This is a genomic window from Alloprevotella sp. oral taxon 473 str. F0040 (genome assembly GCF_000318095.2).
Lineage (GTDB): Bacteria > Bacteroidota > Bacteroidia > Bacteroidales > Bacteroidaceae > Alloprevotella.
This window is the reverse complement of sequence record NZ_KB290717.1, coordinates 425601-483271: the sequence shown is the minus strand read 5'-3', so window position 1 is coordinate 483271 and position 57671 is coordinate 425601. Positions and strand designations below refer to the sequence as shown.

The window sequence follows — 57671 nt, the reverse complement described above, 5'->3', positions numbered from 1 at the left end:
GAATGCAATGTGTCGGAACAAATCCAGAAAGTGGACTTGTTGAGATTGTGGAAATCCCTAATCTAAAGTGGTTTATTGGTACTCAGTTCCATCCTGAATACTCTTCAACTGTGCTTCATCCACACCCTCTCTTCTTAGACTTTGTAAAAACAGCTATTGCTAACCAAATTTCAGAAGAAGCTTAACAAGCCAAGACGAGAGATAACATAGAGTAAAGGCGCGCTGTCGCTAAGAAGCGCTCCTCTTTATAAATCGATATCGCTTACTATCGAAGAGATTCATCAGTATAGCGTTCAAATAAATTTCAATGGATAGAAATACAATCACAGCCGTTGTTCTTATGGCCTTGGTAGTCTTCGGATTTTCTTATTGGTCATCGCGTAACAATACTGCTGAACAAGCACAGACTAAAGAGGCAACAGAACTGGTAGAGCAGAAGAAAACAACTGCTAATGCAGCAGCTAAGCATGTAGCTGCTGCAACAGTGCTTGATAGTACTGGCCTTTTTGCACAAGCCAAAGTGGCAAATGATTCTGTCAAGCCCATCATTTTGAGTAATGACAAAATTGAAGTAACAATTGCTCCCAAAGGTGGCCAGATTAGTCAAGTTGTTCTCAAAGGATATAAAACTTATGAGGACTATAAAGTTGGAAATAACAATGATTTAGTGCTGTATAATTCGAATGATGCTTCAATGAATTTCACCCTTGAAACTAAACAGCTAAATATTGCAACTGAAGATCTCTACTTTAACGCAGTAAATGTTAGTAAGAATTCAGTAACCATGGAGGCTGTGGGAAATCGAGGAGAGAAATTGGCCTTTGATTATGTATTGTCTGAGGACTATATGCTCAATATGAGCCTGCGTTCTGAAGGCTTGTCTCAAGAGGTCTCTCCTAAGACAAAGACAATAGGAGTAGAGTTGACAGACCATGTGCGCCAGTTTGAAAAAGGTTTTTATTTTGAGAACCAGTATTCCACTCTTAGCTATAAAGATGTTGATGGTAGCAGTGATCATCTGAAAGAACATGGAGACGATGAACAGATGCTAGAAGAATCAGTGGAGTGGGTCGCTTTTAAGAATCAGTATTTCAGCTCTTGCTTTATTGCCAAGGAACCATTGTCTAATGTGAAACTCACCAGTGTGAGTGAAGACGAAAAGAATCCTAAGGGATATCTTAAGCAGTATTCTGCGCAGATGGAGACTGCTTTTGATCCTTCTGGTAAGACTCCCGCACAGTTCCAGTGGTATTTTGGACCTAATAATTTCCGTTTGCTCCAGTCTATGGACAAACATTCTCTTACTCCAGAACATGATATTGACCTAGAAAAGTTAGTTTATCTTGGTTGGCCAGTGGTTCGTTGGGTGAATCGTTTCTTTACGATTTACGTCTTTGACTTTCTTACCTCATTTAATCTACCAATGTGGCTTGTGCTGGTACTCATCACGCTAATACTCCGTGTGATTGTTTACCCTTCTACGAAGAAGAGCTTCATGAGTAGTGCAAAGCAGAGAGTGCTTCGTCCTAAGGTTGAGAAGATCAATGAGAAATATAAAGACAGCGACAATGCACTCCAGCGTCAGCAGGAGATACAAAGTTTATATTCTCAACATGGCGTGAGCATGATGGGAGGTTGTTTACCCATGCTTATCCAGATGCCAATCTGGATTGCCATGTTCAACTTTGTTCCTAACGCTATTGAGCTTCGTCAGCAAAGTTTCCTTTGGGCTGATGACCTGTCGGCTTATGATGATCTCATCAGTTGGTCTACAGATATTTGGGGATTGGGTAACCATCTCTCGTTGTTCTGCATCCTCTTCTGCCTCTCGAATGTGCTTTATAGTGTAATGACCATGCGCCAACAGCGTGACTCTATGGCTGCTGCTGGTCAACAAGCGCAGCAGATGAAGATTATGCAGTACATGATGTTCCTCATGCCTGTGATGTTCTTCTTCATGTTTAATAAGTATAGTTCTGGTTTGAACTTCTACTATTTCATTTCTCTTCTCAGTAGTGCAATTACCATGTGGTATTTGCGTTGGAGCACTGATGATGCTAAACTCTTGGCGAAGTTGGAAGCTACTTTTGAGCGCAATAAGAATAATCCTCAGAAGAAACCTTCTGGCCTTAGCGCACGTCTTGCCGCATTGGCTGCTGAACAACAAAAGTTGGTAGAAGAGCAACGCAAGCGCAATGCACAACAGAAATAATACTATATAGAACTTAGGTAGAGACGCGCTCCAATATGGGTGCGTCTCTGCGCCTATTTGTTGTGTGTCTTTATCTTCTATGATTGTCTAAATCTATTTGTAAGAACATAATGATTTATAGGCATATAGGTTTTTCAGATAATTCTTCTAAGTTATGTCTTTACCTTCTATGATTGCCACCACTGCTTTAGCCATTGCTGTTTTGTCTGCCACTACATCCACGGAAGCAGTAGCTGAATCATTCATCGGTCGCCAAACGCCGACCTTAGTTTCTGATCGTATGACTCCTGAAGCTCTCTGGGCTATGGGACGTATTGGTACTGTGGCTCCCAATTCTGCAGGAACCCACGCCGTTTATTCAGTTAGCTATTATAGTGTTCCAGAGAACAAATCGCATTCAGTGCTTTATCTGTTAGATCTTAAAAGCAAAAAATCAGAGCAGCTTACTACTTCTACTAAAAGTGAATCAGGAGCAGTATGGGTGCGTATCGGAAATGAAGAACGCATCATTTACTTATCCAGTGAGAGTGGAAGTAGCCAGTTGTGGAGCATGAAGTCCGATGGTACAGATCGCAAGCAGATTAGCCACGAAAGTGATGATGTCTTGGACTTCCTTTTTTCTCCTAATGGTAAACGTGTGATTCTTGTAAAAGAAGTACCTCAGCATACGGCTATTTCGCCTAAAGAAGTTGATCTACCCAAGGCTACTGGCATGGTAATAAATGACCTGATGTATAAGCATTGGGATCAATATGTGACGACTGCTCCTCATCCATTTTTAGCCAATTTTGATGGTGACAAAGTTATTGTTGCAAAGGATCTCTTAGAGGGTGAACCTTTCGAGTCTCCAATGATGCCCTTTGGAGGAAATGAACAATTGGCCTGGAGTCCAAATAGTCAGCAGATAGCTTATACTTGTCGAAAGAAGGTGGGACGTGATTATGCCACTTCTACTGATAGCGATATCTTCCTTTATGATATCACTTCTGGGATAACACGCAATCTTTGCAAACCAGAAGGTTGGAAAGCACCATCAGCAACAGATTTTACACGTAGTCTTCAGTATCAAGCTGTAAACCTTTCTAAGATAGATGCTAATGTAGGTTACGATATCAATCCACAATTTTCACCAGACGGTAAATATATAGCCTGGAGCAGTATGGAGCGTGATGGTTACGAAAGTGATCGTGCTCGTCTCTGTGTCTATGATTTGAAAACTGGTAAAAAAAGCTATGTTACAGAAACTTTTGATAGTGGAGTAGATGGCTTTGTTTGGGCTCCGGATGGTAAGCAACTCTTCTTTGTAGGGGTTTGGCATGGAAAAGCGAATCTTCATGTGACGAACCTTAAGGGAAACCTGCGACAAATCACAAACGAACAAGCCGACTATTCATTGATAGCTCCTTTGAATGGCGGAAAACAACTGCTCGCAAAGCGTCATTCTATGGCTGCTGCCGATGAAATTTTCCTTGTTGATACGAAAACAGGTCGTCCTGCTCAGTTGACAGAGGAGAATAAATACTTCTACGACAATCTCTCTTGGGGCGAAGTCAAAGAGCGGTGGACGAAAACCACTGATGGCAAGGAAATGCTCAGTTGGGTGATTTATCCTCCACACTTTGATCCTGCGAAGAAATATCCCACTTTGCTCTTCTGCGAGGGTGGGCCTCAGAGTCCTGTGAGCCAATTCTGGAGTTATCGTTGGAACTTCCAAATTATGGCAGCACAAGGCTACATCGTTATTGCCCCAAACCGTCGTGGTCTTCCTGGTTTTGGTCAAGAATGGCTTGAGGAAATCAGTGGTGATTACACTGGACAATGTATGCAAGATTATCTTTCTGCCATCGATGATATCGCAAACGAACCTTATGTGGATCGTGAGCGTCTTGGTGCCGTTGGTGCGTCATTTGGCGGATTTAGTGTATACTGGCTAGCTGGTAATCATAATAAGCGCTTCAAAGCCTTTATTGCTCATGATGGCATCTATAATACCCAACAGCAATACACGGAAACCGAGGAGCTTTGGTTTGCTAACTGGGATATGGGAGCAGCACCTTGGCACAAGAATGCTGAAGGACAGCAGCAAAAAGTCTTCCGTACATCACCCCATCTCTACGTCGATCGTTGGGATACTCCCATCCTTTGTATCCATGGTCAGAAAGACTTCCGTATTGAGTACACACAAGCAGAAAGCGCATTTACTGCTGCAAAACTCAGAGGAGTTCCTGCGCAACTTCTTCTCTTTCCCGATGAGAATCACTGGGTGCTACGTCCGCAAAATGGAATTCTTTGGCAGCGTACTTTCTTCCGTTGGCTTGATCGCTATTTGAAGCAGAGTTAAATCAGACCATTTACCAAAACCTCGTCTAGCCAGCTCTTGTTTAGCTTATCTATTAATCACTTTAAATAATATGAACCTTTCAACATCTATCACTCAAAAGCTCAATGATTCGCCTAAAGCGCGATGGACAGCTCTTCTCATCGTATCAGTTACGATGATGATGGGCTATTATGTCACTGACCTTCTTTCACCACTTGAGAGCATCCTTACTAAGGCAACTGCTGAGGGTGGTCTTGGTTGGACTGCTAGTGACTATGGTTTCTTCTCTGGAAGTTATGGCCTCATCAATGTCTTTTTGTTGATGCTCTTCTTTGGAGGTCTTATCCTTGACAAGCTTGGCATCCGTTTTACGGGACTCCTTAGTGCATCGCTTATGCTTGCTGGTGTTGTCATCAAGTATTTTGCTGTCTCTGTAGACTTTGGTGATGCTGTTTTCAGTATCTCTGCCTTAGATTTTCATCTTCCCATGTCAGCTGCTGTAGCTAGTTTGGGTTTTGCTATTTTTGGTGTAGGAGCTGAAATCACAGGTATCACGATTTCAAAGACTATAACAAAATGGTTTACTGGTCATGAACTTGCCATGGCTATGGGGGTACAGGTTGCACTTGCTCGTTTGGGCACAGCCGCTGCTCTAGGTATAAACCTTCCTTTGGCAAAATCTTTTGGTCTTCAGCTTCCTGTTTTAGTTGCTATCTGCCTTTTGACCATCGGTTTACTCTGCTTCATGGTCTATAATGTAATGGATAGAAAGCTTGATGATTCAATAGCTGCTGTAGAAGGGAAAAATGCAACTGAAGACTCAGGAGAAGAGAATTTTAAGTTCTCTGACCTTGGTGCGATTTTCTCTAATCCAGGTTTTTGGATTATAGCATTCCTTTGCTTATTGTTCTATAGCGGAGTATTCCCCTTCCTCAAATTTGCTACCAAGTTGATGGTACATAACTATCATGTACCTGAGGATTTTGCGGGTCTTATCCCTGGTGTTCTTCCTTTTGGTACGATTATTTTGACCCCAATCTTTGGCACAGTTTACGACCGCATTGGTAAGGGAGCAACGCTTATGATCATCGGTGCAACGATGCTTACAGCAGTGCATTTTACTTTCATGACTAATGTTCTTCCCTATGGTTGGTTTGCAGTCATTTTGATGGTGGTTCTTGGTATCGCATTTGCTTTGGTACCTTCTGCCATGTGGCCCAGTGTTCCTAAGATCATCCCAATGAAACTTTTGGGTTCTGCTTTTGCCATCATTTTCTATATCCAAAACATCGGTCTTTCACTTGTGCCTATGTGGATTGGTCGTCAAAATCAAGCTGACCCAACCTATCATACATCAATGATGATTTTTGCTTGTTTTGGAGCAATTTCAGTTGTACTTGCAATTCTTCTCTTATTGTTGGATAAGAAGTATAACTATGGTCTTCAAGCTCGACCTGCTAAGAAGTAAATTCTATTTAGTTCTGTTCAGAGCACAAGCCCACAATGCTAATCAGCATTGTGGGCTTTTTTTATACAAAATATCCGCGCCATAACGAAAGTTACAACGCGGACTCTCCAAAAGAGATACAGGTTTACAATCGGTTAATCAATTCTTTAGGAAGTTGAGGCATTGCCCCTTTACAAGTGCAGACAAATGCGCTAACGTCTACTGCAAGGCGGTGAGTCTCTTCGATAGACTTTCCTAAGAGAAGACCAGAAACGAAAGCACCAGTAAAAGAGTCTCCTGCCCCAACTGTATCTGCAACTTCCACTTTTGGAGTTTCTTGAAAGGACATCGCACCATGAGTGAAAACGTAGCTACCATTGACTCCACAAGTGAGTACAAGCATATCTAGATTATACTTACCAAGTAGCAACCAGCATTTATTCTCTATATCAAGACCAGGGTAACCAAACATGCGTCCCATAAGAACGAGTTCCTCGTCATTGATTTTAAGAATGTTGCATGCTTTAAGAGCTTCTTGAATAATCTCCTTCGTATAAAAGTTTTGTCGCAGGTTTATATCGAAAATCTTCAAGCTGTGCTTAGGCATAGCTTTTAGGAAGGCTTGGATAGTTGCACGAGACACTGTACTTCGTTGTGCAAGGGAGCCAAAGCATACAGCACGAGTGTTGTGAGCTACATCTTCAAGTTCTGCAGTGAAAGGTATATTATCCCAAGCCACTCCTTCGCGGATGACGTAGGTAGGAATTCCTTCATTATCAAGAGTCACTTGCACAGTGCCAGTAGGGTAGTCCACTCGTGGCATCAAGTATTGTAGGTTTCGTTCGTTTAGAGCTTCAAGTGTTTCATCTCCAAGAGAGTCATTGCCTACAGCACTGATGGCTAACGCTTCATGACCAAACTGTGACACGTGATAGGCAAAATTGGCAGGAGCACCACCAAGTTGTTTACCTTCGGGGAGAACGTCCCAAAGAACTTCTCCCAATCCGACGATATAGGGATTCATGACTTTAGAGCTATTATGTTGATTAGAAAGCTGCAAATCCTTACAGCCATTATTTACTTCGAACTTATTTATAACGTATATACGATGGCTTAATAACCTTCATACAACAGCCTTTATGTTTGCCTCTATCTTATCAGTCCGATTAATGTAGAGAGTGAATTTTGATATTATTCAGCTTAGCTTTGCCACCTGAAGTGTAGAATTCAGCTGATGTATATGGTTGAGTCGGGAAAACAAGATTGGTCATAGCAATCCGTCCACCATCAACAAAGATTTCTACAGAGCATTTATCTACAAAAATATCAAAATGATAGGCCTTTCCTTTGAGGAGGTTGAGAGGAGCCCACGTACCTAAAGCAAAATCGTTAACATAGTTAATTGAATTCTTTTGGCGCAATGTCAGACCGTCTTTCTCTTTATGCTGGTTGTCATAGTTCCTTTCGATATCATGAGGAGTAGCCTTATTACCGAAATCTATTAAACCACTCTTAGTTCTATCCATAACAAGCCGTTGTTGATCGAAATCTAGGTAGATAAGCACTTCTTCTCCCTTAAGATTATAAAGGCGAATCCCAGCTTTTCCATTGTTATCGTTGGGGGTAAGATCCGCTTCCAGTTCAAAGATACCTTCTGCATCTCGGAGTGCATCTTCCATTGCTCTCGATGTGGATTTATTCCTTTGGGCTGTAACCGTTAGTGGACTAACATGTGTCGTTTTTCTACGCAGTTGTTTTACTTCAGATGCCACATTTGCCGCGACATACAATTGGCCATTCTGCCTATATAATGAGAGTTCACGAGGGAGACCATTTGCTCCTCTATATTGTTGGATGGGAGTTACATTCGCATATTGCCAATTACTAATCCATGGCATTGCAAGCACCCGACCTGGTGTGTTGGAAAAAGTCACAGTTGCATAGTGATCTTTGCCAAAATCTAGCCATTTAACAGTACTTTTAGGTGTGTCAGGAATGAAATTCTTACCATCAAATTCTCCTATGAAATACTGGGTGGCACTTCCACCAAATGGACATCCAGGATTGATGTTTACGATCATTACGTACTTCTCTTGTCCATCAATGGAGAGTGGGAAGAAGTCTGGGCATTCAAACTGGTTGGGTTGTGCTCCATATCCCTGACCAAAAGCACTTACATAGTCCCATTTCTTCAAATCGGTGGAACGATAGAAACGCATCTCTTTGTCTGCTGAAACTATCATGTACCATGCCGATTGTGGAGCATACCAGAAAACTTTAGGGTCACGGAAATCCTTTATACCATCAAAAGGTTTAAGTATTGGGTTTCCTTCATATTTAGTATATGTTCGACCATTATCTGTGCTATAAGCCATGCACTGAATCTGTCCATTCTTCTCACTATGAGAAGTATAGAAAGCTATGATAGCATCTTTCCCATATCCTGCACTGTTATTAAAGTCTACCACTGAACTTCCAGAGAATATATGCCCTAGTGTATCACGTGCAATGGCTGGAGAGAGTTCTTGCCAATGCACGAGATCCCGACTTACAGAGTGTCCCCAGTGCATGTTTCCCCATTTAGAACCATAAGGATTGTATTGAAAATAGAGATGATATTCACCATCTTTGTATACTAGACCATTGGCATCATTCATCCATCCATATGATGGAGTATGATGATAAACAGGGCGATAGTAGTCGGTATTCACAGGTTTCCACTCATCACTGAGTTTCAAATTCTGAAGGGCAGTAGCGTTGTGGGGTAAGTTTAAGATACGTACTATTACTTCCTTTCCTTGGGGATATAAAAGAAAAGGAACGTAATAATCTATTTTTCCTTGTGCTAACCTTACATCCATCCATGTGTCAGCAGAGTTTCCCGTATCAAGTAGTACTTTGGCTTCTTCCTTTTCTTCTTCTACGGGAAGGAGAAGATATTTCGTGGGATTAGTTATACGGAGTACTGTTGTATCTCCTCGCTGTTCCTGTTGAATCTGTTGGGCGTATGTGCTATTAGTCCCACTCAAAACTGACACAAATGCGGTGGTTAGGAGTATTGAATTTCTGTTCATGGCTAAAGAGTTAGAGGTCGCCTTTTAGAGTGAATTAGGATTTATCCCTTATCAAAGGTCTAAATCTCTCTCACTTCTTATAGAGCTTCTGTGAGGGAATCTAAGTAAAAACGAGCTAGAAAAGTGTTAAGTGCTTTGATTGGCTATAGCTCTGTATAGGACGTTTTCAAGTTCAGTGAGGGAATGTCTTCGCTCTGTAGTCGTGCTAGTTTATGGTCTGGTGGCCTGTTGCTTTTGTCTGTGAGGGAATGAATAGCCTTTCACCAAGGAAAGGCAATGATTTGTGTTGGCCAATGGTAAGTCTGTGAGGGAATAGATGATGACAGAGCGGTATAAACATAGGAGTCCCAGTTGTGCATATTATATAATGTTCTGTTCTGTGAGGGATGTTGAATGGTAATGGAGAGAGCACAGAACTGGGACTCTTAGTGTGATGTAGCTTGTTAGAATTTCAAAGAAGCTGAGAACTCAATGGTAAAGGGACGGAGATAACTTCCAGTTACAAGTACGTTCTTGTAGTCTTTCGCTTGATCTTTGGTTATGAGTTCTGCACCTGCGATGGTACCTTTCGCCCCTGTTTGGTTGAGGAAGTTTACTACTGTACATCCTAAATCAAGTTTGTTATTTACTTTCCAATTTACACCCCCAAAACTTTCCCAATATCCATTGAAATAATAGGCTTCGTTGATGTTAGCGTAGCGTTTGCTTTGGTATCTGAAACTTGTCCAAAGGCGCACTTTGGGGCTTATCATGTAGCTTGGATCTATCTCCACGATATATTGTGGAATCTCTGCAACAATATTTCCTGTGGCATTAATACCATCACGATGACCATCAGAGAAAACTACTTCTGTTTCAAACTTCTTGTAGGTTGGTCGTTGGTAAGTGAAGAGTAAGTGTATATTAAAGCCTTGTAAGGGAGAAGCTACGATGTCAGTTGTCCATCCAAGTGTTTGGATATCATAGGTGAGAGGAGCTGCTTTGATTTCTCCATTATGCTGGAGATTAAGCGTCGTGTTGTTGTTAGTCTTCGATATGTAAGAAAAGAGCGAGGTGAGACTGAGCCAAGAGTTATTGTAATATACTCCAGCGCGACCGAGCGGCACAATCACTTTGTCCGTATTAGGCAGAGTCGCAGGTGAGAAGTTTTCAAAACGTGGATGTTGTACTATGTAGGTAAAGTCACCTGTTAAGCCAAAATTGGGATTAACCTTATAGGTAGCTGCAGCTGATAAATCGTAATTCAACCAATTATAGTCTAAGGCTACAGGAGAAATTTTTGTTCCATCTGCTGCAGTTGCACCAATATGGTAGTTGCTGAATCTATTCACATATTCCCCCATTGCGTTCTTTACCGCAGCATTTTCTCCATTTAGACGTTGCCACTCCAAGCGTCCGCCATAGTAGAGATTGAGATTACGATTTATATCCCAATCGTGTGTGAAGTACAGCGCAAGTTTATTCTCGTTGCCTTTATAGTATTCGGAGGCATTACGATTGAAGTCGTAGAAATACCCTGAACGAAGATTAGCATCATACACGCGTTTCGCATAATCTCCATCAGTTGGCACTGTCTGATCGTACATGGTGGTGTTTGAGGTATAGTCCACCTCATAGTTCCATTCATTTAGTCCGAGACGAAACGTGGATTGATCAAACTTTTTAATGAGTTCAGAGGTTACAAGAACCTCGTCAATGTCACCAGAGTTTAGGCAAGACATGCGAGTTTGCACATATTCTCCATCATAGCGGTTGGTTATGCCAAGCATGTTGCGGTAACGATAATTGTATCCGCCTTTTTGGGCTCGAATAAGCGACATTGGTGTTTGATAAACCAAGGCTCCATGCGCATGATCGTAGCGAGCTGCTAATCGCCATGTGAGTCCATTGTCCCAATGATAATCGTTGGAAAGAAAAACTTCACTAGATGTGTTCTTAGAAGCATCGTAGAGAGAGGTTTCCTTAATCTCACCTGTACGCATGTCCATGTAGGTCATATTAGGATCAACAGGAAGATAGGATGTTGTGCCGAGTCTGAATTGCCCATATTCTTGGACACTTCCATCACCTACATAAATAAAAGGAGCAGATTGTGTGGCGAATGTGTATACTGGATGACTTCTTGAGTTGCGGTATATTGCTGTAAATTTACCGCGACCATTGTCGTACACTTTTGTGAGAGCACCTTTATAGATTTGAGTTCGATCTTGGTATTGGCTAGATTTGATGTCGAAAGTACCAGGATCAAAGTCTTGGTACATGTTGGCACTATAGTACCATCCTTGCCCAAGAGAACCATTTAGATTGAGAGAATATTCGTTCAGTCCGAAATGATTCGTTTTGTAATCCAATTGACCATGAAACCCTTTTTGTCCCAGTTTGGTGAATGAATTTACGGTATAGCCTATATTACCAGTTGTGATGGCTGTCTCTGAAATTTTGAGCAGGCCAACATGAGAGAGACTAGCATCAGAGCGCCAATTGCTATTGACACTATGAGGGTTAGTCGCAAAGGTCACTGGAAGTCCGTTCTCAAGAACATTAACATCAGCTGAAGGCAGACCAATTTGAATCTCGCGAGGACCATTGGCACTGGCTGCATTGAGCATTACATTGCGATTGTTTTCTTCCTTTTTATTGGAATCTTTTTTTACTTGCGCTGAGATAGCGCCAGATACTGCTAGTGCCACGATTAGTGCGTGAACACGTGAGGCAGAGATAATGGTCTTTCTCATGGTTTTCGGTGGTATAAGTAGAGATTAGTTTAGGATAGCAATGCAAATGTATAGGTTCAAGTCTTAGAACGCTGAAACACTTGTTTCTAATCATAGAAAATATAGTACATGTATCATATATTTTAGACAATGTACGATTTGTAGCATTCTATGTTTTTATGCAAATATCAGAGAATATGAGAGTTAGATTCTGATAAATAAAAATGCCCCTTATCTATCAAATTAAGATAAGGAGCAAAATTATAGAAGAATCTGTACAGTATTCTTTGGGTGAAGGGAGATTTAATCGTAATAATCAAGTTTTAAAGATAGGGCTTCTTGAAGGTAACTTGTGCTGTCGTCTATGACCGAATCTTGCTACCAGGCAGACAGCCAAAATAGTCCTTGAAACATTTAGAGAAATAAGAAGGAGAGGAGAATCCTACTTCGTAGGCCACTTCTGCTATAGTCTTGCCACCATGCATGAGTAGAACTTCAGCGCGTTTCAATCGCGTGATGCGAATAAGTTCTACTGGTGAAGATCCTGTAAGCGCTTTTATCTTACGATAGAGTTGCACACGACTCATACCCAAATCTGCACTTAAATCCTCTACATTCAACTCTGGATTTGAGAGTTTTTCTTTAATCTTGGACTTAAAATGCTCAATAAATAAAGCATCAGCATCTGGTGCAGTGTTCGATTCTGACTCACCATTGTGTGCAAAGAGGTCTTTAAGGATACGACGATTATGAAGAAGATTCTCAATTCGTGAAATCAAGACCTTACCACTAAAGGGTTTGGTGATATAAGCATCAGCACCATGCTCGTAGCCTTCAGCACGTTGATCATCAAGAGCATTAGCCGTAAGAAGAATAACTGGAATGTGCGAGGTGATTTCGTGAGTTTTGAGTCGTTTACATAATTCAAGTCCTCCTAAAATGGGCATAGATACATCACACACTACCAGATCAGGAACAAGACGTAAGGCTTGCTGCCATCCTGCTTCTCCGTCAGCTGCTGTGAAAGCTTTATAGTTGGCATCGGTGAGCAACTGAGACACGTAGTCACGAATAGATTCATGGTCATCAACAACGAGCACATGGGCTTGGTTTTGTTCTGAGGTATCTAGGCTAGTGAGTTGTTGTTTCGCTTGAGATTGGCTAGATGAAGGAGCAGACGGTGATAGATAGTCTGTAACGTCTTCATTACTAGATGGAATACTCGATTTTTCTTCTGTTGATGCTAGGAGTGTTTTTTCCTTCAAATCAAGCTGTGGAAGATAAACTTTGAAAGTTGTACCTTGCTCCAGTTCACTTTCCACTGTCACCGAACCTCCATGTACTTCTACAAAAGCCTTTACAACGGCTAAACCTATGCCTGTGCCTCCGTGGTTGTTGCTAGTGCTTTGAAAGAACCGTTCAAAAATGAGTGGGATATCCGACTTCTCGATTCCCTTTCCTGTGTCGCTCACACTTATAAGAACGCCTTTGTCATGATAGTCTGCTTCTACTTTCACTTCACCAGCCTCTGGGGTGAATTTTACAGCATTAGACAGTAGATTATAGCAGATGCGTTCTACTTTATGAAGGTCGCCAACAAAATTCAGCTGCTTGGGGGCAGTGAGCAATAAGGAGATATTTCGTTGATGAGCAATGCTTTGGAAACTATCTACCCATTGTTGAAGTTGAAGTCGCAAATCAAAGGATGATGGCCTGGTGGTCATATTGCCGCTTTGCGCCTTACGTAAGTCAAGAACCTCGTTGACTAGCCTTAGTAGTACACGAGTATTCTTATGAGCCACTTCGAGAATGCTATGTTGCTGGGAAGAGAGACTGCTATCCTCTAACAACCGCTCAATAGGATCAGAAATTAGCGTAAGAGGGGTGCGGAATTCATGGCTTACATTAGTGAAAAAACGGAGCTTTGCCTTTGTGGCCTCTTCTGCTAATCGATGTTTGAAGGCAAAATATCGGAAAAGCCATACAGCGGCACCAAGGATGAGAACAATAAAGACCACCAATAGGATGATAAACAGAGTCTGTAGTCGATAACGTGTAAGATAGTCGTCTACTTTACCATGGATATTTTCCAATCGTGCATATTGTCGTTTTAATTCTTCTGCCTGTATGAGTAATAGTGTTGCATTCTCTTGGGTCACTAGTGCTGCTGGCAATTGATTATTACGAACGTAAGGGCGACCTTCTAGGATATTCATAGCTAATTCTATGACACGGTCTCCTCGAGTGGGGTAGATACATGATGCTGACATTCTACGCTCTCGCACAGCATCTAAGCCACCATCAGGCATGGGCAGTGCATCAATACCAACAAAGATTACACTGTCTTTACGCGAGGCTGCTTTCATCGCATCTCTAGCTCCTAGAGTCATGCGGTCATTGTGAGCAAATACGGCATCTATCACAGGATGATGTGCCATGAGAATGTCCATTTCTTTGCTGGCATTAGGAGCAGTCCAATCAGCACTTCTACTTTCAAGCAGATGAATGTTGGGGTATTTCTTCAGTACATCGACAAAACCACGGTGCCTTTCTATGGCTGGTGACGATCCCTTGAGTCCCATGATCTCCACTACATTGCCATGTCCTTTCAGCTTACTTACAATGTAGCTGCCCATAGTGCGCCCTATCTCATAGTTGTCAGCTCCCATGTAGGCTGTATATTTGGGTGAATCGCTTTTGCGGTCAAACAAGATGACTGGTATACCTTTGTCGTATGCCCGGTCGATTGCCTCAGAGATAGTGCTTAACTTATTGGGAGATACGACCAATAGATCGACCCCTATATCTACAAGGCTGTCGATTTGATGAATCTGCTCATCGTCATTATCGTTGGCAGAAGCAATGGTAATATCAAGATTGTTGTAATAATAAGAGCCAATACGCAGCTCGGTATTGAGTTTGTCTCGCCAGATGTCATTGGAACATTGAGAAACGCCGACAAGATATCGCTTCTCGCTGCGTTGACAAGCAGCAAGTAGAGAAACGATGAGGGGTGCCAGGAGAAGAATGCGTAGTACTTTCATGGCTATGTTGCTATCCGAATTATAAAAACTTGCAGTAATGCATTTTTATCTATGCTGCAAAGTTAAGCATTTGTTCTTGATCAGAACTATCTAACCACATATTTTCTACGTAAATATTCCTTTGATACGCAATGAAATTTAGTGATTCCTAAAGTCATATCTGTTAAATCAATAGGGCTAATATAGCATGAGTTTTCATACTTTTAGCTTTGCCTTATACATGAATTGCAGGTTCTAAAATCGAAAAAGTAAGCCTTTTAGAGAAGGCGTCGGAAGTTTCTAACAAAAGCTTGGAGTTTTTTTCAGTTTTCTAGGAGAAAACTCTATACTCCTTGCGAGATATTCCTGCATAAAATGGGAGATAATTTCGATTTGTTGAGCATCGTCTGTTCTATATTTCTGTTTTTCTGCGTTTTTCTGTTGCGATTTAGTAGATATTTCTTTGTGATGATTGCGCTCAATGCGTACAGATTGTGGAGATTTGTGGCATTCGTGTTAAATTCTATCGCGAAATATATTGAGTTTTCTTAAAATGATGAGATTGTGTATTGAATAAATGCGACAAAAAAATGCGACAAACCGGGTGGATTGTCGCATCTAGTTTTGGAAAAACAATTGTAGTACTCTACATGTTCCAGACAAAATGAAATGGTTATATCTACAAGCGTTGTTGTAGTAGCTTGCGAAAAAAGCGATGTCGTCTATCTTGGCCACACGTGCGTTATATCTACAAGCGTTGTTGTAGTAGCTTGCGAAAGGTTGCTTGTAGCTGCTCAGCTGCAGCAGGTTCAGAAAGAAACTCTGGATGTTGTTGTAGAGCGAGCTCTAAAGCTTCTAGAGCAAACTGCTGCATGCGAGCTTGACCAGCGCGCAAACCGCTTTGAAAGCTGTTGCTAGGTAGCATGCTACGATTAAAATTTCCGTCACTCATTGAAATAGGAATAGAGTAGGGTGATTAGAACTATACAAGTTCCCCTAAAGAGATATGTGTTTTATGATTGTGGCCTCCTCCTGAAAAGCTTAGTCTAGTTTTTGAGTTATTAGACGATGTGGGAGTATCTGGTATATATTTCTCCCATCGGGAGCAAAAGAGGGTTGACTGCTTTGGAACAGTTTGGTGGCCAGATCGCGCATTTCGTCCATGCTTAGCAGTTGACCGATGGGGAGTGCAGACTTACGTGCCATAGAGAGAGCAATGCTGTTCACCACTTCTTCGTGCACTGCAACGTCGTGTTGTTGGGCATCTTCTAATATGCTTTGGAGTAGTACAACTGGATCTATACCTTCAATATCTGCTGGTGCACTGAGCACTGAATAGCTATTGTTGCCTAAATAGGATAGTTCAAATCCTATATCTGTGAGTTCCGCCTCAATGGCCTGAATGATGGCTAGTTGATTGGGAGCAACTTCTAGGATTTGAGGAAAAAGCAAGCCTTGGGAGGCATGAGCGTGCCTAGCTATTTGATTAACATAATCATCAAATAGGATGCGCATGTGCGCGCGATGTTGATCAATAATGAGTAAGCCTTCTTTAGTAGGCGATAGTAAGTATCGTCCTTGGTATTGTAGGAAATCTTGAGTGGCAATTTCCCACACAGGCTGTTCACCTTGAGCTAGTTGACTATATAATGTTGGTTGGTGTTCGTCCGTTGGAGAAGTTTCCCATTGGAATGAGTGTTCGTTGGAGGAACCCACTCCATGTTTATCAAATGAGTTGGTGGAAAGTTCTTCTTGTGAAGCTGCAAAAACTTCTTCCCAACCGCGATGAGAGCTTTTGGGTGAGTGAGTAGTGCTAGTTGAAGTCGCAGCCCCAGTTGATGCAGACAAGGCTGCAAAGCGATTGGCCTGGGAAGACGAAAAGCTATTGTCTAGTGTTTCAGAGGTAAAAGGAGAGGTTGAACCAGAGTTCCTCATAACGAAAGGATCGAAATCCTGGTTAATGCAAATGCTTGGTTCTTGAACTTCTGAAAAATCTCCCGTTGGGAAGACGGGTAAATCAAGAGGATCACCTGCTTCAAAGTCGATTGTGGGAATTGCATTGAATTTTCCTAAAGACTCTCTCACTGCTGCTCGAAGAATCTGCCAAATAGCTTGTTCGTCCTCAAATTTAATCTCTGTTTTGGTTGGATGTATATTAACATCGATTCGAGCTGGATCCACTATCATTTGCAGAAAGAAATGCACTTGATCTCCTTCTGGGATTAGACGTTCATAGGCATTCTGAACAGCTTTGGCGAAGTAGGCGTGACGCATGTAGCGACCATTGACAAAGAAAAATTGGCGAGCACCTTTCTTTTTACAACTTTCTGGACTTCCTACAAAACCGATGATAGAAACCATCGGTGTTTCGACTTTTAGAGGAATGAGATGTTTGTCAATGTTTCTACCAAAGATATTGACAATGCGCTGTCGAAAGTTGCCTGAAGGTAAATCGAGAAGAACAGCATCAGGAGTATGAAGTTGGAATGTTAGTTCAGGATGAGCTAAAGCAATTCGCTCAAACTCAGCGATGATGTTGGAGAGTTCCGTGTGATTGCTCTTTAGGAACTTGCGACGAGCCGGGATGTTGAAAAAGAGGTTCTTAATAGAAAAGTTCGCTCCTACAGGACAAGCGATAACTTCTTGGTTTATGACTTTAGACCCTTCAATCTGAATACTCACTCCTAATTCTTCTTCGGCAGTTCGAGTGCGAAGTTCCACTTGGGCTACTGCTGCTATAGAAGCTAAGGCTTCTCCTCGGAATCCCATGGTTTTGAGTGAAAAGAGATCGTCGGCTTGACGAATTTTCGAGGTAGCATGACGTTCGAAGGATAGTCTCGCATCTGTTTCGCTCATCCCTTTACCGTTATCAATGACTTGTACGCAAGTTTTTCCTGCATCAGTCACTATAACTTGAACGCGGTCAGCACCAGCGTCAATGCTGTTTTCTACTAACTCTTTGATTAGCGATGCGGGGCGTTGTATCACTTCGCCAGCAGCAATCTGGTTAGCTACAGAATCGGGGAGAAGATGGATGATATCTGCCATAGGACAATCAGAGAGTTTGAGAGATAAAATTAGAAAGTGGTTATACTTAGTGGAGAAGCTGTAGGCTTTCTATTTGTGTACGCCACTCTTCGTGTGCGATTTTCGAGCTGAAGTCTTTGAGGTTCTTGAATTTGATGACGTAGATGCTGAGGTTGATTTAGTAGAGAATTCTTTACTAATTGCTGTAGTCGAATCTTCATCTACGTGATTGTTGATTGTATCCTCTGAGTCCTTAATCTTAATCTCTCCCGAACTGTCTGTACTTTGTAAATTATCTAGTGAAGAGTCCGCAGATTTTTTGAGAAATGAGGTTGTGCTATCCGAATTGGTCGAGGCACTGTTAAGTGGCGATAGAGAAGAGGATTGCAGAGATTGAAGTGGAGCGTTGCGCCTTGGCATCTCTTTTAAGCGCATTGCAGTACTTTTGGGCTTCCATTCAAACAAATCGTCTGGCCCTGTGGGACGGATATGAGAAAACCAGGCAAAGTTTGACAAACGGTTGTGCTCTTGAGGTGCCATGCCTATAGGATAAGTCTTGGCAATAGGGCTTGGACCAGCCCAAAAGCGTTGCATCTTTTTGTCACGTACGTCAACGCGCAGTTTTGCAGCTTCACAATAGTTCTGATATAAGAAGCTGGTATCTTTTTCCATTGGGTAGTTAACCAAGATGGAATTGCCATCAACGCGCGTTTGATAAAGATCTCCGTTACGAAAATACGCCTGCATCAAGTTGCCAGCTACTTGATTAAAAAGGGTACTATCAGGTAAAGATTGAACTATGAGGGCTTGGCGTTCTATATAAATAGAGTCTATTGTAGAGTCATTCGCGTAAACATTGATTTCTTCTCCCAAGATTTGACGGTCGTCACTCCAAGCGATTGGATCACGATAGAGAGATAGAACATTGAACGCTGAATTAAAGACTAGAGAGTCACAAATTGCTTGGACATCTGTACGATAGGAGCGTACGTGGGGATAGCCGTGAAGAACTCGATAGGCCGAGTCTGTCTTGAGATTATATGAATATAAACGCAGAGTGTCTGCATGAACAAAGAGGGTGTCTGCGCCTCTAGAAAAGTTTTTTCCTAGTGCGCGCTCTGTCACCATCGCTTCACCTTTTGGTTCATTATAGTAGCCATAGTCTCCTAGTAGGATATTCTTGTTGTTGATGTCTACTGAATCAATGAAAATAATGTTGCGAAATGCTTCTGAATAGCCAGTGTTCTTGTCATAGCTGATACTGTCTCCGACTAATTTACGTCCCTTATTAAACAACTGTGGGCGTTGTGTGAGATGTGCTCGCTCTGTTCTTGTATTGTATTGTCCATCAATGGTGTATATATGGCTACCACCACTAAAAAGGTTGGTGGGGCCAGTGGCATGCGCCCATTTGCTTCGTGTGTTGTAGTGGAGATCGTTGGTGAGGAGACTGTCTTTTTTATTGTTGATTAGAAGAACGTCCTCATTAAATTGAGCATCACGTTTGTCGGTAAAGTACTCCCCTTTTTGCGAAGTGAGAACCGTTTTACCATCTACGATTTTTCCTCCAGTGTCGTAGAATCCGCTTCCTTTGATTCTATCATAGTTTAGCAATTCTGTATAAAGCGTCATCTTGTGGTGTCGCATTTCTACATTGCGGAATACACGAGCAAACTGCGAAGTGCCGTCATAATACAAGGAGTCACCTATAAGGGAAAGTGTGTCTCCTTGACGAAACTTTACGCTGCCATAGGCCATAAAAGAATTGGATGCTTCATAAAACACTGCACTATCGCAGGTGAGTCGCATCCCGCTGTGGGATAGTTGTACGTTTCCTTTGAGCACTTGTCCATCTCCTGTGGTGGCAACATCACGAAACAAGAGGTCGGCATGATGAATCTGGATGCGTTCATCGCGGGGCTTGGAACGCTTACGACTAGGCATCATGGTGAGTGCATAAGCTTGCAGTAGACATACGAAAAGTAAGCCTACTGCAAATAAATATGAACGGCGAAAGGGAATGAAATGCTTCAAAATAATAAGAAGAGGTCTAGGTAATAGCTTATCCTATTGGACATAGAGAACTTAGATGATAAGGTCTTGCGAATATAGGTTCGCACTTACCTTATCTGCATAATAGGGGAGGAGATTACTTAATCCAGCCAGAATATTCAAACTTATGGTTACGCCATTCGGGGCTAATGCGAGTATAGGTGGATTTGATTTTGTCAACTATCCATTTTTGAATAACTTCTTGTCTACGGCGATTGAGATAAACATTGCGAAGCGTCTGGAAGTCTTCTGTAGGATTTGCGGGATGACTTTCGATACGACTACGAAGTTTCACAATAGCACACACCTCTTGACCTGTTTTGGGGTCTATCATAGTGAATGCACTTGATACTTGTCCTACTTTAAGCGTGTCTGCTACCTTTGCCACTTCTTGTGGTAAATCCTTCATCTCGAAGCGCGCTTGAATTTCGCGCTGCATCGGATTCATTTGTACCATTAGTCCATGGTTGTTGCGTGTGTCCTTATCGTCAGACAGTTGACGCGCTGCATCTTCAAAAGAGAATTTTTTCTCTCGAATGTCTGTAGCGATGGAATCTAAACGAGAGATACAACGCTCTACCTCCTCCGCTTTAATCTCTGGTTTAAGAAGGATATGACGTGCATTTACCTTGTCGCCACGTTTTTCAATGAGCTGAATGATGTGATATCCAAATTCTGTCTTTACAATTTTGGAAACTTTCTTTGGGTCATTGAGAGAGAAAGCTACATCAGCAAAAGGCTTTACCCATTGATTACGACCACTTAAACCTAACTCTCCTCCGTTACGAGCACTTCCATCTTGAGAATACATGCGAGCAAGTCGAGCAAAATCTTCTCCTTCGTTTATACGTTTAGCATAGCCGTTGAGAAGTTCTTCGATACGTTCTATTTCGTCGCGATCAATCTTAGGTTGTTGAGTTATAATTTGTACCTCTACTTCTGTCGGTATCGTAGGGAGGCTGTCGGTAGGGAGTTTCGAGAAATAATCACGAACTTCAGCTGGGGTGACTTTAATGTTTGCCGTAAGTTTTCTGCGCACTCCATCCATGAGTTGTTGTTCTCTGGTTTGTTGGATGTAACGTTGACGTATTTGTGCGTAACTTTTGTGCATAATAGCCTCAAGAGTCTCTTTTGATCCTGCTTTTCGCACGTTCTCAGCAAGTAGAGCATCAGCGTAGGCGGTTACGTCTGCATCGCTTACTTCTATTGAATCAATTTCTGCTTGATGAAGAAAAAGCTTTTGGATAGCTATCTGTTCAGGTATTTGAGCGTAAGGGTCTTTGAAAGTTTGTCCTTCAGCTTCTGCATTAACACGATAGTCTTCCACGTCTGACAAAAGAATAGGACTGTCTCCCACTACCCAAATCACTTCGTCTACAATGTTCTTTTGACGAATTTGGGCAAATGTTGCACCGAGCAGGAGACAACCTGCGGCAAAAATAGCGAAGCGTTTGTTCATATAGTTGCTTGTTGGGGAGTTTAATGAATAATGGTCGTCTTAGATTAGTAACTCATCTATAAGAGTCTAGAGGAAGTCGCATTGTGAAATCTAATACGATCTATTATAGTATACATACTATAGACTAAATGTAGAATTGTCCATGTATGGGAATTATTTGGCCATAGGAATGGACTTAAGAACATCTTGGTTGATAGTTACCGTATATGTACGTCTAAGCTGTTGTAACCAAGAATCTTCTAATTGTTTTTGAAGTAATTCAAGAACTTCACTTCGAGCATCTTCGTACGTCTTGGGTTGCTTTTCAATGCGGCCTGCTAGCAATGTGATAGGCAAACCCTCGTGCAGTTGATAAACCTTTGATGCTTTAACCCCAAAGGCTAAATTGTCAATGGTGCTATTTTCACCTTTCTGAACAACATAACGTCCTTTGGCATCAACGACTACGCTGTCTTTATTAAAAGGAGCATATAGGAAAGAGCGTATATCGATATTTGCAGGAACGCCCTTACGTAAAAGCTTTTGGGCACGTTTAGCTAGCTTCTTATTTTGTGCTCCAATGATGTAACCTACAAAACGAGGCTGCGCCCATTTTAGAGATTTACGGTTGCGCTTGAATACTTCTGCTAGTACTTCTGGGGAATTTTCAGCAGCATCCCATACTTTATGTTTGGAAATTTCGTAGACTAGTAGTCCATCGTGGTATTCTTTGATAAGATAGGTCAATTGTGTATCACTTGCAGACAGGTTTCGCATTAAACTGTCCATAATGCTTGTTCGAGACTGGCCTGTTATCGCTTGAAGTTGAGCTATACTTTGGTTTGCTGCTGCTTCTTCAACGTGGTTTTTACGAAGATATTGTAATAATGAAGGGTAAAGTTCCTCGTAGGGTTGTAATGGATGGCGATCTCGCATGAGGATTATATGATACCCAAAAGGAGAAAGTATTGGTCGACTTACTTGGTTGGGTTGCAAACTATATGCGGTTTCTTCAAACGAAGCAACTGTCATTCCTGGATAAATAGTGGGCAAACGTCCTCCTTCTTGAGCTGTTCCTCTATCCTCGCTAAAGCGGCGAGCTACATCCTCAAAATTTGCACCTGAGATAATGGCTTGATAGAGGCTGTCAGCCCGTTGAGCAACATGGTCTCTCTGGGTAGAGGTTGCTGTGGATGGAATGGTGAGTAGAATATGTGAGACATTAAGTAAGTCCTTTCCCCCAAGTTGTTGTTCTTCTTTTAGATAGATTGTTCTAGCTATAGAATCAATGTAAAGAGGACTGACCAGTTGCTTCGAGAGCTGTAGATCTCGATATTGGTGAAATTCCCGGAGAAAATTCTTTGTTGTATCCAATCCTAGAGATAGAGCATCAGATAGCTTTAATTGGTAGTCTATATATAAGTTGAGATATTCTTGTGGACTGAGTGAACTTTGGCCACTAATAGCCTTGTTCTTCTCGTAGGCATATACAAACTCATTGCGAGAAATGGGACGGCCATTGACAATGGCTATTGTCGCATCAGCCGTGGGTTGTGCCACTATTGAAAGGGTGGAGTACAACAACCAAAAGAAGACAAGGATTTGTTTCATAGGAACTAAAAGAGTGTCTGAAACAGATTAAATTAAGAATAGAATAAGTCAGAATTCCTTATGTAGATGTATAGGAGAATTCTTCAAATTTTGATGTTTGCAGTCCTTGAGACTAGATAGAAATGAATTTTATTCTATGCCGTGAAAGGTCTTTAAGAGCTGAAAACTCTCAAAGACCCTTTCAAAACGGCGTTATTTAATTGTTTCTTTACAATAGCTCATTGACTCTAATCCATTCTATAGAGAGGACTTAAGCTTTTAATTATGTGTCTATTCGCTACGTGAATAGTTTGGAGCTTCACTTGTAATCGTAATATCGTGAGGATGGCTTTCTTGCACACCAGCATTGGTAATCCGAGTAAACTTCGCATTGTGAAGTAGCTCAATCGTAGCAGCACCACAATATCCCATTCCAGAACGAAGACCACCTACAAGCTGATAAATAACTTCTTGTACACCACCTTTGTAGGGGACACGGCCTGCAATTCCTTCTGGAACTAGCTTTTTCACATTGTCAACCCCGCCTTGGAAATAACGGTCTTTTGAGCCATTCTCCATAGCTTCCAGAGATCCCATTCCACGATAGGTCTTGAACTTACGACCGTTGAAAATAACGGTTTCACCAGGGCTTTCTTCACAGCCTGCAACTAAAGAACCAATCATTACGCTATAGCCACCAGCAGCTAGTGCCTTAACTACATCGCCTGAGTAGCGTAAACCACCATCTGCGATGAGAGGAACTCCTGTACCTTCTAAAGCCTTTGCAACATCATATACAGCGGATAGCTGAGGGACACCAACTCCTGCTACTACACGAGTTGTGCAAATAGATCCAGGCCCAATGCCTACTTTAACGGCATCTGCACCAGCTTCTACAAGCATTTTCGCCGCTTCTCCAGTAGCTATATTACCAACTACAAAATCTACTTCCGGATACTTGGCCTTGGCCTCTTTGAGCTTGTCTATTACGCCTTTAGAATGGCCATGAGCAGTGTCAATGACAATCGCATCAGCTCCAGCTGCAACTAGGGCATTAATACGTTCCATCGTATCTGCTGTTACTCCTACACCAGCCGCAACACGCAAACGACCTTTGGCATCCTTGCAAGCCATTGGCTTGTCTTTGGCCTTGGTGATGTCTTTATAGGTGATAAGCCCGACCAATTTTCCATTGGCATCAATAACTGGAAGCTTCTCAATCTTATTCTTTTGGAGAATCTCACTTGCAGCCACCAAATCAGTGGTAGTATTTGTGGTGACGAGGTTTTCAGAAGTCATCACTTCGTCAATGGCTTTGTCGAGATTGTGTTCAAAACGTAAGTCGCGGTTGGTAACAATGCCCACGAGTCTCATCTCATCGTCAACAACAGGGATACCGCCGATGTGATATTCTGCCATGAGGTCGAGTGCTTCACGCACAGTCTTACCACGTTTAATCGTAATAGGATCATAAATCATACCATTCTCGGCACGTTTTACAATTGCTACTTGGCGAGCTTGATCCTCAATTGACATGTTTTTGTGGATTACTCCAATGCCTCCTTCTCGAGCAATGGCAATAGCCATAGGAGCTTCTGTTACCGTGTCCATGGCAGCAGTCACAAAAGGAATCTGCAATTCAATGTTGCGAGAAAACTTTGTGCTAAGAGATACGGTTCTAGGGAGAACTTCAGAATAAGCAGGGATGAGAAGGACGTCATCGTAGGTGAGACCATCCATGACAATTTTGTCGGCAATAAAATTGGCAGTCATAAGGCGATGAAATGAAATTAAATTGCGTGCAAATTTACCTATTTCTCGTGACATAACCACATTAAATCGTTCTTTTTTGAGTAAAAAAATGAAGCCATTTACTTGTGCTGCTCAGTAAAGTACTTATGGTGCCATTTTAAACTAAAGCTATTTTAGCTAAGCAGAAGTTGACGAAGGTGTGGAATTGCTTGGATATTCTATGATTGAAGGAACAGAAACTTCATCATATAAGACTGACGTGGATGTTAGTTTGTGATCATGAAAGATGGTTATGGTGGCACAACAATATGTTTGTCTATCCTTAGCTTCGTTTATGCGAATCATCCTTTTGTAGAACATCAAGCTCGTCTATCAAAGAAAGTAAAGGTATAAAGACGGCCTCAGATCTGAATTCGATGTTATTAGTTGTAGTACTACCTTATATATTCATGCAAAATTCTAATAGTATAAAATGTGTATATATAACTATTGAAAGACTTGAGAAAGCTCTCGTTCTATTAGGTGTTAGAAATCAAAGATTATGACTGTAAATTGTCAACTGTATATGGTAAAACCTTCTATAAATAGAGCAGTATAACCTCATTTTTTCGTCTTATAACTTTGTTTACATCTATATTGAATTCAATATGTATTATCAATAACAATTAGAAATACAGATTATAAGTCTAATTTTATCATGCTTCTAATCTATATTTTTTCTGATTGATGTGGTTAGTTCGACTTAAATGTGTAAATTTGCGTTGTAGACATTGCGAAATAGGCGTGTAAGTATTCTCTGTTTTGGCTTTTGTCTTCAATCATCTTTGAGCAAAGAACTTACTACTAAGCTTCTTTTCTTGATGTAAATATACGATTAATATACAATTGTTTTGTTGACATGAAGAGATTTCTTTTATCAGCTACCTTTTTGAGTGCTGCACTTACTATAATGGCGCAGAATGTGACTTCACCAGATGGGAAGATGATGCTTTCATTTAGCATTGAAAAAGGGCGCCCCACTTATGTACTCACTATGGATGGAAAAGCCATAGTTGCACCTTCTCATTTAGGTTATCAACTTAAGAAAGAGAATAGTGATAAAAGTACTGACTTTGATTGGAAGCCTTCGCGTGCAACTGATAAGGATGCAGATAGCAAAGCTGATTTTTTCAGCGGCTTTAGTCTTTTGAGTTTCGAGAACAATAGTTTGGATGAAACTTGGAGTCCAGTTTGGGGAGAAGAGAATAGTATTCGCAACCATTATAAGGAACTTTTAGTCAAGTTGAAGCAAAGTAAGAATAACCGCTTCATGAACATTCGTTTCCGTCTTTTCAATGATGGCCTCGGTTTTCGTTATGAGTTTCCTGATCAAACCAATCTCACCTACTTTGTCGTTGCTGAAGAGCTTACAGAATTTGCCATGACAGGTGACCACACGGCATGGTGGGTAGCTGGAGATTATGACACACAAGAGTTTAACTACCAAACAACGAAGCTTACTGGTATAAGATCTCAAATGAAATCGGCTATCAGTGAGAATTCTTCTACTACACCTGCAGGCCCAACTACTGTGCAAACAGCATTGCAGATGCGCACTGGTGATGGTGTATATCTCAATATTCACGAAGCAGCATGTGTGGATTATCCCACAATGCACTTGACTTATCAGGAGAGTAACAATACGTTTGTGAGTCATCTTACTCCTGATGCTCGAGGTGATAAAGGATATCTCCAAACGCCTACGAATTCTCCTTGGCGTACAGTGATAGTAGGTCGTAAGGCTACCGATATTTTGGCTAGTAGAATTACACTCAACCTCAATGAACCTTCTAAAATAGAAGATACATCATGGATACGACCTGTGAAGTATGTAGGAGTATGGTGGGATATGATAACTGGACGCGGGAAATGGGCTTATACAGATGCTGTATCTAGCGTGAAGTTAGGAGAAACCAACTATTCAAAACTGCCTAGTAATGGTAAGCATTCCGCCAACACTGCGAATGTAAAGCGATACATAGACTTTGCCGCTAAGAATGGTTTTGATGCGGTTCTAGTAGAAGGTTGGAATGAAGGTTGGGAAGACTGGTTTGGACATCAAAAAGACTATGTGTTTGATTTTGTTACTCCGTATCCAGACTTTGACGTAAAAGAACTCAATCGTTACGCCAAAGACAAAGGCGTAAAAATAATTATGCACCACGAAACTTCATCGTCAGTTCGTAATTATGAGCGCCATCTAGATAAGGCTTACCAGTTTATGGTAGACAATGGCTACGATGCTGTCAAGAGTGGTTACGTTGGGGATATTGTTCCTCGCGGAGAGCACCACTATGGACAGTGGATGAACAATCACTATCTCTATGCTGTAAAAAAGGCTGCTGACTATAAAATCATGGTCAATGCTCATGAGGCAACGCGCCCTACAGGGCTCTGCCGAACGTATCCTAACTTGATTGGTAACGAAAGTGCACGTGGCACAGAGTATGAAGCCTTTGGAGGTAATCAAGTAAACCATACCACAATCCTACCATTTACACGTTGCATAGGTGGTCCTATGGATTATACCCCTGGCATTTTTGTAATGGACATATCTAAGATGAATCCTAGCAACAACAGTCGTGTACGTTCTACTCTCGCTCGTCAGTTGGCGCTCTATGTCACTTTGTATAGTCCTTTGCAAATGGCTGCTGATGTGATAGAGCATTATGAAGCTCGACCTGATGCATTCCAGTTTATTAAAGACGTGGCGTTAGATTGGGATAAAAGCTTATATCTTGCTGCAGAACCTGGAGAATATGTACTTACAGCCCGAAAGGCCAAGGGTAAAGACGAGTGGTATGTTGGCTGTACTGCAGGAGACCATGGATATAAAACCGATCTTTCTCTTGATTTCCTTAAACCTGGCAAGATTTATCAAGCTACCATCTATTCAGATGCTAAAGGAACTGCTTGGAATAAGAACCCTGAAAGCTATGTCATAGAGAAATTATCCGTCACAAATAAGTCTGTATTGAAAGGGTTAGTTGCAGGAGTTGGTGGAGGTTTTGCCATCTCTATTAAATAAAAACAGAGACAGCTTTCTTTGCTAGATGTTTCAAATGTAATCTTCTTAATAAGAAGACATGCATAATTCAAATGTTATTAATGTAGATTTTCAATCTAAAAGTCTAAACCATATATGCATAAGCAATTTAAATCTGTAAGTCTTATGACGCTGTTGATGGCTCTTCCTACGGGAGCTATGGTTGCTGCTAATGCTCCCTCAGAGAGTGTAGCAGTGCAACAGCAGCAGTCTACAGTGGCCAAGGGTACTGTGAAAGACGCAAGTGGAGAGCCTCTCATAGGGGCGTCAGTAATGGTGAAAGGTACTGGCAACGGTGCTACAGTAGACACTGAAGGTAACTTCATTGTAAAAGGAGTGAAGAAGGGACAAATCCTCCGTATTTCTTATATTGGCTACGAGAGCCAAGATGTGAAATGGGAAGGACAATCTCTTGATATCGTACTAAAGGAAATAGAAAACAGTCTGAACGAGGCTGTTGTCATCGGTTATGGTGTTGCAAAGAAGAACGACATGACTGGTTCTGTGACAGCCATCAAACCAGATGAGAAGAATAAGGGCGTTGTTGTTAACGCACAAGACATGATCCAGGGTAAAATTGCTGGTGTCAATGTGACAACTAGTAGTGGTATCCCTGGCGCAGGTGCAACTATCCGCATTCGTGGTGGTTCTTCTTTGAATGCTTCTAATGATCCGTTGATTGTAATTGACGGTTTAGCGATGGATAACCAAGGAGTAAAGGGGCTTTCTAACCCTCTCTCTATGGTAAATCCTGCCGATATTGAAAGTTTCACTGTACTTAAAGACGCTTCTGCAACAGCTATCTATGGTAGCCGTGGTTCTAATGGTGTCATCATCATTACGACCAAGAAGGGACGCAAAGGATCTCGTGCTAAGGTAAGTTATAATGGTAGTGTTACTGTCAGCCAAAAGCACAAGACCCAAGAAGTAATGACGGGTGATCAATTCGTTGAGTTTGTCAAGCGTTATTATGGTGAAGATTCTGATGCCTATAAGGCTCTTGGAGTAATGGAGAACGGTGTACAAAAGTTCTACAACACCGATTGGCAGAAGGAAATCTATCGCACTGCAGTTTCATTTGATAATAATGTCACCGTTACTGGCAGTGTGAAAGGCGTGCCTTTCCGTGCGAGCCTAGGAGCAACGAATCAAGAAGGTATCCTTCGCACCTCTGAGTTTAATCGCTATACAGGAAGTCTGAATATTAATCCTTCGATGCTGGAAGATCACTTGAAGGTGAATCTCAGTGCGAAGTACATGTATGCGAAGACTAACTACGCTGATGGTGGTGCTATGGGGGCAGCACTTGGCATGGATCCCACAAAACCAGTGCGTACATCCGATGCTCGCTATAAAAACTTTGGAGGATATTTCCAATGGTTGCAAAATGGTAGTGTGCTTGGTGACAGCAAATGGCCAGAAACAAAAATCGACCTAGCTACTGCTAACCCTGTATCTATGCTTGACCTGAAGAATGACGTGGCGAAATCTCACGCATTTGTCGGCAACATGGAGTTAGACTACCAAGTTCATGGCTTAGAGGATTTGCGCTTGCACATGAATATGGGTGCTGACGTGTCTGGTGGTCGCCAAGACACAGAGGTGAGCCCTGCTTCTGGCACTAATACTTACTATGGCTACAATGGTTGGGAGAAGATAGACAAATATAATCTCTCGTACAACGCGTATGCACAGTATAATAAGACGTTCGATGAAGTTCACCACTTCGACATTATGGCGGGTTATGAGTGGCAACACTTCTATCGTGAAGGCAAGAGTTATGGATCTGGTGTATATCCAGAAACTAACAACAACGCTGCCCTCAGAGGTAAGGCTTATCAAGCGAAAGATGGAAAATGGAAGACAGAGAACTACCTAGTGAGCTTCTTTGGTCGTGCCAACTATTCAATTTTAGATCGTTATCTGCTTACGGCAACGTTCCGTTATGATGGTTCAAGTCGTTTTGAAAACCACTGGGCGATGTTCCCATCCTTTGCATTCGGTTGGAAAATCAACAACGAAAAGTTCCTCAAGAAGGCAGAATGGCTCAGCGACTTGAAGTTGCGCCTTGGCTATGGCCAGACAGGACAACAGGAAGGTATTGGCGACTACAACTACTTTGCTTCATATAACACAAACTTAGTAGCTGACTCTTACTATCCTCTTGTAGGCAAAGGTAATATTGACCGTCCCAACGCTTACAATCCTCAACTCACTTGGGAAACCACAACCACCTATAATGCAGGTTTTGACTTTGGATTCTGGAATCAACGTCTGTCTGGTAGCATCGATTACTACTATCGTAAGACTACAGACCTCATCAATACGGTTGACGTGCCAGCAGGTTCTAACTTCAAGAATCGTGTAACGAGCAACATCGGTTCGCTCACAAACACTGGTGTAGAATTGGCTCTTAGCTGGAAGGCTATCTCTAAGAAGGATCTGTATTGGGATTTAGGTGTAAATGCCACTTACAATAAGAATGAAATAACTGAGCTAGTAGGTGGTACTGGTGAAAACTATTATGTGCCTACTGGTGGTATTTCAGCTGGTACTGGTGGTAATATTCAAGCACATGCTGTCGGACATCCTGCTAGTAGCTTCTTCGTTTATCAGCAAGTCTATGACAAGAATGGTGTACCCCTCGAAGGTGTCTATGTCGATCGCAACGGAGATGGTAAGATCAACAATGCCGACAAGTATTTCTATAAGAGTCCTATGGCTCCTTGGACAGCAGGTTTTACCTCAAAAGTTCAGTATAAGCAATGGGACTTTGGATTTAGTATGCGTGCTTCCATTGGCAACTACGTTTACAATGATCTTGAGGCACGTTCTGCCAATGTGTCCACTGTCTTTAGTAAGGGTTTCTTGAGCAATCGTCCTACTTATAGCCTCCAACCTCGCTGGACCACTGACGACAACGTGTTCTCTGATCGCTTTGTACAGAATGGTTCGTTCCTCCGTATGGAGAATATCACTCTTGGTTACTCCTTTGAGAACCTCCTCAAAGGATCTCGATACGAAGGCATCAATGGTCGTCTCTACGTTACTGCTAGCAACGTCTTCACACTCACCAAGTATAAGGGCTTAGATCCCGACGTGTTTGGCGGAATCGACAACAACGTTTATCCTCGTCCTTTCAGCATCCTGGCTGGTGTGTCGCTCAATTTCTAACTCTTCACATAGCATACTCATATGAAACTATATATTAAATCCCTCCTTCCTGTTGCAGCTATTGCGCTCAGTTTGGGACTTACTTCCTGCGTAGGTGATTTGGACGTGAAGCCCATTGACCCTAGCACCAATATGACCGTCAATCCTCAGAACCTCTTCAATAAGTGCTATGCCAATATGGCTGTCGCTGGTAATGGTGGTGCCAATGGCGATTCTGATATTGATGGTATTGATGGAGGTACATCGGGCTTCTTGCGCCAACTCTTCAATTCTCAAGAGCTTACAGCTGACGAAGCAATCAGTGCTTGGGGAGACGAAGGTGTGCAACCCCTCAATAAAAACCAGTGGAACTCTGAACATCCCTTCTTGCGTGGGTTCTACTATCGTCTGTTCTTTGGTGTTACCGTGTGTAACCATTATTTGGACGTAGCTTCAAACTACGATGCAACGATGACTGCCGAAGTTCGTTTCCTGCGTGCTCTCTATTATTATTATCTCATGGATGGTTGGGGAAACATCGGATTCCGCACCACCGTTGGTTCTGATAAACCAGGACAGATGAGCCGTGCTGATCTTTACAAGTGGATTGAATCAGAGTTGCTCGCTGCTGAACAAAACATGGCAGCTGCAAAACCTGAGAAAGACACAGAAGAAGGTTATGGTAGAGCTGATAAGGCGGCTGCATGGTTGCTTCTCTCTCGCCTCTATCTCAATGCAGAAGTTTATACTGGTAAAGCTGAATGGGCAAAGGCCAAAGAATATGCTAAGAAGGTCATGGACTCTTCTTATAAGCTCCACACCGGTAGTACAGTGAATGGATGGACGGCTTACCAACAACTCTTCATGGCAGACAATGGTAGCAACGGCGCTTCTGAAGAAGCTGTCCTTGCCCTCCTGCAAGATGGTGAGAAAACCACGTCTTATGGTACTTCACTCTTCCTCATGGCTGGTGCGTTCAATGATGATATGAACGACTCGCAGTTCATTTCTGGTAACAATACCACTGGTAAGTGGGAAGGCCATCGTGCGCGTCCCGAGCTCGTAGCTAAGTTCTTCCCACAAGGTAATGCACCAGAAGTGACAACAGCCGACATGCAACAAGCTGCTGGTGACAACCGCGCTCTTTTCTGGGGAAAGGATCGTACGCTCAAGATAGCTGAACCCACAAAGTTCAAACAAGGCTATAGCGTGACGAAGTTCAACAACTATCGCACAGATGGTGCAAAAACTAAGAACTCCCTCTTCCCTGATGCTGACTTCTTCTTCATGCGTGCTGCTGAGGCATATCTTACCTATGGTGAAGCCGATGCACGTTTGAACGGTGGTACTACAACTTCTGAGGGTACTGCTGCTATCAATAAAGTTCGTGCTCGTGCAGCGGCTAGTCAACTTACAAGCTATTCGCTCATAGAAATTCTAGATGAATGGTCTCGCGAGTTCTACTTTGAGGGTCGTCGTCGCACAGACCTCATTCGTTTTGACCGTTTCGGTGGTAACAACAATTACAATTGGTCTTGGAAGAGTGGTGTTGCCACTGGTGCAAACTTCAGCAAGGACATGAATCTCTTCCCATTGCCTAACACTGAAATCAACACTAACTCGAATCTCAAGCAGAATCATGGTTATTAATCACGCAAGCACATCACAGATATGAACAAAATATTAACAATGGGACTCGTGCTTTTTGCAGCAACTAGTCTCTTCACCGCGTGCGCTGACGATAGGGATTCCAATCCCACCTTGGTGCAGCCCACGGAGTTTGTACTCAACACTCCTGTTTATGCTAATCAATTGCTTGATCTCAGAACCTCAAAGCATGTAAGCCTCACTTGGTCTCAGCCCAATGTGACTGACAAGGGAGCACCCCTTGCTGGTGTTGGATTTTATGCTATCCAAGTTTCTAAAGATGGTAAATTCACTGCTTCTGTGGCAGAAGCAGCTGCTGATAAGACTGGTAAAACGGTTGCAGACTACATCGAACTCGAAGAAAAGTATTTCAGTACAGCTGTAGATGTTAATGCAGAAGCTCTCGACAAGGCTATAAATACGTTGTTTGCTTGGGAAAGCGAAGATAACATGCCTGCAAAACAGGAACTCCACCTTCGTGTTTATGCACATTTCGCAGGAACAAACGCTCCTCTTGAAGATGGTTCTGTGAGCATAGCCTCTAATGTCGTGAAGGTGCAAGTAGCTCCTTACTACATCGAACTGAGCGATGCCCCTGTAGCCCTCAACTACATTGTAGGTCAAGACGTAGCTGGCTCTTGGAGCAATAATGTTGCAGATGCAGGCAAGGGACTTCTTCCTTTCTTCCCCATCGCTAATGCTAACTACGACAAGAAGACTGGCCTTGGAAGTGTAAGCTATACTGGTTATTTTGCTGACAAGGCAGAGTTTAAGGTATTCTCTCCCAAGTATAGTGCAGATGGTAAAAGCTTTGCCTGGGATTATGCTTACGTTGGTGTAGAAGGTACTCCTGGTACTGCACGTTATCGTGATGGTGGTGATGATGGTCCTAACATCACAGCACCTAAGGCTGGTTATTACACTATCGTCATTGACAATGTGAAGCACACCTTCACGATGACCGAAGCTACTGAAATTGATGAAACAGAAAAGGGTAGTATTGGTATTGTTGGTGAGTTCAGCAGTTGGGACAATGATGTCGTTATGACTGCTGCATCTACTGCAGCAAACGCAAAGAATCACGTGTGGACTGCTGAACTAAAGCTGGAGAAAGCTTCTGAAGTTAAGTTCCGTGCTAACGCGAAATGGGATCTAAGTTGGGGTTCTGCTACTGTGCTTCCCTATGGTGTAGCTACTAAGGGTGGTCCAAACATGAAGCTCAAGAAGGGAACCTACAAGGTTTACTTCAACGACCTCACAGGACAATACAACTTCATCCAACAAACAGCCCAATAATCGTTATCGAATCTCCCTATGTCCCTAGTCTAAATGCTTTCCTTTTATTGGAAAGCATTTAGGAGGGCATAAAGGTATTCACTTTCTAACACTTAATTCTTATGTTGAAACCTCTATTCCTAGGACTTGCGATGACGACCCTCGTCGTAGCATGTACTGAAGATTATACAGACTGGGCTTCTCCTCAAACTCACGCCCAAGGTGAGTCTAAGAGCATTACGGCCACCATTGATAGTGTCAAGGCGATTGATATGAATGGGCTAGATGTTCAAGGGCCTAACCCTACAGTCACAGTACTTAAGTCTACAGTGACAGGTGCGCCTCGATCTGCTTTTTCTTATCAAATCACCCTCACTCCAGCTGAAGGATTGTCTGGCGATCAGAAGGCCACAGTCCTTACTGCTGATTCTTTAGGTAATGTTTCTCTTGAGGAACTTCAGACAGCCGTTCGTTCGTATTATGGTAAGGCACCCCGCCAAAGAAAGCTCAATGCCAGGGTAGTAGCATTAGCCAACATCAACGATGAGTCTTATCGTTTTGATGGAGAAACAGCCGTTCGCTTCACTCTTACTGCTCCTAACTACTCTGAGTATATGGGTGTTCGTGTCAAGGGAGTAGCAGTGGCTAACCTCTCAACTATTGACTTTGATGGATTCTATCAAGGTTTTGCTCGCATTAGCTCTCCTTTCCGTCTCACGTATAATTATCGTAATGAGATTGTTGACCTTGGGGCCAATAGTTTCGCTTTGCTTGATGGAGACTTTGATGCAGATGCGCAACAGAACATTGTAGCTCCTGCTGCAGGACTCTATTACCTACGTGCAGATCTCAAAGATGCCACTAAGCAGACTCTTGCCCCTGTGGCAATCTCTAAGGTGGGTATGATAGGTGGCTTCAATAGTTGGGCTGGCGATGCAGAGCTCACTTACAATGCTGCCGAAGGTTGCTATAAAGCAGAAGTTAACTTCCAGTCAGGTGGCGAATTTAAGTTCCGCTTCAATGGAGATTGGCCCATCAACCTTGGTGGTTCACTCACTAATCTCACCTTTGGTGGTGCTAACCTCAAGGCCGATGCTGGCACTTATGTCGTTCGTCTCTATCTCGAACAACTCAATGGTCGTGGCATTTATGCCACTCTCACTGCTAAATAAGCACAGAGGACAATCGTTGCCTTACGTTTATAGTAGAATGTATCCCCAACCTTTGTCCTGTCTCTAGCACTGCAGGAGCTTGGCTCCTATAGCATTTCCTATGAGCGGATGTGTCTTTTGCGGCACATCCGCTCTATTTTCTAAGATATCACTAGGCGGACAACACGGACGAATGGATTTTTGATTTCACATTTCCGCTGTGTCCCTAATCATTTTTACATACGTATGAAGAAATCTCTACTTCTCCTCGCCCTTTCTGCTGGAGTTTCTCTTCAATCTCAAGCACAAGGTTGGCCCGCTGCCTATGAAGGGGTCATGCTGCAGGGCTTTTATTGGGACTCGTTCAACGATTCGCGTTGGACAAAGCTCGAAGCCCGAAGCAGCGAAATTGCGCCATACTTTCAACTCATCTGGGTGCCTCAAAGTGGAAACTGCAATACGAACGATAATGTGATGGGTTATCTTCCCGTCTATCTCTTTAATCAAAACAGTTCATTTGGCACTGAAGCTGAATTGCGTTCGATGATTAAGACCTACAAGGCGAAAGGCACTGGCATCATAGCTGATGTTGTCATCAACCATCGCAATAATCTCGGCGTGAATGGGGCGTGGACCGATTATCCTAAAGAGACCTACAAAGGTGTAGATTATCAGATGTTGCCTAGCGATATCGTAAGTGACGACGATGGTGGTCAGACGGCAACGTGGGCAGCAAGCCATCGTCAGTCCCTCAGTAGCAACAAAGATACGGGCGAAGGTTGGCCAGGATGTCGCGATATCGACCACAAAAGTGACAATGTGCGCAACAACTACAATGCTTACCTCAAGTTTCTCCTTGAAGACCTAGGCTATGCAGGGTTCCGCTACGATATGGTCAAAGGCTTTGCTCCTGAGTATGTGGCTCAATATAACCAAACAGTTCAACCACAATTCAGTGTGGGAGAGTATTGGGACAATAGTACTGCTACAAAACTTTGGGTCAATGGTACAAAAGTCAACAACGTACCGCAGTCTGCGGCCTTCGACTTCCCTTTCCGCTACACCGTGCGTGATGCTGCCAATAGTGGAGACTGGAGCAAACTAGAGAATGCCAGTAATGCCCCTCTCATCAATTCTCGCCTATTCCGCCAATACGCCGTGACTTTCGTGGAGAATCACGACACGCAAATGCGCAGTGCTAGCGAACCACTTGATCCTATCAAGAAAGACACCCTTGCAGCTAATGCCTATCTCCTTGCCATGCCTGGTACTCCATGTGTATTCTACCGTCATTGGCTCGACCATAAGCAGGCTATTAAGGCGATGATTGAGGTGCGTCGTGCAGCAGGCATTGTTAATACGTCTGTTCCAACCATCGTGTCGCGTGAACCCAAACAGTATGTCGTTTCGGTGGCGGGCACCAAAGGCACTCTGCTCTATGTCTTAGGCGATGAGGCTGAGAACTACGCACCTGATGCTACAAAATATGTAAAGGTGCTCAGCGGTCAGCATTGTGCCTATTTCCTTTCTCGCAGCACTAAAACACTCTTGTTGGATAAACCTTCGGGAGAATATGAAGCTGCGTTTACTGCAAAGGTGACCAGTGTGTCAGAAAGTGAACAAACGCTAGTCTATACCACAGATGGCACTCTTCCCACTGCTCAATCTTCTCGTGTACCCGCCGATGGAAACATTAGCATCACCCAAGATGCTACGTTGCAAGTGGGTGTGCTTTCTGCAGAAGGCGAAGTTTCCAATGTGGTATCGCGCACCTATACCATTCGTCCTTTTGTAGAACATACTGCGACTATCCATGTGCGCAATGAAAACAACTGGCCTTCGCTCAATTTCCACGTTTGGAACAACAAGGGCAACAACAATATGAATGGCAACTGGCCAGGTAAAACCATCACGGACACGAAGGAGGTGAAAGGATATACCTGGAACTATCAGACCTTTGATATTACCTCTAAGGATTATTTCGTGAATGTGGTATTCTCTACCGACAATGGGTCTCCACAATCTGTCGATGTCACGGAGATCACAGGTGATCGCTATTTCGTGATTACCACAGAACAGCGCGGAGGGAAGTATGTGGTACGTGATGAAACGGATGTTGTCACACACCTTTCTCCTTTACGTCCAACGGTTCTTCCCAACGTATGGTTCAACCTTCAAGGACAACGTGTGGAGCAACCCCAAGCAGGACAAATCTATATCAACGCACAAGGCCAAAAACAAATGTTCTAATGTGCTTGCAATAGGAAGATGTTGCTCTCATTACAATGCTTACAATTCCGTTTCATTGAGAAAACTTTACACTCTAAGCACGATATTTTAACGTGTCTACGAGCGTCTTTATCTCTCATGGGCTTTATACGCGATTCTCAGGCAATGTCTTGCACTCCTTTGGAGGAGATTTCGGGTAACTCTCAGGGTCTGCCACCAGTCTCTCCGACATTTTCAAGATTATCTCCTACTTTTTAGAAATTGTCTCTGAGATTTTTGATATCTTCTCCGACGAAAACGTGATTAACTCCCTAATTTAAGAACGAATCCAAGGTAGACTTCTTTTGAGCTTTTGTTGAAAATCGAAGATTTTTCTCCAAAGAACGGAATGGTTTACTTGATGAGCAAGAGTTTCATCCATTAGTAGTCTCAAAGTGCTACGCTAGTTGGAAGGAAACTCTTGCTTTTTTTGTCTCAGATAATTAACAATTAGAGAGGTACTACGTATTAATCGATTGAGTAAAGCAATTGTATGCCGCAATGATGAGGTTTTGTTCCTGAGAATACAAAGAAGAAACGACGCGCTCACTAGCGCGTCGTTTTGATTTCTAACAAGAAGTTAGAAGTGGTCCGTTCAAGAAGGAACGAACCAAACGGATAACGTCTGCAAAGTTCGGTGTTTTGGACTATTTTCCCAAATATTTTTTTATGCTGTGCAGCATAAAACATAAAAAACATGCCGATAAGTTACGGTATATCGCAGCTTATCGGCATGTTATCTGTGTATTATAGCGTAAACAGGACAGCATCCAATGAGGTACAATAAAGGATGCATGCTATGATAGCTAGGACAAACCCGAAGAATAGTAGAAAGTCATGTCGCATCAAATACGTTCAAGAACGAGAGAAATCAATGAGTCGATGCTATTCTTGTAGTTCGGATTGGCTTTGCCAGCTACGCGATTGGCAACTACCATGCAGCAAGTCATCGCTTTATGTCCCATCAGTTTGGCCAAACCTGCGAGAGCACTGCTTTCCATCTCGAAGTTGGTGAAACAGAGGTCGCCATGACGGAAAGACATGATTTTGTCATTTGCTGTAGGGTCAGCAAGAGGTACGCGAAGTCTACGTCCCTGAGGACCGAAAAAACCACCACAAGCAATAGTTACACCACGCACCATGTCGTTTTGTCCGATGCGGTCCAGAAGTTCTTCATTGTTATCTACGCAGTAAGGGTGTGCGATGCATTGACTTCCTTGCCATTGCATGTGCGCTAGGAATGCTTTCTCGAAATCTAGGTCGCATGCTTCATCGCGGCCAGCATAAAAATTAAGCAAACCATCAAAGCCGAGGCTTTTCTGAGAAGCAATGAATGTGCCTTCGGGGGTATGTGCTTGTAGTCCACCACAAGTACCGATGCGCACAAGTTCTAATTGACGGAAGTTGGGCTTTTCGTGGCGTGTTGCAAAGTCGATATTGGCTAAAGCATCTAGTTCATTGATTACAATGTCAATGTTGTCACAGCCGATGCCAGTGGAGAGTACGGTAATTCTCTTGCCTTGATATGTGCCAGTGACTGTTTTGAATTCACGGCTTTCAACTTCACATTCTTTCTCTTCAAAATGTGAGGCCACTAAGGCCACTCGTCCAGGATCACCTACGAGAATGACCTTGTCAGCAAGCTGTTCTGGAAGAAGATGAAGGTGAAAAATCGAACCATCACCATTGATGATGAGTTCAGATTCGGGAAAATACGTGTTGTCCATGATAAAATTGTTTTATAGAGTGAGGTTTTCTATTCCAGAAATCAATAGGTTAGTTTATGATTTCTTACTCAAGGGAGGAGCATTCTTTATTGTGCAGTTTCTAACTGTCTAATTTGTTGAGATAAGGCCTTTTCTCGAGCTGAAAGTGCAATAAGTTGTTTTTGTAGAGTAGCTAGCATCTGTCGATTTCTATCTGATCGTTGTCGCGCATAAGCTAATTCTGCAGCATCACATTGTTGTTGTAACTCAATTTTTTGTTGATAAGCTTTGAACCATTCTGGTACTAAGGCACGCGCTTCCTTATTTTGGAAATCTTGTTCGGAACGGCAAACTCTATCATCGTTGATTACAAAGCGGAAAGTTGAAATACTGTTGGTCTGTTTCCGACTTTTCTGCTGCTGTTTGCGTAGCTGAACAGATTTTATGGTGGCTGATTGACCTACTTGGCTACGTGCAATCGATGCAATCTGAGCATATTGGCTTAATTCTGAAAGAGAGATACTTTCTTTGTCGTAATCCTTGCGCTCTGTAGGGACGATAAAAGAATAGATGCAGACTTTCCCTTCGGCTTGTCTGCGGTCTGTGGCAAGATATCCAATGCCTGAGGTGGGGTCAACAGCGTAGAGATATTCATTGGCTGGAGAGTTGAATGGCATACCTATATTGCTTGGTTTGACATACTGGCGACTTTCGGGATTATACCGTGTCACAAATATATCATATCCTCCTATGGATTCCTGTCCTTTTGCTGAAAAATAGAGAGTGGTGCCGTCTGAGAGTAAAAAAGGATAGTCGGGAGCATTAAAAAGACTGTCTATTCCCGCTAGAGGTGTGGCTGGTGTCCAGCCATTGCCTGCACGAAATACTGAGTGCAGGCGTTGAGTATGGTCGCTAGGTGCTGCAAAGATAGCAGTGGTTGCAAGAGGATTCACAAAAGTAACATCAGACCATAGCATGTTGTTGTTACGATTAGGAAAGACCTGAGCAGTTGGTAGTAATTTTCCTGCTTCTTCACTCATTTTTAAAGCTGAAAGTAATTGACTTTTCTCAACTACTACACTATCAACAAAAACGATCTGTTGGGTTGAAGCCATCATATGGTCTGCACGGCGTACCCTTTCAAGTAAGTTTTGGAGTGAATCTTTAGCAGATGCATCTTTCGTGTTGTTTAATAAGGCTTGTAGTGCAGAACTAGCTTTGGCCCAGTCATAAACCTCAATGAGATGTTGCACATCTGTGGTAGTCTTACTCCCTGCATGCACAGCAGTACGTGCTTGTCGCGTAGTATTCTTACGTTGCTGTGCCTGCATCCCCAAAGCAGCATGAAGTAGGCAACAAAGAAATAGGATTCTGGTGAGGCTCATAAGCAAAGAAAATGTTAGGAAATAAAATAAGGATTAGTGGTACGTTCATGACCGATGGTAGAACTTCCTCCATGACCTGGATATACGCGGACATCATCAGGTAAAGTCATTATGCGAGTTTGAAGCGAATGAACCAAAGTATCCATGTCACCTTCGGGCAAATCGCAGCGACCGATGCTTCCTTCAAATAAACTATCGCCTGAAATCAAAACTTTTTCCGCTGCGCTATAGAAACACACGCCTCCAGGTGTGTGTCCAGGCGTGGCTATTACTTCAAATTCTAGATTTCCCAACTTCAACCTTTGACCGTCTTCCAGATAACCAGATAGAGGAGGAACAGGAATGTCTACTCGTTGGTGTAGAAACAGCTGTAGCTCTTCACCTGAGTGCTGATATCGGTGTTCATCTGCAGGGTGAAGCAGCGGACGAATACCAAATGTTTCGTACGCCCATTGGCAACCAAATATGTGGTCAAAGTGGCCATGCGTTAACCAAGCCTGAGATAGTTGTAGTTGATGGGCGGCTACATAATTAGCGATGGTTTGTTGCTCTTGAGGATAAAGCGCACCACAATCGATGAGTACAGCTTGTTGTGTTTCATCGTGGAGGAGATAGGTGTTCTCTCCCAGCATTTCCATGAAAAAGCTTTTGACAGTCAGCATTAGGTTGCAGATAATATAGGGTGAAAAACTGATTCAAACGAATTTTGAAGCCAAGCGTATAAAATTAAGCTTCTCAAGATGAAAAGCATTAGCCTTCATCTTGTGACTTGTCGTTGTTTTCTAGAGCTTAATTATAGCGATACGTAGGCCACTTTCTTTGTTTCAAAGAATTCTTCTTCAAAGTAAGTGGAGAGTGTCCACACCTCACAGCAGTTCTTAAATGGACGCATCTCTAGCTGAATATCTCCTCCTTTTAAGCAAATTACACCATTGGGGAGTGAGTTCTTTTGTTCGTGGTGCACATTCTTACGAATGAGCTTTACTAAATCACTCATTTGCATGACTGCACGACTGACCACGAAGTCATATTTTTCTTTTTCTTCCATGACATTGCGGTGAGAGCAGCGCACATTCTCCAAGCCGATAGCTTCCGCCACGGCTTGTGCAACCTTTACTTTCTTACCGATGGAGTCAAGTAAGTGGAATTTTACTTCTGGAAAGAGGATGGCGAGGGGAATGCCAGGAAAACCTCCGCCAGTACCAATGTCGAGTATGGAAGAACCTGGACGAAAACGAATGACCTTTGCGAGTCCGAGCGAGTGCAATACGTGGTGTTCATACAGATTGTCAATGTCTTTTCGAGAAATGACATTGATTTTAGCATTCCAATTTCTATAAAGTGCATCTAGAGCAGCAAACTGTTGTTTCTGTTTATCTGAGAGATCGGGAAAATATCGGAGTATTTGTTCCATTAGTCTTGACTTGGGGTGGAGTTATTAGTCGAGTAGGATTTTTTTTGATTGGGGCGACGGCGGTGATGACGCTGTTTATTGGCAGATTGTCCCTTGATGCCATCTTCTGTAGGCGAAGACTTGCGTTGACCGCGGTTGTTGGCGGAGCCAGCATGAGACTTTTCACTTCTTCCACGTCTGCGATTGCTTGTATTTCCTTTGCTTCCTCCACTTCCTTTTCGGTGATTCTTGCCTCGACCTTCGTGTTCAGCTGGCTCTTCAGGAGGAAGACAGCCTTCGGGTAAGGGATTGCGTGCAATCTTCTTTTCAAGAAGTTTCTCTATTTTTGAGAGTGGATAGCGATCTTTCTCACCAATGAGGGTGATAGCTCGTCCTTCACGTCCAGCACGTGCCGTACGGCCGATGCGGTGCACGTAGTCTTCGGGATCGCGTGGTGCATCGTAGTTGATGACCATCTGAATGTCGTCGATGTCAATGCCACGACTCACGATGTCAGTAGCAATGAGCATGTCGATATTGCGCTGTTTGAAGCCTAGCATCACAACATCACGCTCAGCTTGGTCTAGATCTGAGTGCATGGCAGCGCAGTTATATCCTTTGCGTTTTAGAATGACGTTAAGTTCCTTCACACGCTGCTTAGAAGACACAAAGACAATCACGCGCTCAGGAGGTTGTTCGGTGAAGATATGCTTCAAGATAGGTGTCTTATCACTATCGCGACACACATAGACACTCTGATCTATTTTTTCAGCAGGCTTAGAGACTGCAATCTTAACCTCTACAGGATTATGCATCATCTCACGTGCCATCTTTGCAATCTCGGGAGGCATGGTTGCAGAAAACAGAATGGTCTGCTTGTGCTCAGGAAGTTGCTTCATGATAGTTTTGATATCATCAAAGAATCCCATGTCGAGCATGCGGTCAGCTTCGTCTAGAATGATGTGCGTGGTGCGAGAAAGATCGAGATTCCCCAATTGGAGGTGAGAAATAAGACGGCCAGGTGTGGCAACAATGATATCAGCCCCTTGTGAAAAGGCTTTGCGCTCTTGTTCAAATCGGATGCCATCATTGCCTCCGTAGACAGCCACGCTGTTAGTTTTAGTGTAATAGGCAAAACCTTGGAGAGCCTGGTCGATTTGTTGAGCTAGCTCGCGCGTTGGAGAGAGTATCAAGCAGTTTACTGCATCTGCAGGATGCGGTTCTTTGTGGAGTAGGGTGAGCATAGGCAGGAGGAAGGCTGCTGTCTTACCTGTTCCTGTTTGTGCAATGCCTATCATGTCTTTGCCCTCAAGGATGTGTGGGATGCATTTCGCTTGTACGGGAGTGCATTTCTCAAATCGCATATCCCAGAGTGCATCGAGTACATCGTCGCTCAAAGCCAAATCCTCGAAATATACCGTAGGTTCGGGGGTAGGTTTCATGTTGTCCAGGCTCACTTCATCAACATTTTCTTGAGAGTCTTTTGAGGACTGAAGTGATGTAGCCAGAGGTTGGTTCGTCTGTTCAGATGTTTCGGGCAATCTCTCTGAACCATTTGAAGCTATTTCTGTGATAACCGAGAGATTATCACTGTCAAGGGGAATTACTTCAGCTGCAGGATAAAGATTAGAGCTAGTTTCAGATGAAAGACTAGTTGAAGCTGTGTATCGTTGTTCCTCAGTAGAGGAGGTTTTATCGTTGCTCATTATTATAGAAATAGGAGTGATGCTATATATTTAGCTTAGGTGCTAAGCTATTGAGGAGTTCTTCTATAGAACCAAAATGCAATAAAGGTATAGAGTATATTCGGCAACCATACAGCTAACCAAGCTACCATGCCTGCATTTGTGGCAAAAGAAGAAGAAATGGTTTGGAGGAGAATGTAGGTAAAAGTAAGCGCGAGACCAAGCCCAATGCTAGTTCCCATACCTCCCTTACGTTTTTGTACAGAAATAGATGCACCTATGAGAGTAAGAATGAAAGCTGCAAAAGGAGAAGCAAAGCGTTTGTGGTATTCCACTTCGAATGTGCTTAAGCCAGCTGCGCCGCGTAGTCGTTGACGCTCGATAAAAGCGTCAAGTTCTGGCACAGTCATTGTTTCCTGTTGACCACGGATAAAGAAAAAGTCCTTTGGCTCCATCACAATCGTCGTATCCAGTTTGTCACCAGACTTGATTTTCTCTTTTGTTCCAGTAAGTGTGCGAATCATGTATCCGTGTAATGTCCATGAATACTTATGATCTGCAAGGGTATCATATTGTATGGTTTGGGCTGTAAGACGTGACACGAGCTTCTTTTCAGAGAACTTGTCCAACGAAAAGCCAGATCCAGATTTAGTTCTATTATCAAAATGCGAAATATAAGCCACAACCCCAGTATCTACTTGCATTTGCACGTTGTCTGCTTCATCAATTACCAACTGTTTTTTGATGTATTTATTCGAGAAGTTCACACGGGCTACGTTGCCTTTAGGGATTACGTAAGCACCTAAAGCGAAGGTGATGCCAGCTATAAACGTTGCTCCAAACATATATGGTCGAAGAAGACGACGAAAACTCATACCCGTGGATTTCATCGCGATGATTTCCGAATGATTTGCTAAGTTGGTCGTAAAGAAAATCACCGCTATGAAAACGAACAAAGGCGAGAACATATTTGCGAAATAGGGAGCAAAATTAGCGTAGTAATCAAAAATAATCTCCGTCCATTTGGCGCCACCATTCGTTATCTTATCAATGTTCTCGTTGAAGTCAAAGATAATGGCAATTGTGATAATGAGAACTAAAAGGAAAAAGTAGGTGCTTAGATATTTATTGAGGATGTATCGATCTATTCTCTGAAAACCTATTAATCTTAGGCCACCTCGAAAGCACCAAGCTAAGCCGCGGGAAAAGATTTGTATGATCCGCCGTATACCCTTAAAGAGATACCAAGGAGAAAAAAAGAACCACCGTAACAATTTACGCCATTTTCTCTCAGAAGCAGTGCGCGACACCACAGGCGAAAGAGACTCTTCAGTCTCATCCGTCTGTGATGTCGCCTCGTCTGTAGAGCTTTTTTCTCTATCTCCAGGGGTAGAGAAATTTACTTGTTGACTCGCTTCAAAAGAATTGTCGGAAATGTCTTTCTCTGAGTTTGTTAACTCGTTATTAAACTCATTATGTTTTACTGAGGAATTTGACGTTCCTGTGCTATTCTCTGAGTCTGGAGTCACACCTCGGAAAAGTTCCGCATCGTTATCTTTGAAATCCATGAAGTAGATGTGAGGATTAAAGTCGGTGAGCCAGCTGAGGAAGGATGCTTCGCTTCCATTCAGCAAAATCATTAGCTAAGATATGTTCGCGTGCAACTCTTACTAGTTCAAGGTAGAAAGCAAGATTATGAATGGAAGCTATCTGAAGAGCCAAAAGTTCTTTGCACTTAAACAGATGATGTAGGTAAGCCTTTGTGTAAGCATGGTCACAATGTGCAGTACCCAATGGGTCTACTGGAGAGAAATCCTTGGCCCATTTTGCGTTTCTAAAGTTGATGATACCATTCCACGTGAAAATTTGACCGTTGCGTCCGTTGCGCGTTGGCATCACACAGTCAAACATATCCACACCCCGTTCGATGCCTTCGAGAATGTTCATTGGAGTTCCTACCCCCATGAGATATCGAGGACGGTCGGTTGGAAGAATTTCATTGACGATCTCAATCATCTCGTACATCTTCTCCGCTGGTTCTCCTACTGCAAGTCCCCCAATGGCATAGCCTTCTGCATCACGTTCTGCCATAAATTGGGCACTTTCGCGACGTAATTCTGGGTAAACACAACCTTGAACAATGGGAAAGAGTGCCTGGTGATGGCCATATTTATCCTCCGTTGCAGAAAATCTCTTAATGCACCTGTCAAGCCATCTGTGGGTTAGATCGAGACTTTTGCGAGCATAGCCGAAGTCGGCAGTACCAGGAGGGCATTCATCGAAAGCCATCATAATGTCTGCACCGATGATCCTCTCGATATCCATCACATTTTCAGGAGTAAATAAATGTTTAGAACCATCCACATGGCTACGGAATTCGCAACCATTTTCGCTCAATTTGCGAATACCCGTAAGTGAAAATACTTGGAAACCACCACTGTCCGTGAGCATTGGTTTATGGAATCCGTTGAATTTATGTAAACCTCCAGCAGCTTCTAAAACTTCTAGTCCAGGACGAAGATACAGGTGATATGTATTGCCGAGGATAATCTGAGCTTTAACCTCATCTAGAATTTCATGAGTGTGCAAACCCTTTACAGTGCCGAGTGTACCGACTGGCATAAAAATAGGAGTCTCAATGGTGCCGTGATCAGTCGTGATGCGACCAGCACGCGCGGAACTTCCTGTGTCAGTATGTTGCAATTGAAAGAGTGGTTCGCCTTTGCGCCACGTAGGTCGAAGACTAGGAGTTGTGTTGCTCATTGTCTGAATGCTTTTTCTTGGAAGAAGGAATAACTAAGTCTATAGGGTTGGCTACCTTTTCATCAAGTAGTGCAATTTTCCAGACTTCGCTAACTGTAGAAACGTAGTGGAAAGTTAAACCCTTAACATAGCGTTCCGGGATGTCAAGTACATTTTTTTCGTTGTCTTGAGAAAGAATAATGTCTGTGATGCCAGCTCTCTTGGCGGCAAGTATCTTTTCTTTGATACCGCCCACAGGAAGCACCTTGCCACGGAGAGTGATTTCGCCTGTCATGGCCAGACGTGGGCGAACTTTGCGTTGAGTGAGCGTAGAAGCCAACGAGGTTGCAATAGTGATGCCTGCAGAAGGTCCATCTTTAGGTACAGCTCCTTCAGGGAAATGGAGGTGAATATTCCAGTGTTCAAAAACATGATAATCCACCCCGAGTTCTGAAATATGCGACTTGACATATTCTAACGCCAAGAGTGCACTTTCTTTCATCACATCGCCAAGATTTCCTGTAAGAGCCAAACGAGGATTTTTTGAGCGACTCACACCACTTTCTATGAAGAGCATTTCTCCGCCTACAGAGGTCCAAGCTAAGCCATTAACTACACCAGCATAGTCATTGCCTTGATAGGCATCCCGATTGTAAGGGGGTGTTCCCATAATCTCTTCTACATCCGCCGGTTTCAGCGTTTTACTGGCCATTTCTGCCTGTTGTTTCTCATCGGCAGTTTGATAGTTTAGCACAACTTTCCGAACTAATTTTGCAATCTGCTTTTCCAATTGTCGTACTCCACTTTCACGAGTGTACTTCTCAATGAGAAATTCTGTAGCCGTAGGAGATATTTTAAAGGAGAAAGGCAATTCAAGATGAGCAAGTGCTTGTGGGAAAAGGTGTTTCTTTGCTATTTCTTTCTTTTCTTCCGTGAGATAACCTTCAACATTGATGAGCTCCATACGGTCACGTAAGGGAGCAGGAATGCTACTCAAACTATTAGCTGTAGCGATAAAGAAAACGTGGCTAAGATCGTAGTCGAAATCGAGAAAATTGTCGTGGAATGTATTGTTTTGCTCAGGATCTAAAAGTTCCAATAAGGCAGCCTGTGGGTCACCATGGTGCGTGCGTCCACCCACTTTGTCAATCTCATCAAGCACCAACAAAGGGTTATTGCTCTCTGCTTTAATGATAGTCTTCATTATTCGCCCACACATTGCAGCAATGTAGGTGCGACGGTGACCGCGAATCTCGCTTTCGTCGTGTACGCCTCCGAGAGAAATGCGTTGATATTTGCGCCCAAGACTTTCTGCAATGCTACGGCAAAGGGAAGTTTTACCTACTCCTGGAGGGCCATAAAGGCAAAGAATTGTAGTGGGGTGCTGTTTACTTACCTTCATCACAGCCAAATGCTCCAAGATTCTCTCTTTCACCTTCTCCATACCATAGTGGTCGCGGTCAAGCACTCGCTGAGCGCGTCGCAAATCAAGGTTGTCGGTGGTCCATTTTCCCCAAGGCAGTGCCAAAATCGTGTCAAGATAATTGTACACCACGCTATAGTCTGGCACTGAAGCGTTCATCCGCTCCAGTTTTGTGACTTCTTTCTCGAAGATTCTTTGCACATTGTCTGGTAAGGTCAAGGATTTGGCCTTATCTTTTAACTCTTTAGCATCGTTACCTTCAGCATTGCCCAGTTCTTTTTGGAAGTTCTTAATCTGCTGTTGGAGATAATACTCTTTTTGTTGTTGATCGAGTTCTTCGCGTGTACGTTCGCTGATATTCTGTTTAAGTTGTACAAACTGCAACTCACGTTGCAAAATGCGCAGTAAGGAGAATGTACGACTCATCATGTTGCCATCTTCAAGCAACAACGCCTTTTCTTCAGTATTAAAAGGTAGATTTGTTGCTACAAAGTTGATGAAGAAGATAGGGTTTGAGATATTTTGAACAGCCATAAAGGCTTCCATGCCCAAATTCTCATTGAGTTTGATGTATTGCAGTGTTGCTTCGCGGAAAGTTTCAAAGAGTGCTTTGAATTCCTGATCATTGTCCTCAGGCAACTCTTCTGGAAGGGTGGTAACATGTGTGCGTATGAATGGATTCATACGAGTAGGTTCGGGCGACAGAGTCACGCGACCAAAAGACTGCAAGATGGCAGTGGGGTGGTGGTTGGGAATTTCCACCACGCGTAGCACTTTTGCCAGTGTACCAGTTGGGAATAAATCTCCCATGTTGGGTACATCGATAGCAGCATCAACTTGACATGACACTGCAATGTAAGCATCATCTCCTCGTTGTTCTGCATAGCGTATCAGTTCGAGGGAACTTTCACGGCCTACCGCCACAGAAGCTACCACTCCTGGGAAGAGTACCATATTTCGTAAGGGAAGTACTGGAAGTGTACCTTCCACATTTACGTTGAGGAGGTCGTTGATATTGCCCTCAAAGTCAGCAATCACGGAGAAGGAGCCTTGAGGTGTATTTTCTTTACTCATGTAGGGTGTTCAATATTGTTGCAAAATTACTCATTATATTGGTTTGGCCAAAGGCTAATCTAGCACTTTGAAGCGAGCAAACTTGAGTAATAGTTTTTTTCGTCCCACGGCTAGAAACTCCACTTCGGCTTTGGCATTCTCTCCTGTCCCTTCAATGGACAAGATAGTCCCTTTGCCAAAACGCTCATGTTCGATATGACTGCCTTGAGATAGTGTATTAATAGCTGCATTAACTGCTGCGGTAGTCGGTTTCTTCTGAGCAGCTTTCAAGGGTTTGAGTGTGGGAGACAGAGAGGTGGTGATGGGGGATTTAGAAAGTCCCATCATTGAAGAGGTATTTGTATCTTGGGGCGTGAAGTCATGCTGTTCTTGTTTAGCAGTAGGCTTAGTGCGGATGCTGCTATTTGATCTTCTGGCTCTAAAAGATGAGGTGAGTGTACTTTCTTCATCCAAATCTTCACCCAGTAAAGCTCTTCGAAGTGCACTTGGGATGTGGCTTTCACCACCCAGATTCAAAACTTCTTCTTGTACGTATCGCTGACTAATTTCAGCTATAAATGGACTTGGATCTGAAATCTCAAATTGACCGTAGCGGAATCGGCTTTGAGCGTAAGATAAGAAGCAAAAGCGTTTCGCACGGGTCACAGCTACGTAGAAAAGCCGTCGTTCTTCCTCCATTTCTCTAGGAAAGAAGCGTGCTTGGGGCCCAGGGAACAGAGCATCTTCGAGACCTGTCACGAACACAGCCCCAAATTCTAGTCCTTTAGCTGAGTGTATGGTCATTAGGGTAACCTTAGGGGTGCCATCGTCTTGCTGATCTGCATCTGTTTGTAAGGCACTTTGCTGCAGGAAATCATTTAACAAAACGGTCGGTTGCCCTGTCTCCTCCAAAGTATCTCGTTCGAATGAACGAATGGCCCCCAAGAGTTCTTCCACATTCTCACGTTTACTTTGTCCTTCTGGGCCATCTTCCTTTTGAAGATCGGCTTTAATACCAGAATAGTCTATGAGAGTTGTAGCAAAATCAAAGGCACCGATATTCGTGACGCGCGAGCGAAAATCGAGAATCATATTGCAAAATCCTTCGAGTTTACTGAGCACACCTTTGTTTAAGTTCACCCCATAGAGTGCAGGTTGCTCCGCTACAGCCCAAAGACTAACATTTTGCTCACGAGATGCTGTAAAAATCTTTTGTAAAGTTGTATTTCCGATGCCGCGCGCTGGATAATTTACAATGCGTTTAAAGGCTTCTTCATCGTTGAGGTTGGTGACCAAACGGAAATAGGCAATGATATCCTTGATTTCTTTGCGTTGATAAAACGACAATCCTCCATAAATGCGATAAGGGATGTTGCGTTCACGTAGCGCATCCTCAAATGAGCGACTCTGGGCATTGGTCCGATAGAGAATCGCCATCTCATTGAGAGGGACATCTTCACTGCGACGAAGACGAGAGATGTGTCCTACTACTTTTGCCGCTTCCTCTTTATCAGAAGCTGAAGGCATCAAAAGAATCTTTTCTCCTATTTCATTTTCACTAAAGACAGTCTTTTCTATCTGTTCCTTATTATGGCGAATGATGCTATTGGCCGCATCAACAATGTTTTGAGTGGAACGATAATTACGCTCCAATTTTACTGTCACAGCTTCAGGGTATTGACGATGAAACTGCAAGATATTATCGATGTTGGCTCCTCTAAAGGAGTAAATACTTTGGGCATCATCACCTACCACGCAGATATTGTGATTGTCTTTAGTAAGTAAGCTTACGATGGCATGTTGTGCATAGTTTGTGTCCTGATACTCGTCTACCAAAATGTACCGAAAACGTTGCGCATATCTTTTTCGTACTTCTTCTACTTTATCGAAGAGAAGAAACGTGTAGAGCAATAAATCATCAAAATCCATGGCTCTTGCTGTGCGACAGCGGCGAAAATACTCCGTGTAGATGCTGTGTAAATCAGGCATGTTGTCGCGAGCATCTCGACTGGTGAAGTAAGGATCTGCTGCGTATTCTTGAGGCAACATCAACCTGTTTTTTGCATCAGAGATGCGTCCTTGTACCTTCGAAGGTTTGTATGTCTTATCATCCAGTTTGAGCTCTTTGACTATTGACTTAATGAGCGAACGTGAATCGGCAGAGTCGTAGATAGTGAAATTGCTATCAAAACCTATATTTGAGCTTTCAGCTCTCAATATGCGTGCAAAAATGCTGTGAAATGTACCGCTCCAAAGTCCTCGTGCTCTTCCGGGCCCAACAATGCTGCTGATGCGTTCATTCATCTCTTTGGCAGCTTTGTTAGTGAAAGTTAGGGCAAGAACTTCCCATGGAGCGTAGCCACGCTCAAGGAGATACGCTATTTTGTAGGTGAGCACACGTGTCTTGCCAGAACCAGCTCCAGCGATTACTAAGAGTGGTCGCTCGCATTCGCAAACTGCAGCCCATTGACTCTCGTTAAGCTCCGATTGCCAAAAGCTGTCGGGCCGAGGAGCATGCACATCCGTGGGGGAGTGGAAATCAGTCATGGTTCTTGCGTTGGTCTTTGTCGTGTTGGAGTTTGCGATGGTAGAACTTTGCTTGTTGACAAAGTTCATCAAAGTGAGCTTGCGTTTGAGCATTCACACTACCTCTACGCTGCATATCATCTTGCACTAAGCTGTCTGCTACACGAAGACGGTCGGCTGTCGAGGCTATCTCAATACTATCCATGAGCAGAATGCCATTTTCTCTGCCGTTGAGTGCTAGTGGGCAAGTGCTCCTCAAAGAGCGAAGATACTTTTTGGCATCATTGTATCGTTTTTGATAGAGTGCTGTTCTTGCCTTTGCCAAGATAGTCACAGCTTTGGCCTCATCTTTTTGGCGTGCCTCAGATTGTTGAGGAGTGGAAGATTGGCAAGCTGACAAGACGACCATTAACAGGAGTAGAGTATGTCGGAAAATGTGAGGCATAATTAGGGGATATGGATGTGCTAAATTACGAATTTTCTTGCAGATGAGCAACTACTTACTCTATGAATGCTAGTTATCATGAGATTTAGCAGACAGAGATAGGGAGAAAAGTAGTTGTTTGAAGCATTGAAGAGTAAAAATACGCTGATGTTTTAAGAAAACTATACAGAAAAAGAGCTTGATTTTAACGTGCAGAATAGAGTTCAGAAAGACCAGCACGGTATTTTCTATTTCTAAGGGGCTTAATTTTAGTGTTATTCTACGCTCGATAGCAGTAAAATAGTGGTTTTTGGGTGGAGTTCTTAGAATACAATGCTTAAAAACATTGAGATTTATGACATAATCTTCGTAGATTGTCTTGATTTTTTCCTAGAAGAAATAGAAAGTCTCAGAGCTATGCAGTTTTTTCTCCGAGATAAATGGTTAGATACCCATATTAATGTAATAATGAAAGTCACATGAAGAGAAACTATCATAATACGACGATAGGAGAGAGTCTAGTTTGCGGAAAACTTCTACAATTTCTTTGTCTCAGATTTAACAGTTTACTCTCGATTGCGTCTGAGTTGGTATTAGTAAGATTCTTTCTCTCTATTCTAGTATACGATGCTGTAAATTCAGATGTGTGTGTTTCGGAGATTAATACTGTAAAAAGATGAGTTCTATCGTGGTAATTTTAGAGATTATCCTTATATTTGCATAGAAGTATCACGTTTATTCATCTGTATCATGCCTAAAGCTCAACATATCCTTCCTTATACTGTCTATCCCAAAGGTGAAGGTTTATCAATAGAAGATTGTGATTTGGTGACTCAAGCTAAGGCTGCCACTCAAACAAGTTACTCACCATATTCTCATTTTTGTGTGGGGGCTGCTCTTCGCTTAGAGAACGGTGTCGTCGTTTGTGGTAGCAATCAAGAGAATGCTGCATATCCTGCTGGATCTTGTGCAGAGCGTACGGCCATGTTTTATGCTAATGCTCAATATCCTGATGTAGCTCCAGTGTGTATTGCCATTGCTGCGAGAAGAGCTGATGAGGTTAATTTTTTGGAGCAACCTATTAGTCCCTGTGGCATCTGCCGACAAGTTCTTATCGAAACGGAAACTCGCTATAAAGTGCCTATTCGTGTTTTGCTTTACGGTGAGAATGCGGTTTACGAGCTCGATGGAATAAGTTATCTTCTACCTTTTCAATTTGATTCCTCTGCACTATAACTAGAAAAGATAGTAAACTAATTAAGTTGCCTTCAATCACCTTTCTGTAATTGATTGTTACTATTGTTCGTGAACGAGCTGTGAAATCATGTGCTGTTTGAGGCAGGGGCGCCTGTTAGAAACGAATTCTTAGTAACAACAAGAATACCCCCGTCTAACTTACCGCGATGTCGTGGTCGTTAGATGGGGGTATTGGAGAAATATAGCAATAATGAGAGAGCTTTCCTGTCAAGAATTCCCGGATTGCCTTTATTTATTGAAGCAATTGTGGTATTTTGAGTTTCTGGCCAACTTTAATTACATCAGGATGTTCAATGTGATTATGTAGAATAATGTAGTTGGCGTAGTTCGGATTCCCATAATAATGCTTAGCTAAGCGTGGAAGACTTTCGCCTGCTTTTACTACGTGGGTAGAATATGTGCCAACAATCATAGATTTTCCATGTGGAAGTTGTTGCCACTCTCTTGCTTTAGAAAGGAGCCTTCCTTTATCTTGAGCTGTCAGTTGCTGACTTTTCACAATAATGCGTTGTACCTCTGGTGACACTTCTTTCTGAGGTGTTGCTATACTTTCTTTTGCTTTGGGTGTTTGTTGCGTGGTAGTGGTCGTTAGCCCTGCCTTAGTCGCTGTATCTTTTGAAGAGTTGGCGGGTATTGTTTTGCTATCATTAGTGGCTCTTTGCGCGTCTGATTTTGTCGTCGTGTGTTCCAGAGATGACGTTTCTAGAGATGTATTTGGACTAACGAGGGGAAGATCGTGTATAGATGGGTGCCCTTGGGGGCAGTTGGGACAAAGCCAATGATAGTAGCCTGCGAAATATGCTAAAACAACCAACAAAGTTACAAAAGCTAAAAGAAGCACGTTGAAGGGAGTGCGATGGTGGCGTACTTTGGAGTCTATGTTTTCAGTTTTGACACGGATTTCGCCTTGAATATTAGTGACGTGGGGAACTACTTCGTCCGACGAGGGGGGGAGTGTTTGAGTAGTTGTTGGTCTATGAGTTAGATTAACCTCTCCTTCTTTTGTTTCATTTTGCTCAGAAGAATACTCTGGAGACTCTTCAATAATGACTATTTCTTGTTCCTCTTCAAGCGAATCTGTTGATTCTGCAAATGATGCATCTGGGTTGAAATCTTTCAAAGTTTCGTTTTCCTCTGATGTTTCGTTGTTTTTCTCTGAAGCAATCGAAAGGGCTTGAGAGCCAAGGTCTATAGCTTTTGTAGAATTGAGAACTGTTTTTTCCTGGAGATTCAAAGATTCTGTGTCATCTTTTCTTGAATCCTCTGCTGGAACCTCAAGAGCCGCATCTGCATCTATTCGACTTGGGCGATTATCTTTGGCTATTTCTTGTTCGTTGATAGTTTGAAATTGAGTTTCTTCAAGGGCAGTCTCGTTGCTATCAGAAATCTTATTGATAAAATCTGGTGAAGATGAATATTCCATATCGATTTCATCAGAAATATCATTTTCGGTTGAAGGAACAGCATCAAGCTCATCCTCTGGAGTTTCGTCATAGAGTGTGGTAGTCGTCAGCAACGCAAAAGGACGATTCACTAAATCGCGTAGCGTGTTGTCTGGTGTAAAAGTAATCTTGGTGTGTTTTCCAATTTGAAAACGCTCACCAGTGTGAATGTTCACACTCTCTCTCTCATTTACTACCACGAGTTTTGTGGTGCCAAAGTCACTTACCTTCACAAGTCTATCCTTAATAAGGGCTTCTTCAGTAAGCTCAAAAAAGGCGCGCACAAATTCCAAGGCTTCTTCTTTAGTGATGCCTTGTTGTTGTGCGAGTAGAGCTGCGAAATCTTGAGGTTGAAATTTCTTTTCCATGATAGACTACGCGTTTACTTTATCCTTTAGAGTTTGACTAGGCTTAAAAGCTATGACAAGTTTTGGGGGAACGAGTTGGCGTTGTTTGGTAGTAGGGTGTACAATAATGCGTTCTTTCTTCTTTTTTACCTCATAAGTGCCAAAGCCTTGTATGTTGAGCGAGGCTCCTTCGTCTAGCATGTTAGCCATGGTGTCTACCAGGGCTTCGACATGCTGTTTTACAGTTTTAGAATTTTGCTGCAAACGAGTTGCCAATGCATTGATAAACTCTTTGTTATTCATTGTTCTGGTACTTATAAGATGTGAAAGAAAGGTGCGTTATACAATCTCTGCGTATAGGTCAAATTCCTCAGCAGCTGTAATACGGGCTTCGTAGAATTGGCCAACTTCAAGTTGATAATCAGAGGTGGAGACAAGAACTTCACAGTCTACTTCTGGAGAATCAAATTCTGTGCGGCCTATATAGTAGTCTTCTTCTACTCTGTCAATGATTATGCGGAAGATTTTGCCTACTTTCTCAGCTGAAAGCTCAGCTGCAATTTGTTCTTGTAGTTGCATGAGACGATCCAAGCGATCTTGCTTCACTTCAGATGGGACATCATCTTCATAATGCTCGCCTGCATATGTGCCTTCTTCCTCACTATAGGCAAATGCACCCATTCGATCAAAACGAGCAAGGCGAACAAATTCCATGAGTTCTTCGAAGTCTTCTTCTGTTTCTCCAGGGAAACCAACCATAAGAGTGGTGCGAATGGTGATGCCTGGTACTTCTTCGCGAAACTTAGTCAGCAAATCTATGGTTTCCTGCTTAGTAATGTGACGACGCATGCGAGTGAGCATGTGGTCAGAAATGTGCTGAAGCGCGATGTCTAGATAACTACATACGTTCTTATACTCACGAATCACGCGAAGTAATTCCATTGGGAATTTTGTTGGATAAGCGTAATGTAATCGAATCCACTCGACACCAGGGGTTTGGGCTATACGTTCTATTAGTTCAGGAAGACACTGACGGCCATAGCGGTCAACACCATAGAAGGTTAGTTCTTGAGCGATAATCTGGAACTCATGTACACCTATTTTTACTAATTCCTCTACTTCGCTAACAATATCTTCTATGGAACGACTCTGGTGTTTGCCCGTAATAAGAGGAATTGCACAGTAAGCACAGGTGCGATTGCAGCCTTCTGATATTTTAAGATAGGCGTAGTGCTTGGGAGTTGTAAGCACACGGGCATTAAGAGCATTACAAGCTACAGCTGCAAGACTATCGGTTGTAGTGAGATCTTTAATGATGTCTTTCCAGTCAAACTTACCATAGAATTTGTCTACTTCTGGGATTTCTGCTTTAAGTTCCTCACGATATCGTTCAGAGAGACATCCCATGACGTAGACCTCTTTTAGCTGCCCAGCTGCTTTATGTTCCACCAGGCTAAGGATTTGATTGATACTTTCCTCCTTAGCATCACCTATAAATCCACAGGTGTTAATCACTGCAATGTCCCCATGCAGTACCTCAGGATTATGGTGAAAGTCGCAGCCTATTGCTGCAAATTGGCGGAGGAGGTTCTCTGAATCTACAAGGTTCTTAGAACATCCCATAGTGATTACGTCAATGGTATGCTTCATTATGTCTGTCTATGTCGTTGTGTTAGAGGAGAGTAGGGAACTATCGTACCCGAAAGTTTGTTATTTCTCGTTGGAGAAAAGGGAGTCTACAAATTCTCGGGCATTGAAGGGTTGTAGATCTGTCATCTTTTCACCTAAGCCAATGTACTTAACGGGAACTTGCATCTGATGGGATATGCCGATGACCACGCCACCTTTGGCAGTACCATCGAGTTTTGTTATGGCGAGTGCTGTCACCTCTGTGGCTTTTACAAACTGTTTAGCTTGTTCAAAAGCATTTTGCCCAGTGCTTCCATCGAGAACCAACAATACTTCTTGGGGAGCATTCGCATCAATCTTTTGCATCACCTTCTTGATCTTGGTGAGCTCATTCATCAAACCAATCTTGTTGTGCAAACGACCTGCTGTGTCGATGATTACAACGTCAGCACCAATGGATTTGGCATGCGCCAAGGTGTCGTAAGCCACAGAAGCTGGATCAGCGCCCATCTTCTGTTTTACAACGGGTACATCTGTTCGTTCTCCCCATATGCTCAGTTGTTCCACTGCAGCAGCTCGGAAGGTGTCGGCTGCACCAAGCACCACCTTTTTGCCTTCTTCCTTGAATTGGTAAGCTAATTTGGCAATAGTTGTGGTTTTTCCCACACCATTTACACCCACCACTAGGATAACGTAGGGGCTGTCTGATGATGGTATCTCAAATCCTTGGTTTTCTTCACTAACATCGTTGCCATCTGTAGCAAGGAGTTGAGTGATTTCCTCTTTGAGAATTAGATTGAGTTCGCTTGTACTTACATACTTGTCGCGTGCCACACGCTCTTCAATGCGATGAATGATGTCCAGAGTTGTATCGACACCTACGTCACTAGTGATGAGGATGTCCTCAAGATTGTCGAGTACATCATCATCTACTTTTGATTTGCCCGCAACAGCATGGGCTATCTTTGTGAATACACTGGTCTTAGTATTCTGAAGACCATTATCAAGTGTCTCCTTTTTTTCTTTTTTTGAGAAGAAGCTGAAAAATCCCATAAGTATAGAGTTTATGCAAAAGTACGACAAATTCTTGAAATAAAAGGTGTTGGTAGCTTGAAAGTTGCATGTTTACTTGGTATTAAAACAGTGCTATTCCGCATGTATATACAAGGGGCTGGGCTATACAAAAGAAGCTCTCGCAAAATATTGCGAGAGCTATGTAGTATTATTCTAGTTTTATAAACCTAGAAGGGAATCTGTCAATAGATTAGTTCTTAAAGAATGCATCTACATCCTCGTTGCGAACCATTTGCTCATTAAAGAAGTAAGCGCCAGTCTTAGGGCTCTTTTCCATCTTAATGACTTTTGTGTACGAACGTCCATCTGTTTTACCAGCTTGGAACGAAGCGACGGTCTTTTTTGCCATAGTTAATT

At 42.8% G+C, this 57671-nt stretch carries 36 protein-coding genes (1 of these 36 only partly in view); 11 read left to right on the top strand and 25 right to left on the bottom strand.

Annotated elements, in window-relative coordinates; genetic code table 11:
• From HMPREF9999_RS07590 to HMPREF9999_RS07575, 4 genes are all read left to right on the top strand, one after another.
• Positions 1-185 carry the end of a CTP synthase gene (locus HMPREF9999_RS07590; RefSeq protein ID WP_009752126.1) on the top strand. Its footprint begins 1432 nt before the window's first position, so the window shows 185 of its 1617 coding nt (coding positions 1433-1617); its start codon lies beyond the left edge, outside the window; it ends in the stop codon at positions 183-185.
• Between the two features lie 122 nt (positions 186-307).
• Positions 308-2212: a membrane protein insertase YidC gene (yidC, locus tag HMPREF9999_RS07585; protein ID WP_009752125.1), complete on the top strand. Its 1905-nt coding sequence runs from the start codon at positions 308-310 to the stop codon at positions 2210-2212.
• A 154-nt stretch (positions 2213-2366) separates the two neighbouring features.
• Entirely contained in the window at positions 2367-4553 is a 2187-nt protein-coding gene (locus tag HMPREF9999_RS07580) for an alpha/beta hydrolase family protein (protein ID WP_232301288.1), read from the top strand.
• A gap of 70 nt (positions 4554-4623) precedes the next feature.
• Positions 4624-6000 (top strand): MFS transporter, encoded by a 1377-nt coding sequence (locus tag HMPREF9999_RS07575; protein WP_009752123.1) that lies wholly within the window; start codon positions 4624-4626, stop codon positions 5998-6000.
• 124 nt (positions 6001-6124) lie between these two features.
• Here HMPREF9999_RS07575 and HMPREF9999_RS07570 read toward each other — a convergent pair whose 3' ends face one another.
• The 10 genes from HMPREF9999_RS07570 to guaB all read right to left on the bottom strand — a co-directional run bounded on the left by HMPREF9999_RS07570 (position 6125) and on the right by guaB (position 24670).
• On the bottom strand, positions 6125-7003 hold the full coding sequence (locus HMPREF9999_RS07570; protein WP_009752122.1) for a carbohydrate kinase family protein: 879 nt from the start codon (positions 7001-7003) through the stop codon (positions 6125-6127).
• Positions 7004-7145: 142 nt separating this feature from the next.
• The gene (locus HMPREF9999_RS07565) at positions 7146-9053 is read right to left on the bottom strand and encodes a GH32 C-terminal domain-containing protein (protein WP_009752121.1); all 1908 of its coding nucleotides are present in this window, start codon (positions 9051-9053) and stop codon (positions 7146-7148) included.
• A gap of 443 nt (positions 9054-9496) precedes the next feature.
• Positions 9497-11788 carry a TonB-dependent receptor gene (locus HMPREF9999_RS07560; protein ID WP_009752120.1) on the bottom strand — a complete coding sequence of 764 codons (2292 nt, stop codon included), beginning with the start codon at positions 11786-11788 and terminating at the stop codon, positions 9497-9499.
• A 341-nt stretch (positions 11789-12129) separates the two neighbouring features.
• Positions 12130-14811 carry a substrate-binding domain-containing protein gene (locus HMPREF9999_RS07555; protein WP_009752119.1) on the bottom strand — a complete coding sequence of 894 codons (2682 nt, stop codon included), beginning with the start codon at positions 14809-14811 and terminating at the stop codon, positions 12130-12132.
• A gap of 727 nt (positions 14812-15538) precedes the next feature.
• Positions 15539-15742, bottom strand: a complete 204-nt coding sequence (locus tag HMPREF9999_RS07550) for a hypothetical protein (RefSeq protein WP_009752118.1) — start codon at positions 15740-15742, stop codon at positions 15539-15541.
• An 89-nt stretch (positions 15743-15831) separates the two neighbouring features.
• Complete coding sequence (mutL, locus tag HMPREF9999_RS07545; protein WP_009752117.1) at positions 15832-17838, bottom strand: DNA mismatch repair endonuclease MutL; 2007 nt, start codon at positions 17836-17838, stop codon at positions 15832-15834.
• A 69-nt stretch (positions 17839-17907) separates the two neighbouring features.
• Entirely contained in the window at positions 17908-19851 is a 1944-nt protein-coding gene (locus HMPREF9999_RS07540) for an OstA-like protein (protein WP_157049635.1), read from the bottom strand.
• A gap of 115 nt (positions 19852-19966) precedes the next feature.
• Positions 19967-21328: a peptidylprolyl isomerase gene (locus HMPREF9999_RS07535; RefSeq protein WP_009752115.1), complete on the bottom strand. Its 1362-nt coding sequence runs from the start codon at positions 21326-21328 to the stop codon at positions 19967-19969.
• A gap of 153 nt (positions 21329-21481) precedes the next feature.
• Positions 21482-22918 (bottom strand): peptidylprolyl isomerase, encoded by a 1437-nt coding sequence (locus tag HMPREF9999_RS07530; RefSeq protein WP_009752114.1) that lies wholly within the window; start codon positions 22916-22918, stop codon positions 21482-21484.
• A 270-nt stretch (positions 22919-23188) separates the two neighbouring features.
• Positions 23189-24670: an IMP dehydrogenase gene (gene guaB, locus HMPREF9999_RS07525; protein ID WP_009752113.1), complete on the bottom strand. Its 1482-nt coding sequence runs from the start codon at positions 24668-24670 to the stop codon at positions 23189-23191.
• Positions 24671-25547: 877 nt separating this feature from the next.
• Between guaB and HMPREF9999_RS07520 the strand changes: the two genes are divergently transcribed.
• The 6 genes from HMPREF9999_RS07520 to HMPREF9999_RS07495 all read left to right on the top strand — a co-directional run bounded on the left by HMPREF9999_RS07520 (position 25548) and on the right by HMPREF9999_RS07495 (position 37210).
• Positions 25548-27716 (top strand): glycoside hydrolase family 97 protein, encoded by a 2169-nt coding sequence (locus HMPREF9999_RS07520; RefSeq protein WP_009752111.1) that lies wholly within the window; start codon positions 25548-25550, stop codon positions 27714-27716.
• Positions 27717-27830: 114 nt separating this feature from the next.
• Positions 27831-30908 (top strand): SusC/RagA family TonB-linked outer membrane protein, encoded by a 3078-nt coding sequence (locus tag HMPREF9999_RS07515; protein WP_009752110.1) that lies wholly within the window; start codon positions 27831-27833, stop codon positions 30906-30908.
• Positions 30909-30929: 21 nt separating this feature from the next.
• The gene (locus HMPREF9999_RS07510; protein ID WP_009752109.1) at positions 30930-32537 is read left to right on the top strand and encodes a RagB/SusD family nutrient uptake outer membrane protein; all 1608 of its coding nucleotides are present in this window, start codon (positions 30930-30932) and stop codon (positions 32535-32537) included.
• Positions 32538-32558: 21 nt separating this feature from the next.
• On the top strand, positions 32559-33830 hold the full coding sequence (locus tag HMPREF9999_RS07505) for a SusF/SusE family outer membrane protein (RefSeq protein WP_009752108.1): 1272 nt from the start codon (positions 32559-32561) through the stop codon (positions 33828-33830).
• A gap of 101 nt (positions 33831-33931) precedes the next feature.
• Positions 33932-34981 carry a hypothetical protein gene (locus HMPREF9999_RS07500; RefSeq protein WP_009752107.1) on the top strand — a complete coding sequence of 350 codons (1050 nt, stop codon included), beginning with the start codon at positions 33932-33934 and terminating at the stop codon, positions 34979-34981.
• A 225-nt stretch (positions 34982-35206) separates the two neighbouring features.
• Complete coding sequence (locus tag HMPREF9999_RS07495) at positions 35207-37210, top strand: alpha-amylase family glycosyl hydrolase (RefSeq protein ID WP_009752106.1); 2004 nt, start codon at positions 35207-35209, stop codon at positions 37208-37210.
• 863 nt (positions 37211-38073) lie between these two features.
• On the opposite strand, the gene HMPREF9999_RS07490 is transcribed toward HMPREF9999_RS07495, so the two are convergent.
• The 10 genes from HMPREF9999_RS07490 to HMPREF9999_RS07445 form a co-directional block, all read right to left on the bottom strand.
• Positions 38074-38955, bottom strand: coding sequence for a nucleoside phosphorylase (locus HMPREF9999_RS07490; protein ID WP_009752105.1), 882 nt, complete (start codon positions 38953-38955; stop codon positions 38074-38076).
• Positions 38956-39041: 86 nt separating this feature from the next.
• A complete protein-coding gene (locus tag HMPREF9999_RS07485; protein ID WP_157049634.1) occupies positions 39042-40319 on the bottom strand; it encodes a hypothetical protein in 1278 nt (425 codons plus the stop codon).
• Between the two features lie 14 nt (positions 40320-40333).
• Positions 40334-40981 carry an MBL fold metallo-hydrolase gene (locus tag HMPREF9999_RS07480; protein ID WP_009752103.1) on the bottom strand — a complete coding sequence of 216 codons (648 nt, stop codon included), beginning with the start codon at positions 40979-40981 and terminating at the stop codon, positions 40334-40336.
• Between the two features lie 131 nt (positions 40982-41112).
• Positions 41113-41733, bottom strand: a complete 621-nt coding sequence (rsmG, locus tag HMPREF9999_RS07475) for a 16S rRNA (guanine(527)-N(7))-methyltransferase RsmG (RefSeq protein ID WP_009752102.1) — start codon at positions 41731-41733, stop codon at positions 41113-41115.
• Positions 41733-43418, bottom strand: a complete 1686-nt coding sequence (locus HMPREF9999_RS07470; RefSeq protein WP_009752101.1) for a DEAD/DEAH box helicase — start codon at positions 43416-43418, stop codon at positions 41733-41735. The genes rsmG and HMPREF9999_RS07470 overlap by 1 nt, the downstream gene beginning before the upstream one ends.
• 47 nt (positions 43419-43465) lie before the next feature.
• Positions 43466-44608, bottom strand: a complete 1143-nt coding sequence (locus HMPREF9999_RS07465; protein WP_044063350.1) for an LptF/LptG family permease — start codon at positions 44606-44608, stop codon at positions 43466-43468.
• A gap of 373 nt (positions 44609-44981) precedes the next feature.
• On the bottom strand, positions 44982-46160 hold the full coding sequence (tgt, locus tag HMPREF9999_RS07460; RefSeq protein ID WP_009752099.1) for a tRNA guanosine(34) transglycosylase Tgt: 1179 nt from the start codon (positions 46158-46160) through the stop codon (positions 44982-44984).
• On the bottom strand, positions 46141-48636 hold the full coding sequence (gene lon, locus HMPREF9999_RS07455; RefSeq protein WP_009752098.1) for an endopeptidase La: 2496 nt from the start codon (positions 48634-48636) through the stop codon (positions 46141-46143). Before lon ends, tgt begins: the two co-directional genes overlap by 20 nt.
• Positions 48637-48690: 54 nt before the next feature.
• Positions 48691-51162: an ATP-dependent helicase gene (locus HMPREF9999_RS07450; RefSeq protein ID WP_009752097.1), complete on the bottom strand. Its 2472-nt coding sequence runs from the start codon at positions 51160-51162 to the stop codon at positions 48691-48693.
• Positions 51155-51586 carry a hypothetical protein gene (locus tag HMPREF9999_RS07445; protein WP_157049633.1) on the bottom strand — a complete coding sequence of 144 codons (432 nt, stop codon included), beginning with the start codon at positions 51584-51586 and terminating at the stop codon, positions 51155-51157. The genes HMPREF9999_RS07450 and HMPREF9999_RS07445 overlap by 8 nt, the downstream gene beginning before the upstream one ends.
• A 729-nt stretch (positions 51587-52315) precedes the next feature.
• Between HMPREF9999_RS07445 and HMPREF9999_RS07440 the strand changes: the two genes are divergently transcribed.
• The gene (locus HMPREF9999_RS07440) at positions 52316-52801 is read left to right on the top strand and encodes a cytidine deaminase (protein ID WP_009752094.1); all 486 of its coding nucleotides are present in this window, start codon (positions 52316-52318) and stop codon (positions 52799-52801) included.
• 253 nt (positions 52802-53054) lie between these two features.
• Here HMPREF9999_RS07440 and HMPREF9999_RS07435 read toward each other — a convergent pair whose 3' ends face one another.
• From HMPREF9999_RS07435 to HMPREF9999_RS10320, 5 genes are all read right to left on the bottom strand, one after another.
• On the bottom strand, positions 53055-54632 hold the full coding sequence (locus HMPREF9999_RS07435; RefSeq protein WP_009752093.1) for an HU family DNA-binding protein: 1578 nt from the start codon (positions 54630-54632) through the stop codon (positions 53055-53057).
• Positions 54633-54638: 6 nt separating this feature from the next.
• Positions 54639-54929: an HU family DNA-binding protein gene (locus tag HMPREF9999_RS07430; RefSeq protein ID WP_262480954.1), complete on the bottom strand. Its 291-nt coding sequence runs from the start codon at positions 54927-54929 to the stop codon at positions 54639-54641.
• Positions 54930-54950: 21 nt separating this feature from the next.
• Positions 54951-56264 (bottom strand): 30S ribosomal protein S12 methylthiotransferase RimO, encoded by a 1314-nt coding sequence (rimO, locus tag HMPREF9999_RS07425; protein WP_044063267.1) that lies wholly within the window; start codon positions 56262-56264, stop codon positions 54951-54953.
• Positions 56265-56321: 57 nt separating this feature from the next.
• Positions 56322-57293, bottom strand: a complete 972-nt coding sequence (gene ftsY / locus HMPREF9999_RS07420; RefSeq protein WP_009752090.1) for a signal recognition particle-docking protein FtsY — start codon at positions 57291-57293, stop codon at positions 56322-56324.
• 211 nt (positions 57294-57504) lie between these two features.
• Positions 57505-57663: a DUF4295 domain-containing protein gene (locus HMPREF9999_RS10320; RefSeq protein WP_009752089.1), complete on the bottom strand. Its 159-nt coding sequence runs from the start codon at positions 57661-57663 to the stop codon at positions 57505-57507.
• Between the last annotated feature and the right edge of the window lie 8 nt (positions 57664-57671).

What these genes read in the sequence shown, in the direction of transcription:
- HMPREF9999_RS07485 (WP_157049634.1), bottom strand. Translation starts at nt 40,319, where the DNA reads ATGAGCCTCACCAGAATCCTATTTCTTTGTTGCCTACTTCATGCTGCT.
- HMPREF9999_RS07505 (WP_009752108.1), top strand. Translation starts at nt 32,559, where the DNA reads ATGAACAAAATATTAACAATGGGACTCGTGCTTTTTGCAGCAACTAGT.
- HMPREF9999_RS07570 (WP_009752122.1), bottom strand. Translation starts at nt 7,003, where the DNA reads ATGAATCCCTATATCGTCGGATTGGGAGAAGTTCTTTGGGACGTTCTC.
- HMPREF9999_RS07565 (WP_009752121.1), bottom strand. Translation starts at nt 9,053, where the DNA reads ATGAACAGAAATTCAATACTCCTAACCACCGCATTTGTGTCAGTTTTG.
- lon (WP_009752098.1), bottom strand. Translation starts at nt 48,636, where the DNA reads ATGAGTAAAGAAAATACACCTCAAGGCTCCTTCTCCGTGATTGCTGAC.
- HMPREF9999_RS07575 (WP_009752123.1), top strand. Translation starts at nt 4,624, where the DNA reads ATGAACCTTTCAACATCTATCACTCAAAAGCTCAATGATTCGCCTAAA.
- HMPREF9999_RS07480 (WP_009752103.1), bottom strand. Translation starts at nt 40,981, where the DNA reads ATGCTGACTGTCAAAAGCTTTTTCATGGAAATGCTGGGAGAGAACACC.
- HMPREF9999_RS07550 (WP_009752118.1), bottom strand. Translation starts at nt 15,742, where the DNA reads ATGAGTGACGGAAATTTTAATCGTAGCATGCTACCTAGCAACAGCTTT.
- HMPREF9999_RS07445 (WP_157049633.1), bottom strand. Translation starts at nt 51,586, where the DNA reads ATGCCTCACATTTTCCGACATACTCTACTCCTGTTAATGGTCGTCTTG.
- tgt (WP_009752099.1), bottom strand. Translation starts at nt 46,160, where the DNA reads ATGAGCAACACAACTCCTAGTCTTCGACCTACGTGGCGCAAAGGCGAA.
- HMPREF9999_RS07580 (WP_232301288.1), top strand. Translation starts at nt 2,367, where the DNA reads ATGTCTTTACCTTCTATGATTGCCACCACTGCTTTAGCCATTGCTGTT.
- rsmG (WP_009752102.1), bottom strand. Translation starts at nt 41,733, where the DNA reads ATGGAACAAATACTCCGATATTTTCCCGATCTCTCAGATAAACAGAAA.
- HMPREF9999_RS07470 (WP_009752101.1), bottom strand. Translation starts at nt 43,418, where the DNA reads ATGAGCAACGATAAAACCTCCTCTACTGAGGAACAACGATACACAGCT.
- HMPREF9999_RS07500 (WP_009752107.1), top strand. Translation starts at nt 33,932, where the DNA reads ATGTTGAAACCTCTATTCCTAGGACTTGCGATGACGACCCTCGTCGTA.
- guaB (WP_009752113.1), bottom strand. Translation starts at nt 24,670, where the DNA reads ATGACTGCCAATTTTATTGCCGACAAAATTGTCATGGATGGTCTCACC.
- HMPREF9999_RS07555 (WP_009752119.1), bottom strand. Translation starts at nt 14,811, where the DNA reads ATGAAAGTACTACGCATTCTTCTCCTGGCACCCCTCATCGTTTCTCTA.
- HMPREF9999_RS07560 (WP_009752120.1), bottom strand. Translation starts at nt 11,788, where the DNA reads ATGAGAAAGACCATTATCTCTGCCTCACGTGTTCACGCACTAATCGTG.
- yidC (WP_009752125.1), top strand. Translation starts at nt 308, where the DNA reads ATGGATAGAAATACAATCACAGCCGTTGTTCTTATGGCCTTGGTAGTC.
- HMPREF9999_RS10320 (WP_009752089.1), bottom strand. Translation starts at nt 57,663, where the DNA reads ATGGCAAAAAAGACCGTCGCTTCGTTCCAAGCTGGTAAAACAGATGGA.
- HMPREF9999_RS07450 (WP_009752097.1), bottom strand. Translation starts at nt 51,162, where the DNA reads ATGACTGATTTCCACTCCCCCACGGATGTGCATGCTCCTCGGCCCGAC.
- HMPREF9999_RS07435 (WP_009752093.1), bottom strand. Translation starts at nt 54,632, where the DNA reads ATGGAAAAGAAATTTCAACCTCAAGATTTCGCAGCTCTACTCGCACAA.
- mutL (WP_009752117.1), bottom strand. Translation starts at nt 17,838, where the DNA reads ATGGCAGATATCATCCATCTTCTCCCCGATTCTGTAGCTAACCAGATT.
- HMPREF9999_RS07490 (WP_009752105.1), bottom strand. Translation starts at nt 38,955, where the DNA reads ATGGACAACACGTATTTTCCCGAATCTGAACTCATCATCAATGGTGAT.
- HMPREF9999_RS07530 (WP_009752114.1), bottom strand. Translation starts at nt 22,918, where the DNA reads ATGAAACAAATCCTTGTCTTCTTTTGGTTGTTGTACTCCACCCTTTCA.
- HMPREF9999_RS07535 (WP_009752115.1), bottom strand. Translation starts at nt 21,328, where the DNA reads ATGAACAAACGCTTCGCTATTTTTGCCGCAGGTTGTCTCCTGCTCGGT.
- HMPREF9999_RS07440 (WP_009752094.1), top strand. Translation starts at nt 52,316, where the DNA reads ATGCCTAAAGCTCAACATATCCTTCCTTATACTGTCTATCCCAAAGGT.
- HMPREF9999_RS07520 (WP_009752111.1), top strand. Translation starts at nt 25,548, where the DNA reads ATGAAGAGATTTCTTTTATCAGCTACCTTTTTGAGTGCTGCACTTACT.
- HMPREF9999_RS07510 (WP_009752109.1), top strand. Translation starts at nt 30,930, where the DNA reads ATGAAACTATATATTAAATCCCTCCTTCCTGTTGCAGCTATTGCGCTC.
- HMPREF9999_RS07515 (WP_009752110.1), top strand. Translation starts at nt 27,831, where the DNA reads ATGCATAAGCAATTTAAATCTGTAAGTCTTATGACGCTGTTGATGGCT.
- ftsY (WP_009752090.1), bottom strand. Translation starts at nt 57,293, where the DNA reads ATGGGATTTTTCAGCTTCTTCTCAAAAAAAGAAAAAAAGGAGACACTT.
- HMPREF9999_RS07495 (WP_009752106.1), top strand. Translation starts at nt 35,207, where the DNA reads ATGAAGAAATCTCTACTTCTCCTCGCCCTTTCTGCTGGAGTTTCTCTT.